Source organism: Jiangella endophytica, assembly GCF_003427025.1.
GTDB classification, from domain to species: Bacteria; Actinomycetota; Actinomycetes; order Jiangellales; family Jiangellaceae; genus Jiangella; species Jiangella endophytica.
Window position 1 is genome coordinate 111,671 of sequence record NZ_QVAI01000011.1, and the last position, 57,402, is coordinate 169,072.

At 73.1% G+C, this 57,402-nt stretch carries 49 protein-coding genes and 2 pseudogenes (2 of these 51 only partly in view); 28 read left to right on the forward strand and 23 right to left on the reverse strand.

The genetic code is table 11. The features are described from left to right. Window positions 1–382, reverse strand: partial view of a winged helix-turn-helix transcriptional regulator gene (locus DZA62_RS21595; protein ID WP_116951009.1) — the 5' portion only. The gene continues 116 nt to the left of window position 1, outside the view; the window shows 382 of its 498 coding nt (coding positions 1–382); its start codon is at window positions 380–382; its stop codon lies beyond the left edge, outside the window. 205 nt (window positions 383–587) lie between these two features. Here DZA62_RS21595 and DZA62_RS21600 point away from each other — a divergent pair, with 205 nt between their 5' ends. From DZA62_RS21600 to DZA62_RS21660, 13 genes are all read left to right on the forward strand, one after another. Next, the gene (locus DZA62_RS21600) at window positions 588–1,958 is read left to right on the forward strand and encodes an ABC transporter substrate-binding protein (RefSeq protein ID WP_157987820.1); all 1,371 of its coding nucleotides are present in this window, start codon (window positions 588–590) and stop codon (window positions 1,956–1,958) included. 115 nt (window positions 1,959–2,073) lie between these two features. Further along, window positions 2,074–2,940 (forward strand): carbohydrate ABC transporter permease, encoded by an 867-nt coding sequence (locus tag DZA62_RS21605; RefSeq protein WP_157987821.1) that lies wholly within the window; start codon window positions 2,074–2,076, stop codon window positions 2,938–2,940. Next, window positions 2,937–3,776 (forward strand): carbohydrate ABC transporter permease, encoded by an 840-nt coding sequence (locus tag DZA62_RS21610; protein ID WP_116951012.1) that lies wholly within the window; start codon window positions 2,937–2,939, stop codon window positions 3,774–3,776. The genes DZA62_RS21605 and DZA62_RS21610 overlap by 4 nt, the downstream gene beginning before the upstream one ends. A gap of 26 nt (window positions 3,777–3,802) precedes the next feature. Then, window positions 3,803–4,576, forward strand: a complete 774-nt coding sequence (locus DZA62_RS21615; RefSeq protein ID WP_116951013.1) for an enoyl-CoA hydratase/isomerase family protein — start codon at window positions 3,803–3,805, stop codon at window positions 4,574–4,576. A 5-nt stretch (window positions 4,577–4,581) separates the two neighbouring features. Next, window positions 4,582–5,766, forward strand: coding sequence for a CaiB/BaiF CoA transferase family protein (locus DZA62_RS21620; protein WP_157987822.1), 1,185 nt, complete (start codon window positions 4,582–4,584; stop codon window positions 5,764–5,766). Continuing rightward, on the forward strand, window positions 5,763–6,203 hold the full coding sequence (locus DZA62_RS21625) for a MaoC/PaaZ C-terminal domain-containing protein (protein ID WP_116951015.1): 441 nt from the start codon (window positions 5,763–5,765) through the stop codon (window positions 6,201–6,203). The genes DZA62_RS21620 and DZA62_RS21625 overlap by 4 nt, the downstream gene beginning before the upstream one ends. Further along, a complete protein-coding gene (locus DZA62_RS21630) occupies window positions 6,203–7,369 on the forward strand; it encodes an acyl-CoA dehydrogenase family protein (RefSeq protein ID WP_116951016.1) in 1,167 nt (388 codons plus the stop codon). The genes DZA62_RS21625 and DZA62_RS21630 overlap by 1 nt, the downstream gene beginning before the upstream one ends. Next, entirely contained in the window at window positions 7,366–8,115 is a 750-nt protein-coding gene (locus tag DZA62_RS21635; RefSeq protein ID WP_116951017.1) for an SDR family NAD(P)-dependent oxidoreductase, read from the forward strand. Before DZA62_RS21630 ends, DZA62_RS21635 begins: the two co-directional genes overlap by 4 nt. After that, window positions 8,112–9,638 carry an acyl CoA:acetate/3-ketoacid CoA transferase gene (locus tag DZA62_RS21640; protein WP_116951018.1) on the forward strand — a complete coding sequence of 509 codons (1,527 nt, stop codon included), beginning with the start codon at window positions 8,112–8,114 and terminating at the stop codon, window positions 9,636–9,638. The genes DZA62_RS21635 and DZA62_RS21640 overlap by 4 nt, the downstream gene beginning before the upstream one ends. A 9-nt stretch (window positions 9,639–9,647) precedes the next feature. Beyond that, window positions 9,648–10,688 (forward strand): LacI family DNA-binding transcriptional regulator, encoded by a 1,041-nt coding sequence (locus DZA62_RS21645; protein WP_157987823.1) that lies wholly within the window; start codon window positions 9,648–9,650, stop codon window positions 10,686–10,688. Window positions 10,689–11,164: 476 nt separating this feature from the next. Further along, window positions 11,165–12,502, forward strand: coding sequence for an NAD(P)/FAD-dependent oxidoreductase (locus tag DZA62_RS21650; RefSeq protein WP_116951020.1), 1,338 nt, complete (start codon window positions 11,165–11,167; stop codon window positions 12,500–12,502). A gap of 84 nt (window positions 12,503–12,586) precedes the next feature. After that, window positions 12,587–13,984 (forward strand): glucose-6-phosphate dehydrogenase, encoded by a 1,398-nt coding sequence (zwf, locus tag DZA62_RS21655; RefSeq protein ID WP_116951132.1) that lies wholly within the window; start codon window positions 12,587–12,589, stop codon window positions 13,982–13,984. Window positions 13,985–14,009: 25 nt separating this feature from the next. Next, complete coding sequence (locus DZA62_RS21660) at window positions 14,010–15,581, forward strand: MFS transporter (RefSeq protein ID WP_116951021.1); 1,572 nt, start codon at window positions 14,010–14,012, stop codon at window positions 15,579–15,581. Here DZA62_RS21660 and DZA62_RS21665 read toward each other — a convergent pair. From DZA62_RS21665 to DZA62_RS21720, 12 genes are all read right to left on the reverse strand, one after another. Then, the gene (locus tag DZA62_RS21665; protein ID WP_116951133.1) at window positions 15,578–16,594 is read right to left on the reverse strand and encodes an NAD(P)/FAD-dependent oxidoreductase; all 1,017 of its coding nucleotides are present in this window, start codon (window positions 16,592–16,594) and stop codon (window positions 15,578–15,580) included. The genes DZA62_RS21660 and DZA62_RS21665 overlap by 4 nt on opposite strands. An 82-nt stretch (window positions 16,595–16,676) precedes the next feature. Continuing rightward, window positions 16,677–18,230, reverse strand: a complete 1,554-nt coding sequence (locus DZA62_RS21670) for a GMC oxidoreductase (protein WP_116951022.1) — start codon at window positions 18,228–18,230, stop codon at window positions 16,677–16,679. Between the two features lie 10 nt (window positions 18,231–18,240). Beyond that, on the reverse strand, window positions 18,241–19,524 hold the full coding sequence (locus DZA62_RS21675; protein WP_116951023.1) for an NAD(P)/FAD-dependent oxidoreductase: 1,284 nt from the start codon (window positions 19,522–19,524) through the stop codon (window positions 18,241–18,243). Continuing rightward, window positions 19,521–21,389, reverse strand: a complete 1,869-nt coding sequence (locus tag DZA62_RS21680; RefSeq protein WP_116951024.1) for a glycoside hydrolase family 15 protein — start codon at window positions 21,387–21,389, stop codon at window positions 19,521–19,523. The genes DZA62_RS21675 and DZA62_RS21680 overlap by 4 nt, the downstream gene beginning before the upstream one ends. A 5-nt stretch (window positions 21,390–21,394) precedes the next feature. Further along, window positions 21,395–22,426 carry a cytochrome d ubiquinol oxidase subunit II gene (locus DZA62_RS21685; RefSeq protein ID WP_116951025.1) on the reverse strand — a complete coding sequence of 344 codons (1,032 nt, stop codon included), beginning with the start codon at window positions 22,424–22,426 and terminating at the stop codon, window positions 21,395–21,397. After that, a complete protein-coding gene (locus tag DZA62_RS21690; RefSeq protein ID WP_116951026.1) occupies window positions 22,423–23,856 on the reverse strand; it encodes a cytochrome ubiquinol oxidase subunit I in 1,434 nt (477 codons plus the stop codon). The genes DZA62_RS21685 and DZA62_RS21690 overlap by 4 nt, the downstream gene beginning before the upstream one ends. Window positions 23,857–23,938: 82 nt before the next feature. After that, entirely contained in the window at window positions 23,939–26,548 is a 2,610-nt protein-coding gene (locus DZA62_RS21695) for a LuxR C-terminal-related transcriptional regulator (RefSeq protein ID WP_116951027.1), read from the reverse strand. 103 nt (window positions 26,549–26,651) lie between these two features. Next, a complete protein-coding gene (locus DZA62_RS21700; protein ID WP_116951028.1) occupies window positions 26,652–27,449 on the reverse strand; it encodes a bestrophin-like domain in 798 nt (265 codons plus the stop codon). After that, window positions 27,446–28,282 (reverse strand): bestrophin-like domain, encoded by an 837-nt coding sequence (locus DZA62_RS21705; protein ID WP_116951029.1) that lies wholly within the window; start codon window positions 28,280–28,282, stop codon window positions 27,446–27,448. The genes DZA62_RS21700 and DZA62_RS21705 overlap by 4 nt, the downstream gene beginning before the upstream one ends. Before the next feature lie 13 nt (window positions 28,283–28,295). Then, window positions 28,296–28,703, reverse strand: a complete 408-nt coding sequence (locus tag DZA62_RS21710) for a DUF7144 family membrane protein (RefSeq protein ID WP_232827559.1) — start codon at window positions 28,701–28,703, stop codon at window positions 28,296–28,298. Window positions 28,704–28,828: 125 nt separating this feature from the next. Next, the gene (locus DZA62_RS21715) at window positions 28,829–29,530 is read right to left on the reverse strand and encodes a response regulator (protein WP_116951031.1); all 702 of its coding nucleotides are present in this window, start codon (window positions 29,528–29,530) and stop codon (window positions 28,829–28,831) included. Then, window positions 29,527–31,119, reverse strand: coding sequence for an ATP-binding protein (locus DZA62_RS21720; protein ID WP_198664042.1), 1,593 nt, complete (start codon window positions 31,117–31,119; stop codon window positions 29,527–29,529). The genes DZA62_RS21715 and DZA62_RS21720 overlap by 4 nt, the downstream gene beginning before the upstream one ends. 157 nt (window positions 31,120–31,276) lie before the next feature. On the opposite strand from DZA62_RS21720, the gene DZA62_RS21725 reads away from it, so the two are divergent. From DZA62_RS21725 to DZA62_RS37665, 7 genes and pseudogenes are all read left to right on the forward strand, one after another. After that, on the forward strand, window positions 31,277–32,278 hold the full coding sequence (locus DZA62_RS21725) for a Bug family tripartite tricarboxylate transporter substrate binding protein (RefSeq protein ID WP_116951033.1): 1,002 nt from the start codon (window positions 31,277–31,279) through the stop codon (window positions 32,276–32,278). Window positions 32,279–32,280: 2 nt separating this feature from the next. Then, window positions 32,281–32,868: a tripartite tricarboxylate transporter TctB family protein gene (locus tag DZA62_RS21730; RefSeq protein WP_116951034.1), complete on the forward strand. Its 588-nt coding sequence runs from the start codon at window positions 32,281–32,283 to the stop codon at window positions 32,866–32,868. Next, window positions 32,861–34,387 (forward strand): tripartite tricarboxylate transporter permease, encoded by a 1,527-nt coding sequence (locus DZA62_RS21735; protein ID WP_116951035.1) that lies wholly within the window; start codon window positions 32,861–32,863, stop codon window positions 34,385–34,387. The genes DZA62_RS21730 and DZA62_RS21735 overlap by 8 nt, the downstream gene beginning before the upstream one ends. Window positions 34,388–34,445: 58 nt before the next feature. Further along, the gene (locus DZA62_RS21740) at window positions 34,446–34,913 is read left to right on the forward strand and encodes a VOC family protein (protein WP_116951036.1); all 468 of its coding nucleotides are present in this window, start codon (window positions 34,446–34,448) and stop codon (window positions 34,911–34,913) included. A gap of 5 nt (window positions 34,914–34,918) precedes the next feature. Continuing rightward, a complete protein-coding gene (locus DZA62_RS21745) occupies window positions 34,919–35,260 on the forward strand; it encodes a YciI family protein (RefSeq protein ID WP_116951037.1) in 342 nt (113 codons plus the stop codon). Then, window positions 35,257–36,441, forward strand: a pseudogene (locus DZA62_RS37660) (RNA polymerase sigma factor); the annotation flags it as partial. The gene DZA62_RS21745 and the pseudogene DZA62_RS37660, both read left to right, overlap by 4 nt. Before the next feature lie 123 nt (window positions 36,442–36,564). Next, window positions 36,565–37,269, forward strand: a pseudogene (locus tag DZA62_RS37665) (alpha/beta fold hydrolase); the annotation flags it as partial. Window positions 37,270–37,273: 4 nt separating this feature from the next. Here the strand turns inward: DZA62_RS37665 and DZA62_RS21755 are convergent. Further along, a complete protein-coding gene (locus DZA62_RS21755; protein WP_116951039.1) occupies window positions 37,274–38,083 on the reverse strand; it encodes an alpha/beta fold hydrolase in 810 nt (269 codons plus the stop codon). 71 nt (window positions 38,084–38,154) lie between these two features. Between DZA62_RS21755 and DZA62_RS21760 the strand changes: the two genes are divergently transcribed. Further along, window positions 38,155–38,805 (forward strand): winged helix-turn-helix transcriptional regulator, encoded by a 651-nt coding sequence (locus DZA62_RS21760; protein WP_198664043.1) that lies wholly within the window; start codon window positions 38,155–38,157, stop codon window positions 38,803–38,805. A gap of 128 nt (window positions 38,806–38,933) precedes the next feature. Here the strand turns inward: DZA62_RS21760 and DZA62_RS21765 are convergent, their stop codons facing one another. From DZA62_RS21765 to DZA62_RS21790, 6 genes are read right to left on the reverse strand one after another with little or no spacing between them, the layout of a single operon-like run. Then, window positions 38,934–40,259 carry a glycoside hydrolase family 36 protein gene (locus tag DZA62_RS21765; RefSeq protein WP_116951040.1) on the reverse strand — a complete coding sequence of 442 codons (1,326 nt, stop codon included), beginning with the start codon at window positions 40,257–40,259 and terminating at the stop codon, window positions 38,934–38,936. A gap of 26 nt (window positions 40,260–40,285) precedes the next feature. Beyond that, window positions 40,286–41,113, reverse strand: coding sequence for a carbohydrate ABC transporter permease (locus DZA62_RS21770; protein WP_116951041.1), 828 nt, complete (start codon window positions 41,111–41,113; stop codon window positions 40,286–40,288). Continuing rightward, the gene (locus DZA62_RS21775) at window positions 41,106–42,074 is read right to left on the reverse strand and encodes a carbohydrate ABC transporter permease (protein ID WP_116951042.1); all 969 of its coding nucleotides are present in this window, start codon (window positions 42,072–42,074) and stop codon (window positions 41,106–41,108) included. Before DZA62_RS21775 ends, DZA62_RS21770 begins: the two co-directional genes overlap by 8 nt. A gap of 5 nt (window positions 42,075–42,079) precedes the next feature. Further along, complete coding sequence (locus DZA62_RS21780; RefSeq protein ID WP_116951043.1) at window positions 42,080–43,378, reverse strand: ABC transporter substrate-binding protein; 1,299 nt, start codon at window positions 43,376–43,378, stop codon at window positions 42,080–42,082. Window positions 43,379–43,409: 31 nt separating this feature from the next. After that, the gene (locus tag DZA62_RS21785) at window positions 43,410–45,914 is read right to left on the reverse strand and encodes a glycoside hydrolase family 97 catalytic domain-containing protein (RefSeq protein ID WP_198664044.1); all 2,505 of its coding nucleotides are present in this window, start codon (window positions 45,912–45,914) and stop codon (window positions 43,410–43,412) included. Then, entirely contained in the window at window positions 45,907–47,136 is a 1,230-nt protein-coding gene (locus tag DZA62_RS21790) for an ROK family transcriptional regulator (RefSeq protein ID WP_198664045.1), read from the reverse strand. Before DZA62_RS21790 ends, DZA62_RS21785 begins: the two co-directional genes overlap by 8 nt. 1,367 nt (window positions 47,137–48,503) lie before the next feature. Between DZA62_RS21790 and DZA62_RS21800 the strand changes: the two genes are divergently transcribed. From DZA62_RS21800 to DZA62_RS21815, 4 genes are read left to right on the forward strand one after another with little or no spacing between them, the layout of a single operon-like run. After that, a complete protein-coding gene (locus DZA62_RS21800) occupies window positions 48,504–49,607 on the forward strand; it encodes a FecCD family ABC transporter permease (RefSeq protein WP_116951136.1) in 1,104 nt (367 codons plus the stop codon). A gap of 23 nt (window positions 49,608–49,630) precedes the next feature. Next, entirely contained in the window at window positions 49,631–50,614 is a 984-nt protein-coding gene (locus DZA62_RS21805; protein WP_116951046.1) for an ABC transporter substrate-binding protein, read from the forward strand. Further along, a complete protein-coding gene (locus DZA62_RS21810) occupies window positions 50,611–51,393 on the forward strand; it encodes an ABC transporter ATP-binding protein (protein WP_116951047.1) in 783 nt (260 codons plus the stop codon). Before DZA62_RS21805 ends, DZA62_RS21810 begins: the two co-directional genes overlap by 4 nt. Further along, window positions 51,390–52,130 carry a class I SAM-dependent methyltransferase gene (locus DZA62_RS21815; RefSeq protein WP_116951048.1) on the forward strand — a complete coding sequence of 247 codons (741 nt, stop codon included), beginning with the start codon at window positions 51,390–51,392 and terminating at the stop codon, window positions 52,128–52,130. The genes DZA62_RS21810 and DZA62_RS21815 overlap by 4 nt, the downstream gene beginning before the upstream one ends. Here the strand turns inward: DZA62_RS21815 and DZA62_RS21820 are convergent, their stop codons facing one another. Further along, the gene (locus DZA62_RS21820) at window positions 52,131–53,867 is read right to left on the reverse strand and encodes an L-aspartate oxidase (protein WP_116951137.1); all 1,737 of its coding nucleotides are present in this window, start codon (window positions 53,865–53,867) and stop codon (window positions 52,131–52,133) included. It abuts the gene before it with no gap. Window positions 53,868–53,945: 78 nt separating this feature from the next. Between DZA62_RS21820 and DZA62_RS21825 the strand changes: the two genes are divergently transcribed. Further along, window positions 53,946–54,911, forward strand: a complete 966-nt coding sequence (locus DZA62_RS21825; RefSeq protein WP_116951049.1) for a LysR family transcriptional regulator — start codon at window positions 53,946–53,948, stop codon at window positions 54,909–54,911. Here the strand turns inward: DZA62_RS21825 and DZA62_RS21830 are convergent. Both DZA62_RS21830 and DZA62_RS21835 read right to left on the reverse strand, forming a co-directional pair. Next, window positions 54,859–55,335 (reverse strand): pyridoxamine 5'-phosphate oxidase family protein, encoded by a 477-nt coding sequence (locus DZA62_RS21830; protein ID WP_116951050.1) that lies wholly within the window; start codon window positions 55,333–55,335, stop codon window positions 54,859–54,861. The genes DZA62_RS21825 and DZA62_RS21830 overlap by 53 nt on opposite strands. Before the next feature lie 79 nt (window positions 55,336–55,414). Further along, window positions 55,415–56,533, reverse strand: a complete 1,119-nt coding sequence (locus DZA62_RS21835) for an epoxide hydrolase family protein (RefSeq protein ID WP_116951051.1) — start codon at window positions 56,531–56,533, stop codon at window positions 55,415–55,417. Window positions 56,534–56,591: 58 nt separating this feature from the next. On the opposite strand from DZA62_RS21835, the gene DZA62_RS21840 reads away from it, so the two are divergent. Beyond that, window positions 56,592–56,927, forward strand: coding sequence for an ArsR/SmtB family transcription factor (locus DZA62_RS21840; protein ID WP_116951052.1), 336 nt, complete (start codon window positions 56,592–56,594; stop codon window positions 56,925–56,927). Beyond that, on the forward strand, window positions 56,924–57,402 hold the 5' portion of the coding sequence (locus tag DZA62_RS21845) for an SRPBCC family protein (RefSeq protein WP_157987824.1). The gene runs 10 nt beyond the window's last position; 479 of the gene's 489 nt are visible here — the first part of the coding sequence; the start codon lies at window positions 56,924–56,926; its stop codon lies off the right edge, out of view. The genes DZA62_RS21840 and DZA62_RS21845 overlap by 4 nt, the downstream gene beginning before the upstream one ends.

The window sequence follows — 57,402 nt, forward strand, 5'->3', positions numbered from 1 at the left end:
ACTCCCGCCACAGCGCCGGTCCGCCGTCGCGCAGCAGCTCCGCGCGCACCCGCAGCCGCAAGGTCGTCTCGCGGTGCCGCACGCCCCACGCGCCCAGCTCGGCCATGATGGGAACCAGGTCGATGGCCGCCTCGGTGAGGCTGTAGGCGGCCCGCTGCCCCTGGCGTGCGTCGTCGCGGGTGAGCAGCCCGGCCTCGACCAGCCGCTTGAGCCGGTCGGCCAGGATGTTCGACGCGATGCCCTCCTCGGAGCCGGTCAGCAGCTCGCGGAAGTACCGCCGGTTGCCGAACATCACGTCGCGCAGCACCAGCAGCGTCCACCGGTCGCCGAACGCCTCGACGGTCAGGTTGATCGGGCACCCGGACCGGGCCGGCTCACGCATACGTCTCCTCCCGGCAAGTGGTTGCACTTTACTATCACCACCCACGGGCCCGGCGGCAGCCCCGTCGGGAAAGCGCTCGCCGCTCCGACCTGGGTATGTCGTGACGAGGTGTTGACAGCGACGGAAACCGGTGTCCATCATGGCGTCGGATACCGGTTTCCATCCGTCCGTACCCACACCGCACGATGTCGCCAAAGGAGGCCACATGCGCGCGAAGGGCCGATGCACCACCCTGGCCGTCGCTGCCACCGCCGCGTCGCTGGCGCTGGCGCTGGCCGGCTGCGGCGGTGACTCGACCACCGGCGACGGCCAGGTCGAGATCACCGTCTGGCACACCGAGTCGACGCCGACGACCGTCGCCGCGATGGACGAGATCATCGCCGAGTACGAGGCCGCCAACCCGGGCGTGACGGTCGATCAGGAGTCGGTCGGCTGGGGCGATCTGCAGGTGAAGTTCCAGGCGGCGCTGGCCGCCGGCGACCTGCCGGAGATCACCCAGGTCGAGCCGATGTTCGTCCGCACGCTCTACTCGCAGGACCTGCTCGTGCCACTGGACGACGTGGTCGACTCGCTCGGCGACGACTACCTGCCGCAGCTGCGCGACATGTTCGCGCTGCCCGACGGCCACGACTACGGGGTGGTGCACGCGTGGGGCACCGACTCCGTCGTCTACCGCGCCGACCTGTACGCGAACGCGCCCGGCGCCGGCACCCCGGAGGACCTGGAGACCTGGGACGACTCCGTCGAACAGTGGCGGGCGGTGTCCGAGGCGAACGACGACGCCTACGGGCTGATGCTGGCCGGCGACGCGGCGCACAACGTCAACGAGGAGGTGTACCTCTGGCTCGGCTCCAACGGCGGGCGCCTGTTCGACGAGAACGGGCACGTCACCATCGACACGCAGGAGATGCGTGAGGTGCTGGAGTACTGGGTCGAGCTGCGTGACAGCGGCGCGCTGTCGCCGGCGTGGTCGTCGCAGACGTACGCGGACAGCCTCAGCTCGCTGGCGCTGGGCGAGGCCGCGACGATCTTCTCCTTCGGCCGCGCGACGTACACGTTCGAGGACCAGGCGCCGGACCTCGTGCCGGGTGAGGACATCAAGGTCGCGCCGAACCGGCCGGTCGGCCCGTCCGGCGACGACTGGATCACCCAGCTCGACGCCGAGCCATGGGTCGTGTTCAAGGACTCCCCCGATGCCGAGGCGGCCGCGGACTTCCTCGAGTTCTTCTTCGAGAAGCAGAACTACCTGCGCTGGATCGGCTCCGTCCCCACCCAGCTGCTGCCGGTGCGCGCGTCGACGTTCGACGACCCCGACTACCAGGCACTGCCGGAGGTGCGGGACTGGGGATTCTGGATCGACCAGCAGCGCCAGATGCTCGAGTCCGGCCAGGCGTACCCGCTGATGGTCACCCAGTGGTCCGACCTGGAACTGCCCTACCTGAGCGACCTCTACGGCTCGGAGATCCTCGTCGACATGGTCATGGACGTCGTCGAGAACGGCAAGGACATCGACGAGGCGCTGTCCGACGCCCAGGCCCGGGCCGACGAGCTGCTCTCCCCGCTCTACGCCGACTGACGACCCGACTGACCGCGCGAAGGGAACGACGATGTCTCTGACGCGAACGACGACGACCGGGCCGCCCCGCACCGGTGGCGCCGGCCGGACCGCGACCCCTCGGCGAGGCCGCCGAATGCCCGGCTGGTTCTGGGGCGCGCTGCTGCTCAGCCCGGCGTTCCTCCTGGTGGCCGGCGTCATCGCGGCGCCGATCGCCTACCTGGTGCGACTCAGCTTCACCGACGCTCACGCCTACCTGCCGAGGTTCGGCTCGGTCGGGTTCGACAACTACGCCGCGCTGCTGCGCGCGCCGCATTTCTGGGACAGCGTCCGCACGACGGTCTGGTACGCGGGCCTGACGGTGGGCCTGCAGCTGGTGCTCGGCGTGCTGATCGCGCTGCTGCTGCACCAGCGGTTCCGCGGCCGCGGCGTCGTCCGGCTGGTCGCGCTGGCGCCGTACATGGTGCCGTCGATCGTGGTGGCCCTGGTGTGGCGCTGGCTGCTCGACCCCACCACCGGCGCCTACTCGTGGTTCATCGACAAGGTGTGGCCGGGCTCGGAGCCGCCGAACCTGCTCAGCCCCAACCTGATCTTCTGGTCGCTGATCGCGGTGTCGGTGTGGATGTTCACCCCGTTCATCGTCATCAGCGTGCTGGCCCGGCTGCAGACCATCGACCCGTCGGTGGTCGAGGCGGCGACGGTCGACGGCGCGGGCGCGTGGCGGCGGTTCTGGCACATCGTGCTGCCCGAGCTGAAGCCGGTGCTCTACACGCTCATCCTGCTGCGCTTCATGTTCATGTTCACCAAGTTCGACGTGGTGTACCTGTTCGCCGGGACGGGCACCGAGGTGCGCACCCTGCCCGTGCTGACCTTCCAGCGGATCTTCGGCGAGGCCCGGCTGGGCTCCGGCGCCGCCGTCGCGATGATCCTGTTCGTCCTGCTGATGATCTTCACGACGGTCTACCTGCGCACTCTCTACCGCGAGCGGGAGGAGACGGCATGACCACCGCACTGCACCGGCTGTCGAGGGTCCGCTGGTACCTGGTGATCGGCGTCGTCCTGCTGGTCGCGATCAACGGGTTCCCGTTCTACTGGATGGCGCTGACCTCGGTGAAGCCGGGGACCGAGCTGTTCTCCTACCCGCCGGCGTTCTTCACGACGGCGCCGGACTTCGGCGGCTTCCAGCGGCTGTTCGAGACCACGAACTTCCTCACCTACGCCAAGAACAGCCTGATCATCGCGACCGGCGCGACGGCGCTGTCGGTGGTGGTGTCGGCGCTGGCGGCGTACGGGCTGACGCGGTTCCCGTTCCCGGGCAGCCGCGCGTTCAGCACGGCGATCCTCTACGCGTACACGTTCGCGCCGATCGTCATCGTCGTGCCGCTGTACGGGATGTTCCGCGAGGCCGGGCTGATCAACAGCCACCTCGGCATGATCCTCGCGTACGCCTCGTTCGGCGTGCCGTTCAGCCTGTGGCTGCTGCAGCCGTTCTTCCGGGCGATCCCGGCCGAGCTGGAGGAGGCCGCGTTCGTCGACGGCGCCAACCGGGTGAAGAGCGCGTGGTACGTCGTGTTCCCGCAGGCCGCGCCGGGGCTGATCGCCGTCTCGGTGTTCACCTTCCTGCTGGCCTGGGAGGACTACCTCTTCGCCCGGGTGCTGATCACCCAGGACGACCTGAAGACGCTGCCGATCGCGCTGCACGACCTCTACAACGCCAGTCTGCAGGACTGGCCGCTGCTGATGGCCGCCGCCGTCCTCATCAACCTGCCCGTGCTCATCGCGTTCCTGTTCGTCCAGAAGTACCTGGTCGCGGGCTGGGGCGCGGGAGCGATCAAGTAGCCCGGCCCGCCGCAGAGAGGGGACGCATGTACGTCGGTTACGAGGTCCGCGAAGGGACCGCCTGGATCCGGATCGAGCGCCCGGAGAAACTGAACGCGCTCGACCTGTCCGGCTGGCACCACATCACCGAGCACCTGGCGCGGGCGGCCGACGAGGCGCCCGGCCCGGTGGTGCTGACCGGGACGGGGCGGGCGTTCTGCGCCGGCGACGACATCGCCACGTTCCAGGAGCACGCCACCCCCGAGCAGGGCATGGACTTCTTCATCGGCGGGCTCTACCGCACCATCGAGGCGATCGCCACGCACCCGTACCCGGTGGTCGCCGCGGTCAACGGGCTCGCCTACGGCGGCGGCTGCGAACTCGTGCTGGTCAGCGACCTCGCCATCGCCTCCGCCGACGCGACGTTCAGCCTCCCGGAGGGACGCATCGGCGCCTGGCCGACGGTCGCCGTCGCCGTCGCGCCGCACGTCAGCGGCCGCAAGCTCGCCGGCGAACTGTCCTACGAGATGCCCGCGCTGGACGCCGCCGAGGCGCGCCGGTTCGGCATCGTCAACCGGGTCGTCCCGCCGATGGGTCTGGAGGACGAGGTGCGGGCCACCGTCGCGCGGATCCGGGCGGCGTCGCCGCACGCGATCCGTCAGACCAAACGGTTCCTGACCGAGGAACTGGTGAGCGTCGGCCTGCCGAAGGTGCGCCGGGCGCTGACGGCGCTGGTCGAGGAGACGCTGCCCACGCACGACCTGCGGGAGGGCACCGCCGCCTTCCTGGAGAAGCGCGCGCCGGTCTTCGACGGGAAGTGAGCACCATGCCGAATCTCCCCCTGGACGGCGTCCGCGTCCTGGACTTCGCCCACATGATGCAGGGACCGTGGGCCGCCGAGATGCTCGCCGACCTCGGCGCCGACGTGATCAAGGTCGAGGTCGTGGGCACCGGCGAGCGCGGCCGGCAGTCCGGCACGACGTTCCTCAACGGGGTCAGCGCGCAGTTCCTCGCGATGAACCGGAACAAGCGCTCGCTTGCCGTCGACCTCAAGACGCCGGCCGGGCTGCACGTCGCCGAGGCGCTGATCGGCACCGCCGACGTGCTGATCCAGAACTTCCGGCCGGGCGTCATGGAGCGGCTCGGCCTCGGCTGGGAGCAGGCCCGGGACCTGAACCCGTCGCTCGTCTACTGCACGGCCAGCGGGTACGGCGCCGACGTGCCGGACCCGCGTAAACCCGGCCAGGATCTGCTCGCCCAGGCCCGCACCGGCGCGCTCTGGCTCACCGGCACCGCCGGCGCCGCCCCCACTCCGGCCGGGCCGTTCGTCGCCGACGTCCACGCCGCGACGATGCTGGCGCTGGGCGCGACGGCGGCGCTGCTGGAGCGCGCACGCACCGGCCGCGGCCGCCTCGTCGAGGTCGACCTCGTCGGCGCGATGCTGCACCAGACCGTGCAGGAGGTGGTCTCGACGGTGAACTCCGGCGAGCCGCCGCGCCGCCCGTCCGTTCCCGGCAGCGCGTACCTCGAGGCGCCGTACGGCGTGCACGCGACGGCCGACGGGTTCGTCGCGATCTCGCTGACGACGATGGAGGCGCTGGCCGCCGGGCTGGACGCGCCGGAGCTGCTCGAGCGGTTCCCGTCCAAGGAGGCCGCCACCACCGGGCGGGACGAGCTGAACGCGCTGGTCGGCCGGCTGGTCGCGACGCGGCCCGCCCGGGAGGTGCTCGACGCGCTCGACGCGGCGGGCGTGTGGTGCGCGCCGGTCAACGACCACCGCGAGATGACCACCGACCCGTACGTGCGCTGGGACCGGCGCCGGCTCGAGGTGAAGCACCCGGTCGCGGGCACCGTCGAGCTGGTCGGCAACCCGATCACGCTGGACGGCGAGCAGCTGCCGGCCAGGCGCCCCGCTCCCCTGCTCGGCGAGCACACCGCCGAGCTGCTGTCCGAGCTGGGCCTCGACACCGCCGCGCTACTGGCGGACGGCGTCGTGGAGGTGCCCCGATGACGGCCGGCGCTCCCTGGTTCCCGCCGGTCGGCGCGCGCAGCGTGTTCCGCAAGACCGTCACCGAGTCCGACGTCGGTCTGTTCGCCGGCATCACCGGCGACTTCGCGCCGCAGCACGTCGACGACGAGTACATGCGGTCCCGGCCGCAGGGTCGCCGCATCGCGCACGGGGTGCTGACGCTGGGGCTGACGTCGACCGCGGCGGCCCGGCTGTGCGAGGCGCACGGCGTGACGGCGGTGTCGTACGGCTACGACCGCGTCCGGTTCCTCCGCCCGGTCTACCTGGGCGAGACCGTCACGGTCGACTACGTGATCGAGCGGCTCGACCTCGCCGCCCGCAAGGCGTTCGCGGCGATGACGGCGACCACGCAGGACGGCGAGCGCTGCCTCGTCGGGACGCACGTCCTCTACTGCTACCCGCCGGAAGGAGACGCGTGATGCTGGCCGAGGTCGACCACTTCATCGAGACGCGGGTCGCGCCGGCGGCGCGGGCCATCGACGCCGAGGCCGCGTTCTTCCCGGATCTGCTCGGGGACGCGGCGGCGCTCGGCCTGCAGGGGCTCGTGCACGACGACGCCGGCGGGCTGGACGTCGCGCGGATGGACCTCGCCCGCGAGGTCACCGAGCGCCTCGCGACGCACAGCCCGGCGGTCGCGCTGGGCGTCGCCGGGGCGCGGCTGTCGGCCTACCTGCTGGCCAAGTACGCGCCCGAGCACCTGCGCGAGCGCTGGGTGGCGTCGACGCTGGCGGCGCGGACGTACGGGTCGTTCGCGATCACCGAGCCCGACGCCGGCACCGACATCCGCGCGCTGAGCACCGTCGCCGTGCCCGACGGCGACCACTACCGGCTGACCGGGCACAAGTGCTGGGTCGGTTTCGCGCCGGTCGCGCACGTCGCGATCGTGCTGGCCAAGGTCGGGAGCACGGAGCGGGACGCGCCCATGGTCGCGCTCGTCGTCGACATGGCCTCCCCCGGCGCCACCGGCCGGCCCGGTCCGGAGCTGTCCGGGTTCCGCGGCATGCCCAACGGCGAGCTGCTCTTCGACGGCGTCCGGGTGCCGCGCGGCGACCGGCTGGGCGTCGAGGGGTTCGCCGGGATGATGGACGGTCTCAACATGGCTCGCATCGACGCCGCCGCGTACGCGTGCGGCCTGCTGCGCGGCGCGCTGCTGGCCGGGCTCGCCCGGGCCGGCGGCAGGCAGGCGTTCGGGCGGCCGATCGGCGACCTCGCGATCATCCAGCGCAAGCTCGGCCGGATGGCCGCCGACTACCGTGCGGCACGGGAGCTGACCCGGCGGGCGGCCGAGTCGTTCGCCCGCGGTGGCGGCGGCGACCAGGACGTCGTGTCGATGGCGAAGCTGTTCGCCTCCGACGCCGCCCGCCGGCACACCGACGAGGCCATGCAGATCCACGGCGCGCTCGGCGTCGTCGTCGACGAGGACGTGAACCGCATGCATCGCGACGCGAAGGTGACGCAGATCTTCGACGGCACCAGCGAGATCCACGAGACGATGCTCGGCCGGCGGGCGCTGCGGATGCTGGCCCGCGGCGAGCCGCTGACCGCGTTCCTCGACGCCGACGCCGTGGCGGGAGCGGGCGCATGAGCGGGCCGCTGACCGGCGAGGTCGCGCTGGTGACCGGGGCGACCGGCGCCCTGGGCGCGGCGATCTGCCGCGATCTCGCCCGCGCCGGCGCCGACGTCGCCGTCCACCACCTCGACGAGCCCGAGGCCGCCGGGGCGCTGGCGGACGAGCTGGCGTCGTTCGGTGTGCGGACGACGACGGTGGCGGCCGACGTGACGTCGTGGGACCAGGTGGCCGCGGCGGTCTCGGCCGTCGCGCGGGCACTGGGGACCATCACCGTGCTGGTGAACAACGCCGGGTTCATGGAGCCGGTGCGCATCGTCGACTCCGGGCTGGCCGACTGGCGGCGCACGCTGGGCGTCGACCTCGACGGTGTCTTCGTCGTCACCCGGCACGTGCTGCCCGGGATGCTCGAGACGCACGGCCGCATCGTCAACGTGTCGTCGCAGCTGGCCTTCAAGGGCGCCGTCGACTACGTCGCGTACGCCACCGCGAAGGCCGGCGTGCTCGGCTTCACGAAGGCGCTGGCCCGCGAGGTCGGGCCGCGGGTGCGCGTCAACGCCATCGCGCCGGGCCCGATCGACACGCCGATGGTGCGGCCGTACGCGACGCCGGACTGGGTGCACGCGCGCACCCGCGACTCCGTCACCGCGCGGCTCGGCTCGCCGGAGGAGATCGGCCCGGCCGTGGTGTTCCTCGCCGGGCCGGGCGCGGAGCTGATGCACGGGCAGACGCTGCACCTCAACGGCGGCGGGGTGATGACGTGAGGGGACGGGTCCGGTTCCTGACCGCCGAGGCCGCCGCGGACCTCGTCCAGGACGGGCAGACGCTGGCGATCGGCGGCTCCGGCGGCGGGCTGCTGGAGCCGGACGCCCTGCTGGCGGCGCTCGGCCGCCGGTTCCGCGCGACCGGGTCGCCGCGCGGGCTGGACCTCGTCCACACCACCGGGATCGGCGACCGGCAGGGCGGCGGCATGGACCACCTCGCGCAGCGCGGGCTGGTGCGCTCCGTCGTCGCCGGCAACTGGGGCATGGCACCGGCGATGAGCGCGATGGCCGTCGCCGGCGAGTTCGAGGCGTACAACTTCCCGCAGGGCGTGATGAGCCAGCTGTTCCGCGAGATCGCCGCCGGCCGGCCGGGGGTCGTCACGCACGTCGGGCTCGGCACGTTCTGCGACCCGCGGGTCGAGGCCGGCCGGCTCAACGACGTCAGCCCGCAGACCCGGGTCGAGGTGGTGGAGCTGGCCGGGCGCGAGTGGCTGTTCTACCCGGGGTTCGACCTGGACGTCTGCTTCATCCGCGGCACGACCGCCGACGAGCGCGGCAACCTCTCCTTCGAGCAGGAGGGTGCGCGACTGGAGATGCTGGCGATCGCGCAGGCCACCCGCAACCGTGGCGGCCTCGTCATCGCGCAGGTCAAGCAAGTCGCGAAGGCCGGCACCCTGGACCCGCGCCTGGTCGCCGTCCCCGGCATCTGCGTCGACGTCGTCGTGCACCATCCCGCGCAGAAGCAGGTGGTGACGCACGTGTACAACCCGGCGTTCTCCGGCGAGCTGCGGGCCGCCGCGTCGACGCTGCCGCCGTTCCCGCTGGACGCGCGGAAGGTGGTGGCGCGGCGGGCCCTGTCGGAGATCGAGGCGGGCGACGTCGTCAACCTGGGCGTCGGGATCGCCGACGGCATCGCCTCGGTGGCGGCCGAGGACGGCCGGCTGGACGAGTTCACGACGACGATCGAGCAGGGCGCCGTCGGCGGGATCCCGGCCCGTGGCGTGATCTTCGGCGTCGCGACGAACCCGGAGGCGATCCTGGACCAGCCGGCCCAGTTCGACTTCTACGACGGCGGCGGGCTGGACATCGCGTTCCTCGGGTTCGCCCAGGTCGACGCCGTGGGGAACGTCAACGTGTCGAAGTTCGGCTCGCGCGTCGTCGGGACCGGCGGGTTCGTCGACATCAGCCAGAACGCCGGCACCGTCGTGTTCTGCGGGACGTTCACCGCCGGCGGCCTGGACGTCCGCGTCGGCGGCGGCGAGCTGCGCGTCGTCACGGAGGGCGAGCACCCGAAGTTCGTCCCCGCCGTCGCCCAGGTGACGTTCAGCGCGCGCGAGTCCGTGGCCCGTGGGCAGCGGGTCCGCTACGTCACCGAGCGGGCGGTGTTCGACCTGACGGCTCGCGGGTTGCGCCTCCTCGAGGTGGCGCCCGGGGTCGACGTGCGCCGCGACGTCCTCGACCGGATCCCGTTCGACGTGCTCGTCGAGGACGTCAGGACGATGGAGCCCGAGTACTTTCAGTAGGTGCAGACGATGCAGGACGACGCTACGCCGGAGCACACCCGGCGGCCGACCATCAAGGACGTTGCGGAACGTGCGGGCGTCACCAAGGCCACCGTCTCGAAGTACCTCAACCGGGCGCACGGCTACGCGATGGCGGCGTCGACGCGCGAGCGGATCCGGGCCGCGATCCAGGAGCTGGACTTCCAGCCCAGCCCGCTGGCCCGCGGCCTCAGCCGCAGCGCGACGTCGACCATCGGGCTGGTGGTCGCCGACATCCGCAGCCAGTTCTACCCCGACCTCGTCGCCAGCATCCAGACCGCGGCCGAGGCGGCCGGCTACACGCTGGTCCTCGGCAGCTCCGGCGACGACCCGGGCCGCGAGCTGGACATCATCCGCTCCATGGCCCACCGCCGCGTCGACGGCGTCGTGCTGGTGGCGGTCCGCTCCGAGAGCGACCACATCCATTACCTGCGCCGGCGCGGCATCCAGATCGTGCTGGCCAGCCGCGACCTGCCCGAGCTCGTCGCCGACACCGTCGTGGTCGACAGCCTGGCCGGGGCGCGGTCGGCGGTGCGGCACCTGCGTTCGCTCGGCCACCGGCGGCTGGCCCACGTCGCCGGCGAGGCGACCGTCAAGCCGTTCGCCGACCGGCGGCGCGGCTTCTCGCTGGAGACCGCCGACCTCGCCGGCCTCCCCGTCGAGGTCGCGGCCTCGACCATCGAAGGCGGACGGGCGGCCGCGCGTGCCCTCCTCGACGTCGCCTCGCCGCCGACGGGCATCTTCTTCGCCAGCGACACCATGGCTCTCGGCGGCCTCATGGCCTGCGCCGACCTCGGCCTGCGCGTCCCCGACGACGTGTCCATCGTCGGCTTCGACAACGTGACGGTCGGCCAGCTGCCCGGCATCGGCCTCACCACCGTCGACTCCGACGCCGCCCGGGTCGGCGAGGAGGCGACGGAGCTGCTGCTCAAACGCATCCTCGCCCCCGCCGACGCCGCCGCCGACCCCGTCCTCGTCACCCGCCCCGCCGAACTCGTCGTCCGCACCTCCGCCGACTCGCCCCGCGCCTAGGTGTACCCGGCCATCGGGGTGGTGTGAGGCGGCTTGTGGTTGGGAGCCCGCCGAGTGCGCTGTGGCGTCGTCGAGTGTGGCGGTAGCCCAGGCGTTGTCGGTCATCGGCCGTTCGATCCGGCTGATGCCGTGCTCGGCGACATGGGCTTGGGGCTGGCCGCCCCCTCCGGATGGGTCGTGCAGCCTTCGACAAGCCACACCCCGCCCGGGGGCTCTCACCCGTTCGACCCGACACACCCGCCACCCACCTCGCGGCCGGATACAGCGAGGGGGTTCGTCTCCCTGCCCAGGGCCTAGGACGTTCCGGACCTGTAGACGCACACGCCAACAGTGGGCGCCGGTGTCGACACCCTGGGAGAGGACCGCCGACCCGACCGCCTCGACAGCGTCTGTTCCGCCGATCACACCGGGGCCGGAAACTGTCACGAACCACCCTTCTGCTCCGTCGTCTGGGTGAGAGCACGAGGAGGCAGCAGATGCGCAGGATCCTGATCGTCGGCGGCGGCTACGCCGGGTTCTACACCGCGTGGAAGCTGGAGAAGAAGCTGCGCCCGCACGAGGCGGACGTCACGATCGTCGACCCGCGGCCGTACATGACGTACCAGCCCTTCCTGCCCGAAGTGACCGCCGGTTCGGTCGAGGCCCGGCACGTCGCGGTGTCGCTGCGGCGGCACCTGCGCCGCACGCACATCATCGCCGGGCGGGTCGTGAACATCGACCACGCGCACCGGACGGCCACCGTCAGCACGGCCGACGCGGCGGACCGGGAGGTGGGGTACGACGTCATCGTGGTGACGGCGGGCGCCGTCACGCGGACGTTCCCGATCCCGGGGGTGGCGGACGAGGCGATCGGCCTCAAGCACGTCGAGGAGGCGGTCGCCATCCGGGACCGGCTGCTGACGGCGTTCGAGCGGGCGGCCGCGCTGCCGCCCGGCCGGGAGCGGCGGCGGCTGCTGACGGTGACGGTGGTCGGCGGCGGGTTCACCGGCGTCGAGGGGTTCGGCGAGCTGCTGTCGCTGGCCACCGCGCTGCTGAAGCACTACCCGGAGCTCAGCGCCGACGACCTCGCGTTCCACCTGGTGGAGGTGCGCGACCGCATCCTGCCGGAGGTCACCGACCAGCCGGGCGCCTGGGTCGTCCGGCACCTGGAGCGGCGTGGCGCGCACGTCCACCTCGGCACCAAGCTGGTGTCGGCGCGGGACGGGCACATCGTGCTGTCGGACGGCGCGGAGTACGACAACCACCTGCTCGTCTGGACCGCCGGCAACCAGAGCAACCCGGTCGTCGCGCGGCACACGGACCTGCCGGTCGACCAGCAGGGGCTGTTCCGGGTCCGGGTCGACCTGCGCCTGGGCACCGACGACGCGCCGGTGCCGGACGCGTGGGCGGCCGGCGACAACGCGGCCGTCCCCGACCTCACGTCGGACCTGCCCGACGCACACGTCGTGCCCAACGCGCAGAACGCCGTCCGGCAGGGCAAGCGCCTGGCCAAGAACATCGTCGCCGACCTCCGCGGCCGCAGGACGAAGCCGTACGCACACCACAGCCTCGGCACCGTCGCGACGCTCGGCCTGGGCAAGGGCATCTTCCAGTACCGCCGCATCGTCATCACCGGCCTGCTCGCCTGGCTCATGCACCGCGGCTACCACGTACTGGCGGTCCCGACGTGGGAGCGCAAGGTCCGCGTGTTCCTCGTCTGGGCGGCGGCACTGTTCTACGGACGCGACATCGTGTCGCTGCTGTCGGTGCAGCACCCACGGGCCGCGTTCCTCGACGCGACGCTGGGCGCCCGCGACCGCGACCGCGACGAGTAGCGCGAGGTCATCCGGAGCGGAGGAGGCGGCCGCACCGCGCACCGCGAGAAGGTGGGGGGTAGCCGACCCGCGGTGGAGGTGGTCATGACGACGACAGGTGCGAACCCGGCCGACGTCCTCGTGGTCTTCGGGATCACGGGCGATCTCGCGCGGGTGATGACGTTCCGCTCGCTGTACCGGCTCGAGGCGCGGGGCCTGCTCCAGTGCCCGATCGTCGGGGTCGCTGCCGACGACTGGACGGTGGACCGCCTGGTGCAGCGGGCCCGCGCGTCGATCGAGGGGACCGGCGAGCAGCTGGACCCGCAGGTGTTCGACCGGTTCGCCGCCCGTCTGTCGTACGTGAGCGGCGACTTCGCCGACGCCGCGACGTACGGGAGGGTCGGTGACGCGATCAAGGGCGCGGAGTCGCCGGTCTTCTACCTGGAGATCCCGCCGTCCCTGTTCGCCACCGTCGTGAAAGGGCTGGCGGACGCGAGCCTGACGGCGTCGGCCCGGATCGTCGTGGAGAAGCCGTTCGGCCACGACCTCGCCTCGGCGCACGCCCTGGCCGAGGAACTGCACCAGTACGTCGACGAGTCGCAACTGTTCCGCATCGACCACTACCTCGGGAAGATGGGGATCGAGGAGATCCTGTACCTGCGCTTCGCCAACTCGATCCTGGAACCGGTCTGGAACCGCGACCACGTGCGCTGCGTGCAGATCACCATGGCCGAGAGCTTCGGCGTCGACGACCGCGGGCACTTCTACGACCCCGTCGGCGCGCTCCGCGACGTCGTCGTGAACCACCTGATGCAGGTGGTCGCCGCGGCGGCCATGGAGGCCCCGGCGCGCGGTGACGTCCGGACGATCAAGGAGTCCCAGCTCGCGCTGTTCCGGGCCGTCGCCGAGGCCGACCCGGCCCACTACGTGCGCGGCCAGTACGAGGGCTACCTGGGCATCGACGGCGTCGCGGCCGACTCCGCGACCGAGACGTACGCCGCCCTGCGGCTGGAGATCGAGAACTGGCGCTGGTCCGGCGTCCCGTTCTTCATCCGGACCGGCAAGCGGCTGGCCGCGACGCAGACCGAGCTGCGGCTGGTCTTCAAGCACCCGCCGCGGCTGGGCTTCTGGCCGGAGGCGCAGCGCCCCCGCGCCGACCAGCTCGTGGTGCGGCTGGACCCGTCGACCGGGATCCGCATCGCGCTCGACGCCCGGCGGGCCGACCGCACCGGCGCCGCTCCCATCGACCTGGACATGGAGTTCGCCACCGAGGGCGGCGAGGGTCCGACCCCGTACGAGGTGCTGCTGCTCGCGGCCATGCAGGGCCGGTCCACCCGGTTCGCCCGGCAGGACGGCATCGAGGAGACCTGGCGGGTCATGCAGCCGCTGCTCGACTCCCCACCTCCGGTGCACCTCTACACGCCGGGAACATGGGGTCCGCAGGCGGCGGACGCGCTGACCGCGGGCGAGGGCGGCTGGCAGGACCCGTGGGTCGCGTCGTGACGGCGGGCGGAGGGTAGGCGTCCGCATGGGCGCGACGGCACGCACGCCGCAGCGGCCCGCGCTGGTCCTCACGGCGCTGATCCTGGTCGCGGCGGTGGCGAACCTCAATCTCGCGGTGGCCAACGTCGCGCTGCCCGACATCGGGAAGGCGTTCGACTCGTCGCAGACCACGCTGGACCTGATCGCCGTCGGCTACTCGCTCGGGCTGGCCGCGTCGGTGCTGTACCTCGGCGGGATCGGCGACCGCTACGGCCGCAAGCTCCTGCTGATCCTCGGCGTCACGCTGTCGGTACCCATTTGCCTGCTCGCGGCCTACGCCCCCTCCGACACCGTGCTGATCATCGCGCGTGTGCTGGGTGGGGTGTCGGCGGGGATGGCCTACCCGACGACGCTCGCGCTGATCACGGCGCTGTGGTCGGGCCCGGCGCGCACCAAGTCGATCGCTCTGTGGTCCGGCATCGGCGGCGCGATCGCCTCGCTCGGCCCGCTGCTGTCGGGCTGGCTGCTCGAGCACTTCTGGTGGGGGTCGGTGTTCCTGGTGACGCTGCCGCTCGCGCTGGTCGCGCTGGTGCTCGCCGTGCTGTTCGTGCCGAGCCACGTCAACGAGACCACCGACCCGGTCGACAACCTCGGCGGGCTGCTGTCGATCGTGCTGGTGGCGGCGCTCGTGTTGTCGATCAACTTCGCGCCCGTCCCGGGCCGGGGCACGCTGGCCGTCGGGCTGGCGGTGCTGACGCTGGCCGCCACGGCGGCGTTCGTCCTGCGGCAGCGCCGGGCGCCGAACCCTCTCTACGACCTGACGGTGGCCGGCCGGCGGGTCTTCTGGGTGGCCGCCCTCGCCGGGATCATCGTCTTCGGCACCCTGATGGGCGCCATGTTCGTCGGCCAGCAGTTCCTGCAGAACGTGCTCGGCTACTCCACGTTCGAGGCGGGCCTGTCGATCCTGCCCGCGGCCGCCTTCATGGTGCTGGTGGCGCCGCGGTCGGCCGCGCTGGTGGAATCGCACGGGTCGCGGGTCGTGCTGCTGCTCGGCTACAGCTGCTGCCTGCTCGGGTTCGTCGCGATGCTGCTGCTGTGGGACCAGGACACCTCGTACTGGGCGATCGGGCTGGCGTACGCGCTGATCGGCGCCGGGGTGGGGTTCGCCGGCACACCCGCGTCGCATTCCCTGACCGGGTCCGTGCCGGTGCGCCGGGCCGGCATGGCGTCGGGCACGGCCGATCTGCAGCGCGACCTCGGCGGCGCGATCATGCAGTCGATCCTCGGCGCGCTGCTCACCGCCGGCTACGCGTCGGCCATCTCGTCCGCGATCGCCAGCGCGCCGAACCGCCAGGAGATCTCCGACGGCGTGCAGACGCAGCTGATGAACTCGTTCTCCTCGGCCGAGGCGGTGGCCGAGCGGTACCCGCAGTACGCCGACGCGATCACCTCGGCCGCGGAGCAGTCCTTCCTCGACGGCGCCGACTGGGCCTACATCGCCGGCATCGTCGCGATCCTCATCGGGTCGACGGTGGTCTACGTGCTGTTCCCGGACAAGGAGGACGAGACCCGGCTGCTCGCCGAATACCACGCCACGGACACCCGGATCGAGCGCTAGTGTCGCCGCCGGCGGTCGAGGCGGCAGCCCGTCAGCAGCGGCTCGACGGTGCCGTCGACCAGCTCTGACGCGACCAGGCGGCCCACGGCCGCGGCGAGCGTGACCGCGGCGTGCGTCACCGCCAGGTAGAGGCCGGGTACCTCGGCGGCCGGCCCGACGATCGGCTCGCCGTCGGCCGGCATGGGGCGTGCGGCGACCCGGGCGCCGAGCAGTTCGACGTCCGCGGCGCCACGGAAGGTGGACCGGACGGCGGCGAGAGTCCGTTCGGGTGAGTCGGCGGCGGCGATGAGGCGGTCCGCGGCGACCTGCCGGAGGTCGAAGTCGCGGTTGTTGACCACGGTGCGGACCAGTCCGGCCGGTGCGCGGAACCGGAACAGCGTCGCCGGCGACGGGCCGACCGGGACGCGGAGGCCGAGCGGCCCGCACAGCGCGGCCGTGGCCGCCCCCGCCGCGAGCACCACTGTCGCACCGGGGAGGAACCCCGCTGCCGTCTCGACCCCGGCGGCCCGGCCCGCGGCGTCGCGGCGCAGCGCGGTGACCGGGGTGTCCGGACGGACCCGGGCACCGTGGGCGCGGGCACCCTCGACCAGCCGCTCGGTCACGCCCACCGGGTCGACGGCGCCGTCGCCGGGTGCCCAGACGGCCCACTCCGGCGGCTCCCGCAGGGCGGGCTCGAGTGTCGCCACCCTGGTCGCGTCCACGATCTCCTGACCGGGCCCGGCCTCCGGCGGGTCGTCCGTCGTGCCCCAGGACAGCGAGCCGGACCAGGTGACCGGGAGTCCCGGCAGCTCGGCCTCGAGCCGGCGGTACTCCCGCGTCGCGGTCGCCCGCAGCTCGGCGGCCGGACCGGTGCGCACGCCGGACGCTCCGATCCAGGCGAAGGAGTCGGCTGTCACGCCCCCGCCCGGCCGCCCCGCGTCGACGAGCGTCACGGCGGTACCGGCCCGGGCGGCGTGATAGGCCACCGAGGCGCCGACGATGCCGGCGCCGACGACGACCAGGTCGCTGCTCATCCGCAGCACTGTGCCGCAGGGCGGCCGCGGCGACAAGCGGCGATCCCGCGCGGAGCACCGCCGGCCGATCAGCGATGCGACCCTAGGCGAACCGCGCGAGCAGGTGATCGCCGACCCGCAGCGCGTTCGCCATCGCCGTCAGCGCCGGGTTCACCGCCCCGATGCTCGGGAAGATGCTCGTGTCGACGACGTACAGGTTGTCCAACTCGTGCGCCTTGCAGTCGCGGTCGAGCACCGACGTCGCCGCGTCGGTCCCGAAGCGGACGGTGCCGGCCTGGTGGGCGCAGCCGGCGACGGGCACGTCGTTCTTCATGTACACGTCACGCGGGATCAGGTGGTGCGGGTGCAGGCCCAGGTGGCTGAGATGGCCGGTGACCCGGCGGTACAGCTGCTCCAGCGGCTCGCGGTTGTTCGGTGTGTAGTCCAGCGCGATGTCACCGCCCGGGCGCAGCGTGACGCGGTTGTCCGGGTCGGGCAGGTCCTCGACGGAGAGCCAGAAGTCGACGGCGTGCTCGGCGACCTCGTCGAGCGCCATCATCGGCGCCAGCCGGGCCAGCGCGGGCTTCTCGCCGCGGTACATCGGCGCCGACGACTTGCCGACCATCTGCACGTTGCCCATCGGATAGGCGAAGTCGGCGTCGCCGAAGTAGTAGTCGTTGACGCCGAGGGTCTTCTGGAACCGCGTGTCGTTCTTCTCCGTCGAGACCGCCAGGAACGCGCGGCTGTTGTGGAACATGTAGTTGCGCCCGACCTGGTCCGAACCGTTCGCCAGCCCGTTCGGATGCCGGTCGTTCGCGCTGGCCAGCAGCAGTTTCGCCGAGTTGGCCGCACCGGCGGCGACCACCACGACCGAGCCCGTGAAGCGCTGCTCCGAGCCCGCGACGTCCGCGACCACCGTGGTCACCGTCCGCCCGGACGGGTCGGTCTCCAGCCGCCGCACCGCCGCGTTGCGCACCAGCGTGACGTTGTCGTGCCGCAGGGCGGGCCGCACGGCGATGACGTCGGCGTCGGACTTCGCGTGCACCAGGCAGGGGAAGCCGTCGCACGTCGCGCACCGGATGCAGGCGCTGGTCTCGGGGTGCGTCTCGTCGAGCATGATCCCGCTCGGCGCGTGGAACGGGTGCAGGCCCACGCGGGCGAAGTCGTCGGCGAGCTGCTGGATGCGCGGCTCGTGCGACACCGGTGGGTGGGGGTACGGCCCCGACGCAGGCGGCTCGGTCGGGTCCTCGCCGCGGACGCCGTGCACCTGGTACAGGTCCTCGGCCTGCGTGTAGTACGGCTCCAGCTCGTCGTAGCCGATCGGCCAGGCCGGCGAGACGCCGCCGTGGTGGCGCAGCTCGCCGAAGTCGCGTTCGCGCAGCCGGTACAGGGCGGCGCCGTAGAACTTCGTCGCGCCGCCCACGTAGTAGTGGATCTGCGGCTGGAACGGCTTGCCGTCGCCGTCGTACCAGGTGTCGGCCGACACGTAACGGTTGTCGACGAAGACGGCCGTCGCGTCCCAGTTCTCGATCTCGCGCGGCAGCCAGTCACCGCGCTCCAGGATCAGCACCCGCCGCCCGGACGGGGCCAGCCGGTGCGCCAGCGTGCCGCCGCCGGCCCCGGATCCCACGATGATGACGTCGTACTCGTCGGCCATGACGGCCTCCTCAGTCCAGCGCGATGTGCGGCCGGTCGGCCTCGTCGTCGCCCCACGCGATCCGCTGCGGCGCGGAGGAGACCTCGATGGTGGCCGCGCGGTCGCGGTCGAAGTAGTCCCAGGCCCACGTCACGAACGCGTCGGTCCTGCTGTGCACGCCGCTCATCAGCATCATGTGCACGCCGAGCCAGGCGGCGAACGCGACCGGGCCGTCGACCTGGTGGCGGTGCTTGCCGACCTCGGCGACGGCGGCGTTGCGGCCGATCATCGCCATGATGCCCTTGTCCTTGTACCGGAACGGCCGGGTCGGCTCGTTCCGCCGCTCGCGCAGGATGTTCTCCGCCGCCCACCGGCCGGACTGCTGCGCGACGGAGCCCAGCTGCGGCCACGTCCCGGTCTCACCGGCCGGGATGTTCGCGGCGTCGCCGACGGCGTAGGCGCCCGGGTAGCCCTCGATGGTCAAGTCCGGCCGCACGTCGATCCGGCCGCCGCGGCCGGGTTCCGGACCGGCCGTGCCCGCGACGGACGCGCCCTGCTCGCCGCCGCCCCACACCACGGTGCGGGCCGGGATGCTGGCGCCGTCGTCCAGCTCGACGTGGTCCGGGTGCACGGCCGCCACCCCGGCGCCCAGCCGGACGTCGGCGCCGGCCTCGCGCAGCTTGTGGACGGCGTACTCGTGCGCCTTCTCGGAGAACTCGCCGAGCAGGGCGTCACCGCGGTCGATCAGGGTGATCCGGCCCGGCTGGGCGAGCCGCCCGGTCTCGTGCAGGGCGCCCATCAACTCGGCCAGTGCGCCGGTGGTCTCGACGCCGGTCGGCCCGCCGCCGACCACCACGACGTCGAGCGTGCCGGGCGTCGCGTCTCGCAGCAGGTCCTGCAGGTGCAGCCGCAGCCGCTCCGCGTCGGCCACCGAGTACAGCGGGTACGCGTGCTCCGCGGCGCCGGGAACGCCGAAGAAGTTCGGCTGGGCGCCGGCCGCGACCACGACGTGCGACCCGCTGAGCGTGCGCCCGTCGGTCAGGACGAGGCTTCGATCGGACAGCCGGACCTCGGCGACCTCGGCGGTCACGACCTCGACCGTCGCGTGCTCCCGGAAGATGGCCCGGTGCGGCCGGGCGACGTCCTCGACCGGCAGCTGCGAACTCGCCACCTGGTACAGCAGCGGCTGGAACTGGTGGTAGTCGTTGCGGTCGACCAGCGTCACGGGGACGCCGTCCTCGGCGAGCCGGCGGGCGCAGGCGACGCCGGCCAGCCCGCCACCGAGGACCAGCACACGGTCGGACGTCCCGGTCACAGCGACAGCTCCGCGAGCCGCTCGTGCAGGACGATCCGCGCCGCCGCCTGGATCAGCGCGAGGTGCGAGAACGCCTGCGGGGTGTTGCCGAGGTGCCGGGCCCGGCCGACCTCGAACTCCTCGGCGTACAGGCCCAGGGGCGAGGCGACGGCCAGCAGACGCTCCATCAGCGCGCTTGCCCGGTCCGTCTCCCCCACCGCCGCCAGCGCCGAGACCAGCCAGAACGAGCAGATCAGGAACGTGCCCTCCTCGCCGGAGAGGCCGTCGTCGGTCTCGCCGGTCCGGTAGCGCAGCACGAAGCCGTTGTCCGTCAGCTCCTCGTCGACAGCGTCGATCGTCTTGCGGATCCGCTCGTCGCTGCTGGGCAGGAACCCGAACAACGGCGCCAGCAGGGTCGAGGCGTCCAGGGCGTCGGTGTCGTAGTGCTGGCGCAGCACACCGCGGTCGCTGACGCCGTGGGCGAGGATGTCCTGGCGGATCTCCTCGGCGGTGGCCGCCCATTCGCGCTCGCGCTCGGGGTCGTCGCGGATGGCCGCCAGCCGCGCGGCGCGGTCCAGGGCCACCCAGCACATGAGCTTCGACGAGACGTAGTGCTGCGGCTTGCCACGGGCCTCCCAGATGCCCTGGTCCGGGTCGCGCCAGACCGCGGTGGCGCCCTCGGCCTGCGACTCGACCAACGGCCACAGCCGGCGCGGCAGGTGCTTGCTCCGGCGGGTGTGCAGCAGCAGCGCGTCGAGGACCGCGCCGTACACGTCGTTCTGCCGCTGGTCGAAGGCCCCGTTGCCGATGCGCACCGGCTGGGCGCCCTCGTAGCCGGACAGCTCGTCGCGGGTGGTCTCGGTGAGGTCGCGCCGTCCGTCGATGCCGTACATGATCTGCAGGCTGCCGTCCGCCCGCGGCTCGACGTCGCCGACGAACTGCATGAACTCCTCGGCCTCCCAGTCCAGGTTGAGGTAGTGCAGCGCCTGCAGGGTGAACGTGGTGTCGCGCATCCACGTGTACCGGTAGTCCCAGTTGCGCTCGCCACCCGGCGTCTCCGGCAGCGACGTCGTCAGCGCGGCCACGGTGGCACCGGTGGGCATGTACGTCAGGCCCTTGATGGTCAGCGCCGACCGCTCCAGCGGGTGCCGCAGCGGGTGGTCGGGGATGCGGGCACGGGCCAGCCAGTCGCGCCAGAAGTCGATCGTCCGGCCGATGCGGGCGAAGGCGTCCTCCACGCCGGCCGGTCCGGCGAGTTCGTGCTGCCACGACAGCGCGCACCAGGCCCGCTCACCCTTCCTCAGCACGTGCCGGGCGCGGGCGGCGCCGCCCTCGATGCCGATCGACAGGTCGGTGCTCAGGCGCAGCGTCTGCCCGTTCCCCGCGGCGTCGGCCGCGTGCGCGCCGTCGTCGGCGCCGACCACCGTCCAGGTGGCGGGCGTGCGGCCGTAGTCGAAGACCGCCTCGCAGACGGCCTCGATCTCGACCTCGCCGTCCAGGCACTCCGCCGTGCGCACCAGCAGGTGCTCGGCGTCCTCGTCGGCCGGCGGCCGGGTGTGCGGCGTGACGACGTCGGTGCCATGACGCGGGCCCATCGTCAGGGCGTCGCGGATCCGCACCCATCCGCCGGTGGTGTGCCAGGTCGTCTCCAGCACGTTGGTGCCGGGCACGTAGAACCGCGCGGTCGGGGTGTTGATGCCGTACGGGCCCCAGCGGAACGAGCCGGCCCCGCGGTCGAGCAGGTTGCCGAACACACTCGGCGCGTCGAAGGCGGGCACGCACAGCCAGTCGACCGAGCCGTCCGGGGCGACCAGCGCGCCGGTGTGGCAGTCGGACAGGAACGCGTAGTCCGCGATCGGCGGGAACGGGGACGTCGACAGGCTCATGGCACTCACTCCTTCACTCCGGGTACGGCGTCGCCGGCACCCTCCTCCGGCAGCAGCCCGCGCTGGTCCAGGACGTACAGGACGACGAAGCCCGGCAGCACGATGACCGCGGCGAGCCCGACGACGACCAGGACGGTGGTCAGGGTGCTGTCGGGCGCGGCGGCCGCGGACACCTTCAGGCTCTCGGGCAGCAGGTAGGCCCACTGCGCCACGCCCCAGGCGGCGACGATGCTCGCGACCGCGCCGACGGCGAGCAGCCGGCCGCCGCGGGCGGCGTCGCGGACCAGCAGCACCAGGGCACCGACGCCGCAGGCCACGCTCACGATCACCAGCGGCAGCGCCCGCGACGTCAGCCCGTCGAAGACGTACTCCGCGTCAGCGCGCAGCACGAACACGCCGGCGGCTCCGATGACGGCGACGGCGAGCGCGGCGCCCACGGCGCGTCGGCGGAAGTAGGCCGCCATCGCCGGGTCGCCGAGCCGCCGCGCGTCCCAGACCAGGTAGGCGGCGGACAGGTAGGCGACGGCGGCGACCGCCAGCACCCCGCCGAGGATCGACGTCGGGTTGATCCAGCTCGACACCGGGTCGCCGGCCCGCCCGCCCGCCGGCACCCGGCCCGACGCGATGCCACCGGCGACCGCGCCCAGCGCGTACGGCACGATCACCGAGGACAGCGCGAACGCCCCGCCGAAGACCCGCCGGTACTCCATGCGCACGACCGCCTTGCGGAACGCGAACCCGGCGCCGCGCAGCACGATGCCCAGCGCCGCGATGGCCAGCGGCACGAACAGCGTCAGTGTGATGGACGCGTAGGCCTCGGGGAACGACGTCCACAGGACCGCGAACACGAAGATCAGCCAGACGTGGTTGGCCTCCCACACCGGGCCGATCGAGTGCTCGATGACCGCCCGCGGCCGGGCGCCGCGCTCCGGCCCGCCGGCGGTGAGGTCCCAGAAGCCCGCCCCGAAGTCGGCGCCGGCGAAGATCGCGTAGGCCACGATCGCGGCCATCAGGACGATGGCGACCGCCGTGCTCACGGCACCACCTCCTGCTCGTCGCGCTCGGCGGGTTCGGCGGGTGCGCGCGGGCCGTACGGGGTGCCCTCGTCGGTGAACCCGTCGCCGCGCCGCCAGCGCCGGCTCATCCCGCGCAGCACCAGCACCGTCGTGACGCCCAGCGCGGTGTACAGCACGACGACCGCGATGAACATGATCCAGACGCCGGTGTTGCCGGTGGCGGCGTCCTCGACCTTCATGTGGCCGTAGACGATCCACGGCTGCCGGCCGACCTCGGTGACCACCCAGCCGGCCTCCATCGCGATGACCGCGAGCACCCCGGACGCGGCGGCCACCCGCAGGAACCACTTGCTCCGCGGCATGTGCCGGCGGAACGCCCAGACGAGCCCGTACCAGACCGAGAGCAGGAACAGCAGCGTCCCGAGTCCGACCATGACGTCCCAGGCCAGGTGGACGATGTTGACCTGGCGGGTCGTGGGCCGCTCGTCGGCCGGGAAGGCGTCGAGACCCTGCACGACGGTGTCCCGGCCGGTGCTCGGGTCGGACAGCCACGAGGCCAGCCCGGGGATCGCGAAGCCGCCGCTGACGGTGCCGTCGTCGTTCAGCCGGCCGAGCAGCGTCTCGGGGACGTCGCTGGCGGTCTCCGGCACCAGCTCGATGGCGGCGAACTTCGCCGGCTGGTTGTCGTACACCCAGCGCGCCAGCGCGTCGCCGACCACGAGCTGCACCGGCGTCATGGCCGCGGCGACGGAGAACGCGATGACGAAGCCGACCCGGTGGTAGCGGTCGCGGCGGCCGCGCAGCATGCCCGTCGCGTACACCGAGGCGACCAGGAACCCGCCCACCAGATAGGCGGCGATGATCATGTGCGCGGCCTGCAGCGGCATCGCGTCGTTGAAGATCACCCGCCACGGGTCGACGTCGACGATGGTGCCGGACGAGTCGAGGGTGAAGCCCGTCGGCGCGTTCATCCACGCGTTCGCGGCCACGACCGCCGCACTGCCGAAGACGCCGGTCAGCACGATCGGGACGCCGGTCCAGAAGTGCGTCCAGGGCCGCAGCCGGCGCCAGCCGAAGATGTAGAGGGCGATGAAGATGGCCTCGGTGAAGAAGAAGATCCCCTCGAACATGAACGGGATGCCGAACGCGTCGCCCCACTGACCCATGAAGCGGGGCCAGAGCAGGCCGAACTCGAAGCTCAGGACGGTGCCGGTGACGGCGCCGACGGCGAACGTCACGGCCATGTACTTCGACCAGCGCTGGGCCAGCAGCAGCGCGTCGCTGTCGTCGTGGCGCAGCGCCCGGTAGTTGGCGATGAGGGTGAGGAACGCCCACGAGACGCCGAGCGGCACCAGGATGATGTGGAAGGCCAGGGTGAAGGCCATCTGCCCGCGCGCCCAGGGAACGGGATCGACCGTCGCCAGCGCGGCGAGTCCGCCACCCATGCACATCCCCCCTCGGTGTCTGGTGCGAACCTGACAGGTATTCGGCGCCCAGGCATCGTCCGCGACGGATGACCCCGCCGCACCGGGCTCAGACGATGCCCAGGTGCCGGGCCCGGCGGACCGCCTCGTTGCGTCGCGTCACGGACAACTTGCGCAGGATGCCGCGGATGTGGGTGCGCACCGTGTTGACCGAGATGTACATCGCCGACGCGACCTCCTCGGTCGTGAGCAGCGACGACAGGTGACGCAGCACCTCGAGCTCGCGGTCCGACAGCGCCCGGCCGACCGGCGGCACGCCGTCGGCCTCCGGCTCCGGCGCTCCGTGCGGCGCCGGACTCGGAGCCGGGCTCGGCTCCGGGCGCAGCCAGTCGGTGCGGCCCGACACCGCGGCGTCGGTGCGCATCAGCCAGCGGACCTGCGGCGAAGCGTGGGCGAACGGGCGCCGCAACCGCTGGCGCCGGGCCAGCCCGAGTGCCCGGACGACGGCGGACCGGCTCGTCGCGGCGTCGCCCCGGCCGAGCTGCCGGTGCGCCCGCTGCAGCAGTTGCTCCACCCGCGCGGCCTGCGGCTCGATGCCGGCCGGTCGGAGCGCGGTGACGGCGTCGCCGCGCGCGGGTGCGCCGACGGCGGCCGCCTCGGCTCCGATCAGCGCCCGGACCCACGACGGCCCGGCGTCGGCCCGGCGCAGCAGCCGCCGCGCGCCGTCGGCGTCGCCCTGGTCGCGCCGCAGGCGGACCTGCAGCAGCACCGAGACCGACGACAGCAACGCGTCGCCCCGGCACTCCGGGACCCGGACCGCGCGGCGCAGCCAGTGCTGGGCTCCGGTCAGGTCCTGCCGCTGCGACGCCACCCAGGCGCGGGCCAGGTGGACGGCGGCGGGCCGGTCCGCGGCGGCGACGGAGTGCTCGGCCGCCAGCGTGTCGGCGGCACCGGCGAGCTCCCGGACCCGCGACAGCTCACCGCGCGCGGCCTCGGCCAGCGCCAGCATCCCCAGGCAGCGCAGCCGGATCGCCGCGACGGCGCCGTCGCCCGGGGCGCCCGCGGGGCCGCGCTCGCCGTCGTCCCCGGTGACGGCGAGCGCGGCAGCCAGTTCGGTGCAGGCGGCGCCCGGGTCGCCGGCCCGCAACCACGCGGTGCCGGCGGCGAGCAGCGCGAGCGCCCGAAGTTCCTCGTGCCGGTCCGGACGCGCGGCGGGCGCTGCCTGGAGCGCGTCGCGCAGGTGCCGCGTGGCCGTCAGCGTCGCGCCGGCGTCGCCGACGGCGTCGGACAGGACCGCGCGGGTGACCGCGGTCGCCAGGACCAGGCCGGCGCCGGCCGCCCGGACCCCCGCCGAGGCGATGTGCTCATCGCAGCTCGAGAGCCCTTGGGCGGCTCGGCGCAGGTCACGCCGCCGGACGGCGAGTGCCGCCCGCACCACCGCGACGGCCGGGGTGTCCAGCTCGTCGGGCAGCCCGTCCAGGCGCCGCGCGAGCGCGGGCGCGGCGCCCGGCACCAGCAGCGGCGCCAGCGCGGCCCCGTCGACGACGAGGTCCGCCGCACCGGTCCAGTCGCCCGCCGCCACCAGGTGCTCCACCGCGTCGGCGACGCGCCCCGACGCCGCGAACCAGCGGGCGGCCCGCCGGTGCAGCTCGCCCGTCTCGGCCGGGCTCTCCTCGGCCAGCACCGTGCCCAGCAGCTCGCGTACCAGCGGGTGCAGCCGGTAGACGCCGGAGGCACCCGGCACCGGCAGGAGGAAGGCGTTGCCGCGCGCGAGCCCGGCCAGCAGCCGCTCGCTGTCACCGCGCCCGGTCAGCGCCTGGGCCAGTCCGGGGGTCAGTTCGGCCGCGACGCTGGTGCGCGTGAGGAAGTCCAGCTGGACGCCCGGCAGCGCCTCGAGCACCTCCGCGGCCAGGTAGTCGCCCAGCATCGAGCCGGCCGGCTCGAGGGTCGTACGGACCACGTCGGCCGCGGTGCCGTCCGGCCACTGCTGCACCGCGAGCGCCGCGAACCGGACGCCCGCGGCCCAGCCCTCGGTGCGATCGGCGACGATCCTGGTCAGCTCCGGGCTGCGCACCCCGTGCAGCTCGAGCATCGCGCCGATCTCGGCGAGGGTGAAGGCGAGGTCGTCGTAGCGGATCTGCGCCACCGTCCCGTCCAGGAGGTAGCGGTGCAGCGGCAGGGCCGGATCGGCGCGCGTGACCATCACGAGGCGGAACCGCGGCCCGGCGGCGCGCAGCAGCTGGTCGAGCCGGCGCGCGATCGCGTGGTCGGTCAGGCGTTCGGCCTCGTCGAGCACGAGCGCGACGGGGGCGTCGCGCTCCAGCAGCTCGGCCGCCAGCCACTCGACGAACGACGGGTCGACGTCGCGCTCCGGGTCCGGGGCACCGTCGGTGACCACCCCGGCCCGGGCGAGCGCGGCGACCACGTGCGACCAGAACACCCCCGGCCGGTCGTCGGTGTCGTCGAGCGTGAGCCATGCGGGTGGGGTGGCGAGCCGGGCGGGCGGCGCGTCGTGACGGGTCCGGCGCGCCCAGGTCGCCGCGAGCACCGTCTTCCCGGTGCCCGCGGGCGCACGAACCAGCGTCAGCGGAGCGGTGCGCACTCCGGCCGCGACGGCGTCGACCAGCCGGCGGCGCTCGACGACCGGGAAACCGTGCTGCGGCGGGCGCAGGCGGGCAGGCAGCGGCGGCGGCCGTCCACCGGCCGCGCGTGCCCCCACGATCGTTGTGGCAACGTGCCCCCTCACGATGCCTCACCCCCCGTGCCCCACTCTCGGCACGGCTGCGGCGCGGCGCCATCACCCGGAACGGGTTAGAGCGCTCTCACCCCGGCGTGAAGAAACCGGTGTCCAGGTCGCGGACCACCGCGTCGATGGCATCGCCGCCGACGGTGATCGGGCCGCGCCACGGCGCGCTGAGCGCGAACAGCAGCGCGAGGCTGAGCCCCACCACGCCCGCCAGGCCGGCCACCAGCAGCGAGATCCTCGTGCCGCCGCGGACGGCCAGTGCACTCGCGTTGGCGATCAGCGCCACCCCGCTGGCCACGAGCGTGACGACGTAGAGCCCGGGGATCTCGTGGTCGGCGGCGACGATGCGGGCCCGCCGAGTACTGGTGACGGCGTCGACCGACGTGAGCAGCTCCGTCGACGCCGGGGTACCCACCTGCGCCCAGCGGGCCGCCTGCGTGCGGACCACCCGCTCCATCACGGCGATCGCACGCTCGGTCTCCGGGTCGTCGCCGCTGGCGGCAGCCGACCCGCTCCACTCCCGGTCCCGCGTGGTCGTGAGGTAGTCGCGCAGCGCCGCATGGATCGGCTCGGAGTCCACGCCCGGGTTGGTGGCGGCCCAGGCCAGCCGCGCTGCGGCGGCCCCCTCGTCGCTGACGTACCCCTCCGCGGCGCGCAGGTAGCCGGCCTCGCTCGACAGCGTGAGGGCGGTGAGGATGGCGAAGGCCGCACCCAGGGCCGGCATCAGCGGCGCGGCGATCCGCTGCACACGGTCTCGCTCGGCCTCGGGCACCAGTGCCCGCACGGCCAGCGTCGTCGCGACGACGACCAGCAGCGCCAGCACCAGGCAGCCGGCCAGGAGCGCGCCGACCGGCAGGGAGCTGAGCCACGTCATCGGCCGGCCGCCAGCGCGACGCCACGCTCGTCACAGGGCGGCGGCTCGTCGTTGCCGACGAGCTCGAGCTCCTGGTCGATGACCTGCAGCGCGCGTTCCATCGCCACCGGCCGCAGCCCGCCGACGCCGCGGTGGAACGGGTTGTCGAGCGCCTGCACCAGGAGCAGCAGCGCCGTCATGACGGAGACCACGGTGCCCATGAGCAGCACCTGGACCTGGATCGCCTCGCCGCTGTCGGCGAAGAACAGCATGTACACGAAGATCAGCACGGAGGTGAAGACCAGGACGATCCACATCGGCGTGGGGATGACGCCGATGGCACCGTGGATGCGGTCGTTGCGCGCCGCCTCCCGCGCCGACGTCTGACTCAGCCAGGTGTCGAACGCCGACTCCTGGACCGGCGTCTGCGGCTCGATCGTCCGGAGCGTCCGGAACATCTCCGCGCCCCAGGGGTTGAGCTCCTCGCCGAGCGTGCCGGCGTACATCCGTTCCCACTGCACCCCGGCGACCGACCGGGCATAGCAGACCAGTTCGCCGGTCAGCTCCGTGGCCGACGGCTCCGGCAGCAGCTGCGCCGTCTCGACCTGCTGCGCGACGACCAGCGCCTCGTCCTCCGCGCCTGACCTGGCCGCGTCGTAACTGGTGAAGGAGAGGAACACCACGAACCCGAGCAGCACGGCGAACCCCGTGGCCAGGACGCCGAACACCCCCGCCGCGCGGTCGCCGTCGTGGAAGTAGCTGCCGTCCGGGGCACGCCGCCGCACCAGCAGCATGGCGCCGACCGCCACCGCCGTCACCGCGACGACCACGGCCGCGGCGACGACGACGTTCATCGGCGCCCGCCGGTCAGCTGCCGGCGGTGATGTCCCGGCCGTGAATGGTCAGCGCCCAGACGACGCTGACGGCCACGGCGATGATCACGATGGACCACACCGGGTAGTACGGCAGCCAGGCGAACGCCGCGAGCATGCTCAGCGCGGCGAGCACCACGCCCACGAACCTGGCCGCGACGGACCCGGTGAACAGGGCGGCGCCGGCGATCACCAGCACGATGCCCAGAACGAGGTGGATCCAGCCCCAGGTGGTCGCGTCGAAGTCGAAGACGTACTCACGGACCTGGGTGAAGAAGTCGTCGTCGAACAGCGACACCAACCCGGCGATCGCGTGGAAGACGCCGATCATCACCATCATGACGGCGGCGAAGACGGTCCAGCCGACGGCCCACGCGCTGGGCTCGCGGTAATCCCGCGGCACATCTCTCGGAGTCTGTAGATCGGTCATATCGCACCTGCCTCACGGCGGCCGGCGCGCGGTTCACGCCGGTTGCTCCGACGCTTCTCCGCTGCGGCGCCGCGGCGCATCACCCCGGGAGGGTGAGCTCAGTGCGGCACCCAGCGGTAGCCGTGCTCCGGCCGGCCCGCCGACCCGTACCGCGGCGCGACCGTCGCCCGTCCCGTCGCGGCCAGGTGCTCCAGGTAGCGCCGCGCGCTGATCCGTGACAGCCCGACCCGTTCGGCCAGCTCCGACGCGGACAGGTCGCCGTCGGCGCCGGCCAGCTCAGCCGACACCAGCTCCAAGGTCCGCTCGGACAACCCCTTCGGCAGCTTCACGGTGGCGGCGCCCCCGGGGTTGCGCAGCAGCGCGTCGACCTGGTCCTGGTCCAGCCGCCCGCCCTCGGCCCGGGCCGCCGTGCGCCGCAGCTGCTCGCGGCGGGCCAGGTAGGCGTTCATCCGGTCGGCGAACACGTCCAGCGTGAACGGCTTCACCAGGTAGTCGACGACGCCGCCGGCCATGGCGGCGCGGACGGTGGCCAGCTCGCGCGCCGCCGTGATCGCGATGACGTCGACCTCGGGCGCGGACCGGGCCCGCAGCCGGTTGAGGAACTCGATGCCGGAGATGTCCGGCAGGTAGATGTCGAGCAGGATCAGCTCCGGCTCCAGCTCGTCCACGGCGCGCAGCGCGTCGGCGCCCAGGTGCACCTCGCCGACGACGGTGAAGCCGGGCACCGCCTCGACGAACCCGCGGTGGATCGCGGCGACGGCGAAGTCGTCGTCGACCACGAGCGTGCGGACGTCGCTCACGGGCCCGCCCCCGTCGGGGCCGGCACCCGCGCGGGCAGCACGACCTCGAACTCCGCTCCCCCGGCCGCCGCGTCGCGCACCGTCACCCGGCCGCCGCGGCGCTGGACGATCCGGTGCACCAGCGCCAGTCCGATGCCGCGCCCGGCGCCGGGCGACGCGGCCTTCGACGTGAACCCGGCGGAGAAGATCAGCCGCCGCTGCTCGACGGGGACGCCCGGCCCGTCGTCGGCGACGAGGATGCGCACCGCGCCGTCCGCGGACTGGTCGATGCGGACGTCGACGGTGCCGCCGTGGCCGGTCGCGTCGGCGGCGTTGTCGACCAGGTTGCCGAGGATCGTCACCAGCTCGTCGGCGTCGTCGTCGAGCCGCGACCCGGCGTCGACCCGCAGCGTGAGGCCGCGCTCGCGGCAGGTCGCGGCCTTCGCCAGCAGCAGCGCCGACACCGCGGGCGCCGTCACCCCCTCGGCGGCGGTGCGGGTGACCGTCCCGCCCCGCCCGACCCGGTCGATGAACGACACCGCGTCGTCGGTGCGGCCCAGCTCCAGCAGCCCGGACACCACGTGCAGGTGGTTGGAGAACTCGTGCGCCTGCGCCCGCAGCGCCTCGGTCGCCGACCGCGCGCCCTCCAGCTCGCGCAGCGCGTCGTGCAGCTCGGTGCGGTCGCGCAGCGTCAGCACGACACCCACGGACCGGCCGTCCGACGTCGCGGATCGCCGGTTCACGACGAGGATCCGCACCCCTGCCAGCACCAGCCGGTCGGTGACGTCGGCGTCGTCGGTCGCGACAGCGGCCAGCGTCGGCTCCAGCACCTCGTCGACCGGCCGGCCGATCAGGTCGCCGCCGTCGCCGCCCAGATCCAGCAGCCGCCGCGCCTCGTCATTGACCAGCGCGATGCGCCCGGCGTCGTCCAGGGCCACGACGCCCTCGCGGATGCCGTGCAGCATGGCGTCGCGGGTCTCCAGCAGCGTCGCGATCTCGTCCGGCTCCAGCTTGAAGATGCGCCGCCGCACGACGTGCGTCACCCAGGTCGCGCCGAGGGTTCCCAGCACCGCGGCGCCGGCCAGCCAGGCCAGCAGCGCCGGGATGTCCTCGAGCAGGTCGTCCTGCAGCTCCGACTCCAGCGTGCCCACCGAGACCGTCCCGATGACCGCCCCGCCGGCGTCGTACACCGGCACCTTCACCCGCCACGACCGGCCCAGCGTCCCCGTCTGGGTCCCGACGTACACCTCGCCGGACAGCGGGACGCTCGGGTCGGTGGAGACCGGCTCGCCGATGCGGGCCGGGTCCGGGTGCGAGTAGCGGATGCCCGACTCGTCGGTGACCACCACGTAGGTGACGTTGGAGGCCTCGCGGATCAGCTCGGCCAGCGGCTGGATGGTCGCCGACGGGTCGGGGTCGTCGAACGCGTCGAGCACCGAGGGCAGTCCGGCGACGCTGTCGGCGACGGCGATCATGCGGTCCTGGTAGCTGTCGCGGATCTGCTCGGACTGCAGCCACGCGGCCAGCCCGCCTGCGGAGACGACCGTGACGAGCACGATCGTCAGCTGCAGCGCGAGCAGTTGCACCCGCAACGAGACCGACCGGAGCATGCGCATCAGTGTGCACCGAGGCGGCACCGGACCGAAACACGACCGAAATGATCAATACGACCAGTACGACCGGAGAGTTCCGGCGATGCGCGCCCCGCTCCTAGCCTCCAACGTCACCACGCCGCTGTGGCGTGGACCACAGACACCAGGAGGAGTCATGCGAGGTCCCATCCGGGTCGCGATCGGCGCGGCTGTGCTGGCGACGGTGCTGGCCGCCTGCGGCGGCAGTGACGAGGGCGGCTCGTCGGACTCCGGTTCCGGCGTCGAGGATCTGTCCATCATGGTCCCGGCCGACCCGGGCGGCGGCTGGGACCAGACCGGCCGCGCGTTCCAGAAGGCGCTCGACTCGAGCGGACTGGCCGGCGGCGTCGAGGTGACGAACGTCGGTGGCGCCGGCGGCACCGTCGGGCTGGCCCAGCTGGCCAACCAGCGCGGCGGCGGCACGACGCTGATGGTGACGGGACTGGTCATGGTCGGCGCCGTCGAGACGAACCAGTCGCAGGCCCGGCTCGAGGACACCACCCCGGTGGCCCGGCTGACGTCGGAGGACCTCATCGTGGTCGTCCCGGCCGACTCGCCGTACCAGACCGTCGCCGACCTCGTCGACGACATCGTCGCCACCGGCAAGGACGTCGCCGTCACGGGCGGCTCGGCCGGCGGCGCCGACCACATCCTGGCCGGGCTGCTGCTCAAGGACGCCGGGGTGCCGGCCGACGAACTGGTCGACACGCTCAACTACATCGCCTACTCCGGCGGCGGCGAGTCGCTGGCGGCGCTGCTCGGCGGTCAGGTCGACGCCGGCATCTCCGGCATCGGCGAGTACGCCGAACAGGTCGCGGCCGGCGAGCTGCGCGCGCTCGCGGTGTCCGGCCCGGAGCGGGTGGACGGTGTCGACGCGCCGACGCTGACCGAGGCCGGCTACGACGTCGAGCTGACGAACTGGCGCGGGCTGGTCGCGGCCGGCGACATCTCCGACGAGGACCACGCGGCGCTGGTCGACCTCGTCACCGAGGTGCACGAATCCGACGAGTGGCAGGCCGAGCTGGACCGGGCCGGCTGGGGCGACACGTTCCTCGCCGGCGAGGAGTTCGACACGTTCCTCGGCGAGGAGATCACGTCCGTGCAGAACGTGCTGCGAGACATCGGGCTGGTGCAGTGACGATGCCCGCGGCGACCGACGGGCCTGCGCCGTCCGCGAGCGGCACCGGCGAGACCGGCCGGCCGGCCCCTGACAACCACGGGGCCGGCCGGTCACTGCTCTCGCGGGCCGAGGAGTACGTCATCGGCGCGCTCGTCGCCGGCCTCGGCACCTTCGTCCTGCTCGACACCGCGACGATCGCGGTGCCCGGCTCGGCGAACGCGATGGGCCCGCGGACCTTCCCGTACGTCGTCGGCGTGCTGCTCATCGGCGCCGGCGTCGCGGTGCTGGTGGCGACGGCGCGCGGCCGGGTCGGCGACGCGGAGGACGGCGAGGACATCGACCCCAACGCCGGCACCGACTGGCGCACCGTCGTGCTGCTGGTCGCGGTGTTCCTCGCGCACGCCTGGCTGATCGAGCGGATCGGCTGGCCGCTCGCCGTCGCCGTCCTGTTCGCCGGGGCGGCGTGGACGCTGGGCGCCCGGCCGTGGTGGCGGTCGCTGGTCGCCGGGGTCGTGCTCGGCCTCGTGCTGCAGGTCGTGTTCGGGACCGGTCTCGGGTTGTCGCTGCCCGCCGGCCTGCTGGAGGGGGTGCCACTCATCGATGGCTGACGCGACCGCGGTGCTGGACGGCTTCGCCAACGCCCTCCAGCCCATGTACCTGCTGTACGCGCTGCTCGGCGTGTTCGTCGGCACCGCCGTGGGCGTGTTGCCCGGGATCGGCCCGGCGATGGCCGTCGCACTGCTGCTGCCGCTCACCTACGAGCTGGACGTCACCGCCGCGATGATCGTGTTCGCGGGCATCTACTACGGCGGCATGTACGGCGGCTCGACGACGTCGATCCTGCTCAACACGCCCGGCGAGTCCGCGTCGATCGTCACCGCCGTCGAGGGCAACCAGATGGCGCGGGCCGGGCGCGGCGCCGCCGCGCTGGCGACGGCCGCGATCGGGTCGTTCATCGCCGGGACGATCGGCACGCTGGCGCTGACGTTGCTGGCGCCGGTGATCGCCGACTGGGCGGTGCAGCTGGGCCCGGCCGACTACGTCGCGCTCATGGTCGTCGCGTTCGTGACGGTGGGCGCGCTGCTCGGGTCGTCGGTGGCGCGCGGGCTGGCGTCGCTGGCGCTGGGCCTGTTCGTCGGGCTGATCGGCACCGACACCCTCACCGGGCAGCAGCGCTTCACGTTCGGCGTCCCGCTGCTGGCCGACGGTGTCGACGTCGTGGTCGTCGCGGTGGGGGTGTTCGCGGTCGGCGAGGCGCTCTACGTCGCGTCGCGGCTGCGGCACGGGCCGGTCGAGGTGATCCCGGTGCCGAAGGGCTGGCGCTCGTGGATGTCGCGGACGGACTGGTCGCGGTCGTGGCGGCCGTGGCTGCGCGGCACCGCGATCGGGTTCCCCGTCGGCACCATCCCGGCCGGCGGCGCGGACGTGTCGACGTTCCTCTCCTACGCGACGGAGAAGAAGCTGGCCAAGGGCCGCAACAAGGACGAGTTCGGCCACGGCGCCATCGAGGGCGTCGCCGGTCCGGAGGCGGCCAACAACGCCGCGGCCGCCGGAGTGCTGGTGCCGTTGCTGACCCTCGGCCTGCCGACGACGGCGACCGCCGCGGTGATGATCGCGGCGTTCCAGACGTACGGCATCCAGCCCGGCCCGCTGCTGTTCGAGAACCAACCGGTGCTGGTGTGGACGCTGGTGGCGAGCCTGTACATCGGCAACCTCATGCTGCTGGTGTTCAACCTGCCGCTGGTCGGGCTGTGGGTGAAGGTGCTGCAGATCCCCCGCCACTACCTGTACGCGGGCATCCTCACGTTCGCCGCGCTGGGCAGCTACGCGCTCAACTTCTCCCCCGTCGACCTGCTGTTGCTCCTGGGCATCGGCCTGGCCGGGTTCTTCATGCGCCGGCACGGCTACCCGGCCGCGCCGCTCGTCGTCGGCATGATCCTCGGTCCGATGGCCGAGGAGCAGGTCCGGCGGACGCTAGCGATCAGCCAGGGTGACCTGAGTGCGCTGGTGACCAGCCCCTTCGCGGCCGTGGCGTACGGCCTGCTGCTGGTGCTGCTGGTCCTGGCGCTGTGGGCGCGGCAGCGCGAGCGGCGGCTGAACCAGAAGGAACCGGCCGTGATGTCGTAACGGGCTGCTCGCCGTTCGTCTCCTGGGTAGAAAGGCATCGACGACTCAGGAGGACCAGATGAGCGTGACACCGATCCCGGACACCTACCGCAGGGTCACCCCCTGCCTCGTCGTGCGCGGGGCGGCGCGGGCGCTGGAGTTCTATGCCGACGTGTTCGGCGCGACCGAGCGCCTGCGCTTCCCGGGACCGGGCGGCAGCGTCGCCCACGCCGAGATCGTCATCGGCGACTCCGTCGTGATCGTCGAGGACGCCTCGCCGATGATGGGCACCGAACCGCCACCGGAGCACGGGCTGCCCGGCTCGCCGGCGTTCCTGTTCGTCTACGTCGAGGATGTCGACGCGGTCGTGGCCCGCGCCGTCGAACTGGGCGCGACACTGAAGCGGTCGCCGGAGAACCAGTTCTACGGTGACCGCGACGGCTTCGTCGTCGACCCGTTCGGGCACGGCTGGACCATCGCGACGCACGTCGAGGACGTCGCGGCGGACGAGCTGACCCGCCGCCTCGCCGCCCTCCAGGGAGCCTGACCACCGTGAAGTACGTGCTGTTGTTCGTCGACACCGAGCAGTTCCACGCCGACCTCGAGGCGCTGACGCCGGACGACCGCGCCCGCGCGTTCGCCCGTGTGGACGAGTGGATGGCCGAGCACCGTCACCTCCTCCGCGGCGGCAACAAGCTGCAGGACCCGCACACCGCGACCACCGTCCGCCTCGACGCGCCGGAGCCGATCGTCACCGACGGCCCCTACGTGGAGGGCAAGGAGGTGATCAGCGGCTACCTGGAGGTCGACGTCGCCGACCTCGACGAGGCGCTGCGCATGGTGCGCACCTGGCCGGGCTGCCCGGTCGTGGAGATCCGGCCGTTGGAGTCGTGACGACCGAACCGGCACACGACGAGCTGGCCCGTGTGGTGCGCGAGCACGCGGCCCGGCTCGCGGCCGCCCTCGTCCGGCTGATCGGCGACTTCTCCGCCGCCGAGGACCTCGTCCAGGACGCCGTCGTCGCGGCGCTGGAGCGCTGGCCGGTCGACGGCATCCCGGACCGGCCGGACGCCTGGCTGTTCACCGTCGCCCAGCGGCGCGGCCTGGACGTGCTGCGGCGCGAGACCCGGTACCGCGAGAAGCTGGCGCGGGTGCAGTGGCCGGTCCGGCCGGAGCCGGACGAGCGGTTGCGGCTGGTCTTCACCTGCTGCCACCCGGCGCTGCCGCGGTCCGCGCAGGTCGCGCTGACACTGCGGGTGGTGTGCGGACTGACGACGGCGCAGATCGGCCGCGCGTTCCTCGTCCCGGAGACGACGGTGGCGCAGCGCATCACCCGGGCGAAGAGGAAGATCGCCGACGCCGGCATCCCCTACCGGCTGCCGTCCGATGCGGAGCTCGGTGGCCGGGTCGGCGAAGTGCTCACCGTCGTCTACCTGATGCTCAACGAGGGCTACCTGTCGACCGCCGATGCGGCCCACTCGCAGCGGCTGGTCGACGACGCCGCGTGGCTGGCGGCGCTGCTGCACGAGCTGCTGCCCGACGAGCCGGAGGTGGCCGGGCTGCTGGCGCTGATCCGGCTGCACCGGGCCCGGTCGAGTGGCCGCTTCGACGACGGCGGCGGGCTGGTGCTGCTGGCCGACCAGGACCGCTCCCGCTGGGATCACCCGGCCATCGCCGACGCCATCACGCTGCTCACCCGGGCCGCGCGGCGGCAGCGGCCGGGGCCGTACCAGCTGCAGGCCGCGATCGTCGCCTGTCACGCCGAAGCGCCGCGCTGGGAGGACACCGACTGGGAGCAGATCGTGCTGCTCTACGACATGCTGCTGCACCTCGCGCCGTCGCCGGTGACACGGCTGCACCGGGCGGTCGCCCTGCGCTACACCGCCGGCCCGGCCGCGGCGCTGACCGCGCTGGACGAGCTGGGCGACCGGCTCGTCGACTACCACCTGTTCCACGCGACCCGCGCCGGACTGCTGCGCGACCTCGGCCGTCCGGACGAGGCGCGGGCGGCGGACGAGCGGGCGCTGCGGCGCACCAGCAACCCCGCCGAGCAGGCGATCCTGCACGAACGCCTGCGCTGGACGAGCGCCGATGAGTTCCGTCCGCTCGCCTGGTCTACTCCCACCATGACGTACATCGCGTTGAACGGCGCTCGCAGCTGGGTCGCGGAGGACGGGACCGGCGCGCCGCTGGTGCTGCTGCACGGCGGCTTCAGCGACGGCCGCGAGTTCGCCGGCAACCTGGCCGGGCTGGCGGACCGGTTCCGGATCGTCCGGCCGGACCGCCGGGGACACGGCCGCTCCCCCGACCCTGCCGGGCCACTGTCGCAGCACGTCATGGCCGACGACACCGTCGCGCTGCTGGCGCGGCTCGGCGGCGAGCCGGTTCGGCTCGCCGGCTACAGCGACGGCGCCGTGGTGGCGCTGCTGACCGCGCTGCGCCGGCCGGACCTCGTGGAGCGGCTGGTGCTGATCAGCGGCGTGTTCGACCCGTCCGGCTGGCTGTTCGCGCCGGAGCCGGGCGACGACGGCGGCGGCGACCCGCTCGCCGGGATGCCGGCAGAGGTCGTCGACGCCTACGCGGAGGTCTCGCCGGACGGCCGCGACCACTTCCCCGTCGTGGCGGCGAAGATCATGGCGATGGCCGCCGAGCAGCTCGGCATCGGCGCCGACGATCTCGCGCGGCTGGACGTCCGGACGCTGGTCGTCGCGGCCGACGACGACATCGTCGCGCTGGAGCACACCGTCGCCCTCTACCGCGCACTGCCGCACAGCGAGCTCGCCGTCGTCCCCGGCACGTCGCACGACCTGCTGCGCGACAAGCCGGGCGCCGTCAGCGCCGTCGTCCGCGACTTCCTCACCTGCGACGCCGTCCCGACGTCGATCCCGGTCCGCCGCGCCTGACGGCTCAGCCGCCGCGGTAGAACTCCGCCAGCCGGGGCGCCAGCAGCGCCGGGTCGGCGACATGCCCCGCGACCTCGACGGTGAGCCGCCGGGCGTCTGGCAGCGCGGCCGCCGCGGCGTCGGCGGCCGCGCCGAAGAAGTCGACCGGCAGGCCGGCCGAATGCGGGTCCACCGTCGCGCCGGTCGAGAGCAGCACCGGCTGCGCCACCGTCGCCAGCCGGTCCGCGGGCGGCGGGCCGTGGCCGAGACAGGCGGCGTCGTAACGCAGGGTCGGCGCGAGTTCGCGCAGCGCCGGCCAGACCGGCGCGGTCTTTGCCGCCGCGATGTCCTCCTCGGACGACCCCGCCAGCCGCATGAACAGCCGCAACGCCTCGTCGCGGTCCCCTGCGTCGAGAGCGGCGCCAAGATCGGCGACGTACTGCCGCCAGGCCGCGACCATCGGCCCGGCCAGCAGGTACGGGACCTCGTGGACGGCGATCCGCTCGACCGGCAGCCCCGCGGCCGCAGCCTCCAGCGCCAGTGCACCGCCCGACGACGCGCCGAACAGGTGCGCCCGCCCGCCGGCCGCCGCGATGACCGCGGCGAGGTCATCGATCTCCCGCTCGACGGCGTACGGCTGACGGTCGCCGCTGTCGCCCCGGCCGCGACGCCGGTAGTTGACGACGGCGAACCCGGCGGCAGCGAGGTGCTCGCCCAGCGGCGCGTTCTCGCCGCCGTCGTCGAGCCCGCCCCCGACCAGCACCAGCGACGGCCCGTCGTCGCTCAACCGCTCGTAGCCGATGCTCGTCCCGTCGGCCGAGGTCACGTCCGGCATGGCGTCCTCCCGTGTCGGTGTTGCTCCTTATCTAGGAGTAACAGCTCCTCGATGGGAAGTACAATCTCGGCATGCGCAGCTATCGAGACCTGTGCGGCATCGCCCGCGCCCTCGACGTCGTCGGCGAACGGTGGTCGCTGCTCGTGGTGCGCGAGCTGCTGTACGGGCCGAAGCGCTTCGCCGACCTGCACCGCGGCCTGCCCGGCCTGAGCCAGAACGTGCTGACGCAGCGGCTGCGCGACCTCGAGGCGTCCGGCGTGCTGGTGAGGCGACGCGCACTGCCGCCGGTCGCCGGGTCGGTCTACGACCTCACCGAGCGCGGCCGTGCCCTCGAGCCGGTCCTGCTGGCGCTCGGTCGCTGGGGCAGCCCGCTGCCGCCGACACCCACGTCGGCCACCGAACTGAGCCCGGACGCGCTGGTGGTCGCGCTGCGCACCACCTACACCGGAGCCGACCTGCGCGGCACCGTCCAGCTCCGGCTCCCCGACGACGCCTTCGACCTGACGGCGGACGGCGGCAGCCTGCGCGCCGCCCGGGGTGAGTCCCCCGCCGCCGATGCGAGCCTCACCTGCCCCGTCCGCACCGTCCAGGACCTCGTCTTCGACGGCCGCCCCCTCGACGACGCGGTCGGCGCCGGCGAGGCGACGGCAGGCGGCGACACCGTCCTGCTCCGCCGATTCCTCGCCTCCTTCACCGACGGCCGCCGGCCGCGGCCCGCGTGACCTCCACACCCACTGCTCACCCCCCGGTTGATCTTGGCGAAGTCCGGGTCTCAACCGGGCATATCGCCCCGCAGGGGGCCCATTTCTCCAAGATCAACCGGGGTGAGCGGGCGCGAGGGTGGGTGCGGTCAACGAGCGAGTAGCCGCCGCGTGGTCTGCAGACCCCAGTCGTCCAGGCCGAGGAGGCGGTCGCTGCTGACGACGGCGCCGCCGACCTGCTCGACGTGGGCGGACCAGGCCTCGCGGTTCTCGACCTTGGCGCCGACGATCAGGCAGTCGGGGTCGTTGGCGAAGAACACGCCGTTCATGAACTGCCGGCCGTGGGCGCTGAGCTGCGCCGCCTCCTGGCTGGGCGAGCACATGTCACCGTCGTCGGGGGCGAGGGTGTGGCCGGTGTCGGCGCTGACGCGGATCGAGTCGACCAGGCCGACGGACGGCAGCACGGGGGCGCCGCAGCCCAGGATGTGGGCGTCCACCCCGACCGCGTCGCGAATCAGGGCGAGGCCGTCGCGGTAGGCCGTCACCGGGTCGGCGCCGGAGTGCCGCGGCCCCGGGATCGCGCCGGCCGCGATGAAGTCGATCTTGAAGTAGTCGATCCCCCACGACGCGAACGTCGAGAACACGGTGTGCACCCACTCCGCGGCGCCCGGGTGGGACAGGTCGACGGAGTAGAGGTCCTGGTTCCAGTTGTGCCCGGCGTGCAGCGCCCCGCCGTGCGGGTGACGCAGCAGCCAGTCGGGGTGCTCGGCGGCCAGCCGGGACCGTGCGCCGGCGAAGAACGGGGCCAGCCAGATGCCGGCCCGGCGGCCCTCGCCGCGGATCGTCTCGACCAGGCCGCGCAGGTCGGCGAAGCCGTCGGACGGGATCAGCCAGTCGCCGATCTCGGCGGAGTAGCCGTCGTCGATCTGGACGACGTCGACCGGCAGGTCCAGCGTCCGCATCGCCTCCAGGTTCTCGACGACGTCCTCGCGGCGCACGTCGCCCCAGTACTCGTACCAGGAGCACCACGCCGTCGGCGCCGGCCGCGCGGCCGGCAACCCGGCCGTGGCCACCGCGTCGACCGCCCACGACCGCAGCGCCGCCTGCACGTCCGCCCCCGGCACGACGCTCACCCGCACCGGCCCGTCCGCGCCCACCACCACGGACGACCCGTCGACGGCGGCCTGCACCCGCGTGCCCGTCGTGAACGGGTCCTCCGCCGCCACGACGTGAACGGACCCCGACCCGTCGGCGACCGCCAGGACGCCCTCGCCGAAGTAGCCGCCGGGGCCGGGATGGGAGGCCTGCCGGTAGTTGAGCATCCGGTTCCGCTCCGACGTGGGCCGGTGCGGCCGGGCGCCCAGCGCGTACGCGGTGGTCGGGCTGAACGACTGCCAGCCGTGCTCGAAGACCTGGGCGCCGTCGGAGACGGTCAGCTCGTGGACGATGTCGAAGCCGGGCGAGAGAACAGACATGGCGAACGCTTTCGTGTGAGGGGCCGTCAGGCCTTGAGTCCGGACATCGCGATGCCGCGGATGAACTGTTTCTGCAGCAGGACGAAGACCAGCACCATCGGCAGGATCGTCAGCAGTGAGCCCGCCATCAGGACGGGGTAGTCGGTGCCCTGGGCGCCCTGCAGCGTGGCCAGCCCGACCGGCAGCGTCATCCGGTCCGGGACGGTGTTGACGATCAGCGGCCACAGCAGGTCGTTCCAGGAGAACAGGGAGGTGAGGATGGTCAGGGCGGCCAGCGCCGGGCGGCACAGCGGCAGGATGATGCGCAGGTAGATCTGCCACGGGTTCGCGCCGTCCATGCGGGCCGCCTCGTCGAGCTCCGGCGGCAGCGTCCGCATGAACTGGTAGAGGACGAAGACGCCGAAGGCGCTGAACATGCCCGGCAGCGCCAGCGCCTGGACGGAGTTCAGCCAGCCCATCGTCCGGATCACCTCGTACTGCGGGATCACGAACAGCTGCGGCGGCACCATCAGCACGACGAGGAAACCGGCCAGCAGCGGCCCGCGGAAGCGGAACCGCAGCCGGGCGAACACGTACGCCGCCAACGACGCGACCAGCAGCTGCCCGGCCACCCGCAGCGCCAGGGCCAGCACGCTGTTGACGGCCATCGACCCGACCGGCACCACGTCGAAGAAGGCCGAGTAGTTCTCCCACCGAGGCGCCTCCGGCAGCACCGTCAGCGGGATCCGGGTCGACTCCCCCAGTGTCTTCAGCGACGTGAGGAACTGCCAGAGGAACGGCGACACCATGAGCAGCGCACCGGCCATGAGGACGACGTGCGTCACCAGGTGCCGGGAACGCAGACGGTCACGCATAGGTCACCCACCGTCGTTGCAGGCGGAACTGCACGGCCGTCACCGCGAGCGTCACCACCAGGGTGACCAGCGCGATCACCGCGCCGAGCGGGCGGTCGTTGCGCACGAACGCCTCCTCGTAGAACAGGTAGACGATCGTCTTGGAGTCGGCCAGTGCCGGGTTGGTGCGGCCGAGCATGATGAACAGCAGGTCGAACATCTGCAGCGACCCGATCACCGAGAGCACCGACACCAGGAAGATCGACGGCGTCAGCAGCGGCACGGTGACGGAGAAGAACCGGCGCACCGGTCCGGCACCGTCGAGCATCGCCGCCTCCTCCAGGGTCTGCGGCACCGCCTCGAGGCCGGCGGCCAGGATGATGAGGTTGGTGCCCAGCGCCATCCAGATCCCGACGACGGCGACGGCGTACAACGCGGTGTCCGGGTCGGCCACCCACGCGCGGGTCGGCCCGCCGACGGCGTCGAGCACCTCGTTGAGCAGCCCGAAGTCGCCGTTGTAGATATAGCGCCAGACCATCGCGACGGCCACCGGCATGGTCACGACGGGGACGAAGTACAGCGTGCGGTAGAAGGACCGGCCGCGCAGCCCGCGCTGGTGCAGCAGCGCCGCGATCACCATCGCGATCGGCACCCCCAGCAGCACGATCGCCGCGTAGACCAGCGTGTTCACCAGCGCCCGCCACACGTCGTCGCCGTTCTCGAACAATCGCTGCCAGTTCTGGAACCCGCTGATCGTGTAGCCGGTGAACGCGGTGCCCTCGGAGAAGCTGAGCAGGACGGTGCGCAGCAGCGGCCACAGGTAGAAGATCACCAGGCCACCGAACGGCACCGCGAGCAGGAGCGCCGCCCAGGCGTTGTCCGGGTGCCGGTTCGGCCGGTTCCGCCGCGGCGGTCCCCCGGCCGGCCCGTTCCCCGCCGGGGGCGCCGCGGCCGGCGCCCCCGTGGTGTCCGTCGTCGGCATCCGGCTCAGTCCTGGTTCTCCTGGGCCAGCGCCTCGTTCATGGCGTCGGCCAGGTTCGCGGCCGCCTCCTCGACGCTCTGCTCGCCGGTCCACGCCGAGGTGAGGAACTCGCCCTCGCGGCTGGCCCACGCGTCGGTGTTGCGCGACACGGGCAGGACCACGCCGTTCTCGGCCTGGTCGAGGAACGCCTGCAGGTTGAACTGCGGGAACGCATCGATGAAGGCCTGCTCGGTGCCCTCGTAGGAGCCGATGACGGTGCCGGTCTCGCTGGAGATCCGCGACGCCTCCTCGCCGCTGAGGAAGACGGCCAGCCGGGCGGCCTCCTCGGGGTGCTCGGTCGAGGCCAGCGCGACGTTGCCGATGCCGTTGATGATGGTCGCCTCCTGGGCGCCGCCCGGCAGCTCGGTGACGTCGAAGTTCTGCGACGAGTACTCGTCGTTGGCGAACCGGATCGCGTAGAACGAGCCGGTGGTCAGCATGGCCAGCCGGCCCGACATGAACTGCGCGACCGACTCGGTGTCGGCGAACGACTCCAGCGTCGGCGACACGTGGTGCACGTTGATCAGGTCGGTCCAGAACCTGATGCCCTCGATCGCCTCGGGGCTGTCGTAGCCCGACGTCGTGCCGTCCTCGGAGATGACCTCACCGCCGGCCTGGTAGATCGTGTTGTAGTACGTGGCCTGCGGGTCCATCGGCGCGCCGATGCCGTAGACGCTGCCGTCGGGCTTGGTCAGCGCCTGCGCGTTGGTGATGACGTCGTCCCAGGTCCAGTCCGGCGTCGGGTAGGCCACGCCGGCCTCGTCGAACAGCGCCTTGTTGTACCAGAGCCCGATGGTGTCGAAGTCCTTGGGCAGCGCGTACGTGGTGCCGTCGTCGACGAACAGGTCGACCAGCTGCTCGGGGTACTTGTCGATGTCGAGACCGGACTCCGCGAACGCGTCGTCCAGCGGCAGCAGCACGCCGCCGTCGATGTACTGGCCGATCTTCGCGCCGAGCATCCAGGCGACGTCCGGGCCGGTGCCGCCGGCGGTCGACGTCTGCAGCGTGCTCCAGTAGTCGGTCCACGGGATGATCTGGATCTCGACCGAGACGCCCGGGTTCTGCTCCTCGAACACGTCGAGGATCTGCCGGATCGCCGGCTCCTGGTCGGGCGAGAACGTCGCGAAGGTCAGGTCGACCTCCTCGCCGTCGCCGCCGGAGCCGCCGTCGGAGCCGCCGGCCGAGGCGCCGTTGTCGCCGCAGGCGGCCAGCGTCAGGACGGCCGCGGTGGCAGCCAGGGCCACCAGAGTCTTCGTCGACTTCATCGTCGTGTGCCTCTCGTTCGGATGGGTTCGTTCAGTTCAAGGGCCGCACGTGCGGGTCGATCCAGTCCACGTGCGCGGGCTCGGCACCGGCTGCCGGCGGCTGCACGACCAGCCGCAGCCGGGTGACGCCGGTGAGGTCCACGTCCAGCTCCTGCGCGGGGTCGCCCGCGGTGAGCTCGACCGTGGCGAGGACGCGCCCGTCGCCGACGACGGAACAGGTGGCCGTCGTGCCGGCGGGGCTCTCGTCGTCGACGCCGACGGACGCGGTGAGCCGCGCCGCGACGCCGTCGAGCACCCAGGTGACGTCCGACGGGGCGCAGACGCCGAGTCCCTTGGGGTGGTGCACGCCGGCCACGGACATCGGCCGACCGTCGGCGGGGTTGCCCTCGCCGTTGGACATGTCCCGCTCGACCGGACCGCTGCCGTTGGCGGCGGCGACCGGCGTGAGCGCGACGAGCGACGCGGGATCCGCGCCGAGGGGGCTGACGACGCGCACGTGCGCGAGGGTGGAGCGCCGGGCGCCGAGCGGGTCGCCGGCATGGACGGCCAGCACGGCGACGTGGCCGGGCTCGGTGCCTGCGGGGACGGTGACCGACCAGGCGACGGCGCCGTCGGCGGCCGGCTCGCGGGTGAGTCGCGGCGGGCCCCAGCCAGGCGGCACGACGAGGTGCGGCTCCGCCCCGCCGACCACGGCGGCGATCTCGACCGGCTCGCCGGGGACGCCACGGACGATCGGGCCGGCGACGGTGACCACGGACCGCGGCGTGGGCGCCGGGCGGGTGTGACCGGACGGCGCCAGCAGCACCAGCGCGCCGCCGTTCGGCCGCAGCGTGACGTCGACGGCGTCGGCGGCGGTGACCGTGCGGGTCGCCCGGGTGAGCCGGTCGCCGTCGTCGTCGGTGATGATCGTGGCGTTGTAGTCACCGGTGTTCAGCCCGAGAACGGTGAGGTCGACGGTGACGGCCTTCGGCTCGGCGAGCGCGGACAGCGCGCCGACGAACCACTCCGCGCCGGAGCGCCGGGCCAGCACGACGTACTCCCCGGCCCGCCCGGCCAGCAGCAGGGTCTCGTCCCAGTGCGCCCGGATCCGCTCGATCGCCGCCTCGGCGATCGGCCGCTTCGCGTACTCGTCGACGTCGTCGGCGTAGTTCAGCAGCCCGGACTCCAGCACGACGGCCAGCGCCAGCTCGTGCGCCTCGGTGGTGAGCCGGGCCTCTGCCGAGAAGGTCACCGGCGTGTAGTCGGCCGAGCCGACGACGTTGCGGGTGAACGGCACGATCGTGTTGTGCTCGGGGGTCAGCGGCTCGCTGTAGAAGACGTAATACTCCGCGCCGCGCACCGCCTCGTAGCTCATGACGTGCGGATACGTGCGGGCCCAGCCGCGTGGGATGACCGAGCCGTGGAAGTTGATCATCAGGCCGGCGCGGGCGCACTCGGCGATGACGTCGTCGTACCAGCGGTAACGCTCCTGCGCCTCGGACTCCATGAAGTCGACCTTGACGCCGGCGACGCCCCACGACGCCCACTCGGCCAGCTTGCGCCGCTGCTCCGGCGTCGCGAGGTGGTCCCAGACGACCCAGACGAACACGCCGACGCCGCGCTCGCTGGCCGCGGCGACCAACTCGGGTATCCAGACACCGTCCCAGCCGCAGTCGACCAGCACGTACTCCCAGCCGCGGGCCGCCGCGTAGTCGAGCATCCGCAACTGCTTGGACAGCTGCGCGCCGCTGTAGAAGTCCGACCACCACGACCACGCCGCGCGGCCCGGCCGCGCCCACACCGGCACGCCGTCCGCGGCCGGCGGCGCGAGGTCGTCCACGAGGTGCGACGCGACGACGGTCGCGAGATCGCCCAGGATCACGACCCGCCACGGCGTCGCCACGCTCGATCCGGACAGCGCGACGTCGCCGGCCAGCGTCACGGTCACCGCGCCGCCGCCGGCGTACCGGGCGAACGAGCCGCCGTACCGGCCGTCCAGGTCCGCCTCGGTGACCAGCGCGAACGTGTCGCCGGCCAGTTCGACGAGGAAGGGGAAGCCGTAGTCGCCGGGCTCCAGCGCGTCCAGCGTGCTGGTGAACCGGGTCGTCTCGTACCAGGGCGTATAGGTCAGCGGCCAGACCGCCGCCCGCTCCGGGAACCGCAGGGCGACGTCGCCGCCGGTGACCGTCACGCCGTCCAGGCCGTCAAGCACGAACCGCAGCGCGACGCCGTCGGACGCGGCCCGCAGCACGATCGCGACCTCGCCGCCGCCCACGCAGGCGAACCGGACGGTGCGCTCGCGGTGGTCCACGATGTGCCGGCCGACCCGCTTGCCGACGACCAGCTCGTACTCCTCGCTCACCTCGCGGGCGGCGTCGGACACGTACGTCGCGCCGGACAGCAGGTCGCGGCCGTCGGCCGTGCGCAGGTGCAGCTGTGCCGGCGGGGTGACCTGCACGTCGCCGGAGAGCGCCGTCCAGGTGAGACGGCCGCGGAACCAGGTGACGGCGACGGTGTGGCGGCCGTGCCGCACGGACCAGGTGGTGGACTCAGACACGACGAACTCCGGGACGACGGCGCACGTCGGCGGCGACGCGCTGGCGGGACGGGAAGACGAGTTCCTGGATGGCGACCGCGGCGGCACCGCGGGCCCACTCCTCGAACGGCAGGTCGCGCACGTGGATGGGCACCTGGTGGGCGGCGCCGAACGCCTGCTCCGCGAACGCCTCGCGGATGGCGGTCTCGAACAGGTCGAAGCTGGAGACGCCCTCACCGGCGACGATGACGCGCTCCGGGCCGAGCAGGTTGGCCACCGAGGCCAGCGCCAGCCCGATGAGCCGGCCGGCCCGGGCGAAGATCGCGCGGACGCCGTCGTCGCCGGAGCGGGCCAGCTCGACCGCGGACTCGATGGTGAGGTCGTCGCGGCCGGTGACGGCGCGGCAGCTGTCGAGCAGCGCCTTCGTCGACGCCTCGGCCTCGACGCAGCCGTGCGCGCCGCAGTGGCACTGGACGGCGGGGTCGCCGAGCGGCAGATGCCCGATCTCACCGGCGACGCTGTGCGCGCCGCGGACCAGCCCGCCGTCGACCACGAGGGCGCAGCCGATGCCGGTGCCGATCGTCACCACGGCGAAGTTCGTGATGCCGCGGCCGAGCCCGAACCACTGCTCGGCGACGGTGAGCGCCTTGACGTCGTTCTCGACCACGACGGGGGCGCCGACGGCGACGCTGACCGCGGCGCCGAGGTCGACGTCGCGCCAGCCGAGGAACGGCGAGTAGCGGACGTAGCCGGTGTCGTGGTCGATGTCACCGGAGAGGCTGAGCCCCAGGTCGTGGGGTGCGACCACGAAGCCGGCCGCCTCGGCCCGTTCGACCAGCTCGCGGTAGAACGCGGCGATGGCGGCGACCGCTGCGGCGACGGTGGTGTCGGCCAGCGGGCGGCGCTCGGACACCCGCGGCGCGCCGGCGAGGTCGCACACCATGCCGATCAGCTCGTCGCGCCGGACGATGATGCCGAACGAGCCGGTCTGCCGCGCGTGCACCCGCAGCGGGCTGCTCGGCCGGCCCATCCGGGTCTCGTCGTTCGCGGCCGGCTGGTCGGGCGCATACTCGAGGTAGCCCTCGTCGATGAGCAGCTTCGCCACCCTGGTGACGGCCGCCGACGACAGCCCGGTCTCGCGGGCGATGTCGACGCGGGCGATCGGACCGGCGGTGAGCGCGGTGAGGAAGACGGCGCCCTCGGCCGGAGTTCCCTCGACCGGGCCGCCTCGTTGGATCGGCACGGGAGTGACGCTACGAAGACTTAATAACCTTTGTCAAGTATGTAACTCGTGGGTGCCACCTGCGCGGCAGCGACGTGTCCGAGGTGCCGCGCAGGGGTACGCCTCGATGTCCACTGGCGTGGTCCGGGGTGCGCTGGGGGTGTTGGCGCCCCGTAGACGGCCATGATCATCAACGATCGCCTACCTCACCAGGCGTTCTCCCCCTCCACCAGGCATGCATGCCTCGCAGAGCGAACAAACGCCTAGGTAAGGCCCCCGAATCGCCGGGACATCTCACCCACTGGACACCACAGCTGCCGCGACGATCCCGATCACCAACCAGACGCCCCCCAGGGGAGCGTCGCCGGCGGCATAGGGCCACCGTCACGTCACGATCAACGGCGCAAGACGGCGAACGGCCGTCGCCCCGGTTCGACGGCGCACCAGAGCGGGCGGTGCCCGCACTCCCCCGCCCCCCTGATAGCTGCCCGCACCGAGACCGCGAGGGTGCGGGTCAAGCGGCCATCGCCGGCGCGAAGCGCCCACCAGTCCGCTTGAGGCGCACCCTCACGGCTCAGACAATCGGCAGCAGGGGGACACCCAACTTGAGCGCCCCCAGCCAACCGGTGCACCCCAAAGCGCACGGCAGCAAACCCGGCGAACGCCCGACGCCACCAAAGCGACGCCACCGAAGTAGCGCCCCTTGAGCGACGCCACTCGAGCGACGCGGGGCGGTCGCCATCGGCACACGCCCTGACGGTGACCCGGTCGAGATCCCGGCGGCGGACCGGACCGGACCCGCCCGTCACGGTGATCGCCATGCTCGCGCCGGCCGTCAGGCCGAGCCCCACCGAGACCGTCGCACCGCCCGTCGACGGGAACGAGACGGTGACGGGCAGCCCCCCGTTGACGCCGACCTGCGCCGTAGTGTCCGCGGTCGCAGTCGCGGTCGCGTCCGCGGTCGCGGTCGCGGTCGCGGCACAGTCGACGGCGACCAGCAGGCCGTCCAGCGGCGCCTCCAGCCTGCGAGCACGGCACCCCTCGTCGAGATGATGCGGAACCGGGCTGGGAGTCCCCGCCGCGTGGCGCCAACCGTGACTCCAGATCGGCCGAACTGACGAACCGCGCGCGCACCTGGAGCAAGTGATGATCTTGGTCGATCCGTCGACCGCGGCGGAAACGGCGACGGAGCGGACGGTGAACACTCCCCCGGCAGCCGCTCCCGGGGTGGATTCCGGGCAGGCCGTCCGGCAAGATGCGACACGGTCGCATCTGTTGACGCGACTGAGTCGCATGTGCGACCTTGTACTCGATGGGCGTTTGTATCTGAAATCTAATGGCCGCTCGGAGGTGCCGTGAGCTCGACCACGACCGGCCACAACACCCCCGTGGCACCCGCCGACAACCTCGACGATGACCTCGACGTTGACCACGACGATGACCTCGGGCAGGCGGCGCAGCGGCGCCGGACCACGCTCTGGATCGGCGGTCTGTCCGCCGGCCTGCTCGTCACCGTGGTCCTCGCGGTCGGGCTCGGCGCCGTCGGCATCGGCCCCGCCACCGTCGCCCGCATCGTGGGCCACCACACGCTCGGCAGCCCGGCCGGCGTCACCTGGACGCAGGCCGAGGACTCGATCGTCTGGCAGGTCCGGCTCCCCCGCGTGCTCCTCGGCGCCGTCGTCGGCGCGGCGCTGGCGGTGTGCGGCGTCGCGCTGCAGGCGATGGTGCGGAACCTGCTGGCCGACCCCTACCTGCTCGGCGTCACCTCCGGCGCGTCGACCGGCGCCGCGGCGGCGATCCTGTTCGGTCTCGGCGCCGGGTTCGGCGAGAACGCGCTGTCGGCGAGCGCGTTCCTCGGCGCGCTGGCCGCGTCGGCCGCGGTGTTCGTGGTGGCACGGGCGGGCGGGCGGATCACGTCGCTGCGGCTGCTGATGGCCGGCGTCGCGGTCGGGTACGCGCTCTACGCGGCGACCAGCTTCCTGATCTTCGCGTCCGACTCGGCCGAAGGCGCCCGCTCGGTGCTGTTCTGGCTGCTCGGCTCGCTCGGCCTGGCCCGCTGGGGGCTGCCGCTCGCCATCGTCGTCGTCATCGTCGGCCTGACACTGGCGGCGCTGCTGCTGTGGAGCCGGCGGCTGGACGCGCTCGCGATCGGCGACGAGACCGCCCACACGCTGGGCGTGCCGCCGACCCGGTTCCGGGTACAGCTGCTGATCGTCGTGTCGTTGTGCGTGGGCGCGGTCGTGGCGGCGTCCGGCGGCATCGGCTTCGTCGGCCTGGTCATCCCGCACGTCGCGCGCCGGTTCGTCGGCGCGGCGCACGGGCGGGTGGTCCCGGTGGCGGCACTGATGGGCGCGATCTTCCTGGTCTGGGCCGACGTCGTCGCGCGGACCGTGCTGGAGCCGCGCGAGCTGCCGATCGGCATCATCACCGCGCTCGTCGGCGCACCGTTCCTGCTGATCCTCGTCCGGCGCTTCCACTCCGCCGGCGTCTGACCCCGACCGTCCCGAGGAGACCGATGCGATACCTGCCGTCCGTCGTCGCGCTCGCGCTGCTGGTCACGGCCGCGGCGTGCGGCGCCGACGACACCAGCGACACGGCCGCGTCAGGCGCCGCCGGCGACTACCCGGTGACCATCGACAACTGCGGCGTCGACGTGACGGTCGACGCGCCGCCGGAGCGGGTGGTGCTGCTGGAGAGCGCTCCGGTGACGATCATGCACGACCTCGGCGTGCTGGATGCCGCCGTGCTGCGGGCCGGCGCGTTCCCCGAGGCGTACTACGACGACGAGACCAACGCCGCGATCGCCGGCATCGAGTCGCTCGGCGACGACGTCGATACCAGCGGCCACCTGCAGATCTCGCAGGAGGTCATCATCGCCCAGCAGCCGGACCTGGTGCTGGGGCTGCCCGACGGCATCACCCGCGAAGGGCTGTCCGGGGTGGGTATCGACGCGCTGATCCAGCCGGTGTACTGCCCCGCGGGCGTCGACGCGACGACGTTCGACGACGTCTACGAGCAGATCGAGACGTACGGCCGCGTCTTCGACCGCACCGACGAGGCCGACGCACTGGTCACCGAACTGCGCGACCGGGTCGCCACGGTCGAGGCGGCCGCCGAGGGAGCGCCGGAACGCACCGCGGCGGTGCTGTTCCCCACCGTCGGCGGCGGCAGCGGCTACGCGTACGGCAACCGCAGCATGGCACACCCGCAGCTCGAGGCGGCCGGCTTCAGGAACGTCTTCGGCGACGTCGACGAGCGGGTCTTCGAGGTGACGCTGGAGCAGATCATCGCCGCCGACCCGGACGTGCTGGTCCTGCTGCACGTCGACGGCGATCCGGCCGCGGTGAAGGACGCCGTCGTCAACCTGCCCGGTGCGGAGGACCTGCGTGCCGTCCGCGAGGACGACATCCTCGTGCAACTGTTCAACTTCACCGAGCCGCCCACGCCGCTGTCGATCGACGGGCTGGAGCGGATCGCCGAGCGGTTCGGCACCCGGTGATCGCCGCCGCCGACGTCTCGTTCGCCTACGGCGACACCCTGGTGCTCGACGGTGCCCGGGTCACCGCCGCACCCGGCCGGGTCGTCGGGCTGATCGGGCCGAACGGCAGCGGCAAGACCACATTGCTGCGCACCCTCTACGGCGCGCTCGCCCCGAAGGCCGGGCTGGTCACGCTGGACGAGACGCCGGTCGGCGAGCTGCGCCCGCGCGAGCTGGCCCGCCGGCTGGCCGTCGTGGTGCAGGAGGGCTCCGGCGAGCTGCCACTCTCCGTCACCGAGACGGTGCTGCTCGGCCGCGCGCCGCACCTGGCCACCTTCCAGCGCCACGGCCGCGACGACTACCGCATCGCCGCCGCGTCGCTGGCCCGGGTCGGCGCCCGGCACCTGGCCGGCCGGGTGTTCGCCGGGCTGTCCGGCGGCGAGAAGCAGCGGGTGCTGATCGCCCGCGCACTGGCCCAGCAGGCCGACCACCTGCTGCTCGACGAGCCCACCAACCACCTGGACATCCGCTACCAGCACGAGGTGTTGCAGCTGGTCAGCCGGCTGGACGTCACGACGGTGGTGGTGCTGCACGACCTCAACCTCGCCGCCCGCTACTGCGACGAGCTGGTGCTGCTCGACGGCGGCAGGGTCGCCGCCGCGGGCCCGCCCGACGCCGTCCTGCGCGCCGAGGTGCTGGAGCCGGTGTACCGCATCGGCGTCCAGCGCATCGACACCGGCGACGGCGTCCAGCTGCTGTTCCGTCCCCTCGACCCCACCCCCGAAGGAGCGTCCGCATGACCGACGTGACCGCCGCCCAGGACAACATCAACCGCTACTGGACCGAGCGCGCCGACTCCTACGACGCCCACCACCTGCGTCAGATCGGCAACGCCGAGATGAAGACCGGGTGGACGGACGTGTGGCGGCGCGCGCTGCCCGCGCCGCCGGCCCGCGTGCTCGACGTCGGCACCGGCACCGGACACGTCGCGCTGATCCTCGCGGAGCTGGGTTACGACGTCGTCGGCACGGACCTCGCCCCCGGGATGCTGGCGAAGGCCCGGGAGAAGGCGGCCGGACTGGCGCACCCACCGGAACTGCTGATCGGCGACGCCGTCACGCCGGACTTCGCGCCGGCCACGTTCGACGTCGTCACCAACCGGTACCTGCTGTGGACGCTGCGCACCCCCGAGGTCGCGCTGCGCAACTGGCGGGCGCTGCTGCGGCCGGGTGGGCTGCTGGCCGCCGTCGACAGCACCTGGTTCCCGGCCGGCATCCATCCGATCGGCACCGACACGGACACCCCGCTCGAGCGGCAGCCCGGGTTCCGCGACCGGTACGACCGCGACGTGCTGTCGCTGCTGCCGCTGGCGGAGGCAGCCACCATCGACGACTCCGCGGCGCTGGTCCGCGCGGCCGGGTTCGCCGACGTCACCGTCACGCCGCTGCCGGAGATCCTCGACCTCGACCGCCGCCACGGCGTCGCCGACGGGCACGAGGTGCAGCTGCAGTTCCTCGTCACCGGGCGGGCGGTCTGATCATTCGACCAGCTTGCCCTCGGTGGAGACCTCCTGGATGAGGGCGGCGATCTCGGCGGGCACCGGCGGGATCTCCTCGCGGACGACCCCCGTGGCGGGTGACCACACGAGGTTGACGCGCAGCACGGGGTCGAGCTCGGGGTGGTCGGCGCGGTTGTGGCAGCCGCGGGACTCGCGACGCTCGAGCGCGGCCTCGAGCGTCGCCCGGGCGGACAGCGCGGACGCCTTCAGGTCGAAGGCGTGGGCGAGGTCCTGGAAGCCGGCGATGTCGGGATGGATGCCGACGTCGCGCATGCGCGCCTCGATGTGGTCGAGCTCGGCGAGCCCCGTCTTGAGGCCCGGCTCGTCGCGGACGACGCCGGCGTGCTCCGTCATGGTGTCGCGGATCGATCGCTGCAGGGCACGCACGTTCTCGCGCCCGTCGGCCGCCAGCAACTCGTCGATCTCGGCCCTGGCCTGCGCCACCGCCTCGGGCGAGCGGCGCTGGGCGTCGAGGCCGGCGGAGTGCGCGACGGCGGCCCGGCCCACGATGCGGCCGAAGACGAGCAGCTCGATCAACGAGTTGCCGCCGAGACGGTTGGCGCCGTGCAGCCCGCTGGAGGCCTCGCCGATGGCGTAAAGGCCGCCGACGTCGGTGCCGTGGTCGTCGGGGCGCACCCAGACACCGCCCATCGAGTAGTGCGCCGTCGGCGCGACCTCGATCGGGTCGGTGGTGATGTCGAGCATCTGGACCTCGAGCATCGTCTGATAGACGCGCGGCAGCCGCGTCATGATCGTCTCACGCGGCAGGTGCGACACGTCCAGCCAGACGCCGCCCTTCTCGGTGCCGCGCCCCGCCTTGATCTCGGTGTACGCCGCCAGCGCGACGCGGTCGCGGGTCGACAGCTCCAGGCGCTCGGGGTCGTACTTCGCCATGAACCGCTCGCCGAGCGCGTTGCGCAGGATGCCGCCCTCGCCGCGCGCGGCCTCGGAGATGAGCGTCCCCGCCGCGTTCTCGGGCTCGATGATGCCGGACGGGTGGAACTGGACGAGCTCGGGGTCGCGCAGCCGCGCGCCCGCGTCGACGGCGAGCCGGAAGGAGTCGCCGGTGTTCTCGTCGCGACGCGAGGAGGTGCGGCGCCAGATGCGGTTGTGACCGCCGGCCGCCAGGATGACGGCGTCGGCGTGGATGAGGTACCGGGTGCCGTCGCGCAGGTCGAAGCCGTACGCGCCGAAGACGACGTTGTCGCGCACGAGGATGCGGGTGACGTACAGGCTGTCGATGATCGGGATGCCCAGTTGCCCAGTGCGCCGCACCAGGGTGCGCTGGATCTCCAGCCCGGTGTAGTCGCCGGCGAACGCCGTGCGCCGGTACTTGTGCGCGCCGAAGAAGCGCTGGGAGATGCGGCCGTCGGCCTCGCGGGCGAACTCCATGCCGTAGCGCTCGAGGTCGCGGATGCCGCGCTCGGCCCCCTGCGCGACGATCTCGACCGTGTGCGGGTTGGCCAGGAAGTAGCTCTCCTTGATGGTGTCGGCGGCGTGCTGCTGCCAGGAGTCGTCGGCGTCCATGGTGCCGAGCGCGGCGTTGATGCCGCCGGCCGCGAGCGCGGTGTGGGCGTCGTCGCGCGGGCGCTTGCCGACGGCGAGCACGTCGATGCCCTGCTCGGCGACCTCGATGGCCGCCCGCAGCCCCGACCCTCCCGTCCCGATCACGAGCACCGTGGTGGACAGCTGCCGATGGGGGATGCCTGCGCTCATGTCCTTCACGCTAGGCGTGCCCACTCGATGTGGCCAATGCATTGTTGGCGTCGTTTCGATGCGCCTACGCTATTGGCTATGAACCTGGAGCAGCTGCGCGGATTCGTGGAGGTCGCCCGGCTCGGCCACTTCACCCGCGCCGCGGAACAGCTGCACCTCGCGCAGCCCTCGCTCAGCCGGCAGATCTCGTCGCTCGAGAGCGACCTGGGCGCAGAGCTCTTCCACCGCGCACGCGGGCACATCTCGCTCACCGCGGCCGGCGAGGCGCTGCTGCCGCTCGCGCGGCGCATGCTCGCCGACGCCGACAGCGTCCGGCGCGAGATGGCGGAGCTGGCCGGCTTGCGGCGCGGCCGGGTCCGGCTGGGCGCCACGCCCACGCTGTGCATCAGCCTGGTCGCCGAGGCGATCAGCACCTTCCACGGCGCCCATCCGGGCATCGACCTGCACGTCACCGAGGGCGGCTCGCGCGCCCTGATCGACGACCTGGCCGGCGGGGCGCTCGACCTCGCGCTCATCACCGCGGCCGAGGGCGGGCCGGCCGCCGGGGCCAGCCTCACCCGCACTCCCCTGCTGACCGAGGAGCTGGTGGTCGTCTCGTCCGCCGCGCGACCGCCCGTCGCCGCGCAGCCGTCGATCGATCTCGACCGGCTGGCCCGGCTCCCCCAGATCGTCTTCCACGAGAGCTACGACCTGCGCGTGACCACCGAGGCGGCCTTCCGCGCCGCCGGGCTCGCCCCTTCCGTCGTGCTCGAAGGGGCCGAGATGGACGCGGTACTGCGCTTCGTCGAGCGCGGCCTGGGCGTCGCCGTCGTCCCCGCGATGGTCCTGCTCGACCGTCCCGGGCTCCGCTCGGTGCGCCTCACGAAGCCCCGGCTGACCCGCACCGTCAGCCTGGCCCGCCGCTCCGACGTCACCCCGACCCGGGCGGCCGCGGCGATGCAGCGCACGATCGCCACCACGGCCGAAGCGCTCGCGGCCGGCAGCGCACTGGTCAGTCCGGCAGCGGCTGCGGCTCGGGCCCGCCGGTCCACGCCCAGCGGGTGAAGGTCGGGCCGGTCAGTGCCTCCCACCAGGCCAGCGCACGCTCCGGGCGCAGCTCCCAGAGCCGGTTCGGCGGGTCCATGGCCAGCCGGTACGCGGTGCCGTCGGGCGTGAGGTACTTCGCCGCCATGGCGTCGTCAACCCGCGCACGCACGGCGTCGTCGTCGACCCGCGCCGTCGTGCCCTCGACCACCAGGACGTCCTGCCCGCCGTCGAGGTGGACGGCGGCGCGCGGCTCGGCGGCGAGGTTGCGGCCCTTCACGGAGTCGGGGTCGGTGCTGAAGTACAGCCGGCCGTCCTGCCAGACGCCCCACAGCGGCACCACGTGCGGGCGGCCGTCGGGACGGGTGCTGGACAACCAGTAGTCGGTGGCCCGCTCGAGGCGGCGACGGTGATGCGGCCATGGGACCCGATGGGTGGCGGTCATGGCGGCACCCTCTCATCCGGCACCGACGGGGCTGGAGGTCTGGGTCGGAGGGGGCGGCGGATGCTGCGCCGGCTCCGCGCTATCCGCCGAGCCCATCGGCGAAGGTGAGCAGGTCGGCGGCGAGCAGGCCGGGCGCCTCGAGCGCGGCGAAATGGCCGCCGCACGGCAGGTCGGTCCAGCGCTCCAGCCGGCACATCCGCTCGACCCACGACCGCGGCGGATCCTCCCGGAACCCGCGCTCGCGACCGAACCGGGCGACGGCGGCCGGCACCTCGACCCGCAGTCCGGGCGGCAGCAGCGCCGTACCGGCGGCCCGGTTGTCGGCGTAGTCGAGCACGGACGTCTCGATGGTGCCGGTCGCCCACCACCAGGTCAGCAGCTCGGGCAGCGCGTCGCGGCCGGCCCGGGCGGCGACCGTCGGGCCGAGGGCGGGGTCGGTCCAGGCGGCCCACTTGTCGAGCACCCACGCGGCCAGGCCGGCGGGCGAGTCGAGCAGCGCCGGCACGAGCGCGCCGGGCCGGGTCGACTGGATCTCCTTGTAGCCGTTCTCGCCGCGCCACCAGGCCTCGAAGCGGTCGAGATAGTCGCGCTCCCGCGGCGTGGGCGGGTCGTCCGGATCCGGCGACGGGCCGAGGTCGAGGTTGGACAGGTGCAGACCGGCGAGCAGCTCGGGCCGGTCCAGCGCCAGCCAGGTCGCGGCCGCCGAGCCGAAGTCCGTCCCGTGCGCGACGAACCGGCCGTACCCGAGCGTCGTCATCGCCTCCGCCAGCAGCCCGGCGGTGTCGCGGGTCGTCCACCGTCCGGCCGGCCGCGTGGACAGCCCGTACCCGGGCAGCGACGCGACGACGACGGTGCGCGGCGCGAGCAGCGGGACCAGCCGCTCGAACTCCAGGAAGCTGCTCGGCCAGCCGTGCAGCAGGAGCAGCGGCGGCCGCTCGTCGCCGTCGTGCAGCGCGACGTGGAGCTCGGTGGTGCCGGCCCGGACCAGCAGGTGCCGGGCCCGGTTGACGCGCGCCTCGGCGGCCGGCCAGTCGAAGCCGCCTGCCCACCACTCGCACAGGTCGCGCAGCTCATCGGTCCGCGGGCCGAGCGCGTCGTCGCCGGACTCCCGCCGCGGCCAGCGGGTCGCCCGGAGCCGCTCGGCGAGCCCGTCGAGCACGGGCCGGCCGACCGCGATCGTCGTCGGCTCGAGGTCCACGGCCTCAGCCTAGCTATATCTACTTGCATGTATATATGTATCGATGTATGTTCGAGCCATGGACGAACTGCTGCAGCACCGGCTGAGCGTCATCGCGGAACCGAACCGGTTCCGCATCGTGGAGCTGCTGCGGTCCGGTCCGCTCAGCGTCGGCGCCATCGTCGACGCTCTCGAACTGGCGCAGCCGCACGTGTCGCGGCACCTGCGGCTGCTGGCCGACGCCGGCGTCGTCGACGTGACGCGGCAGGCCCAGCAGCGCATCTACCGGCTGCGGCCGGAGCCGCTGCGCGACATCGGCACCTGGGCGCAGAGCTTCGCCGTCCTGTGGACCGAGCGGCTCGACCGCCTCGGCGACTTCCTCGACGACACCGACCAGAACGGAGACCGCTCGTGACCGCCGACGGCATCGTCATCGACGAGCAGACGAACACGCTGACCATCGCGCGGCACTACCGCGCGCCGGCCGGCCGGGTGTGGACGGCGTGGACCGATCCGGACGCCGTCGCCCGCTGGTGGGGCCCGCACGGCTGGACCACCACCGTCGAGCGCATGGACGTCCGCCCCGGCGGCCAGTGGCGCTTCTCCATGGCCCCCGACGACGGGTCGGCCGACCCCGTCCACATCGTCGTCACCTACCGCGAGGTGCGGCCGCACGAGCAGCTGCGCTACGTCGACCAGTTCGCCGCGGCGGACTGGACCGTCACCGGCGACGGTGTACTGACCGACGTCGCCTTCACCGCCGACGACACCGGCACCCGGGTGACCGTCACCGCCGCGTTCGCCGACCGCGACGCCCTGCAGCAGGCCGTCGCCCTCGGCATGGCGGACGGCTACCAGGAGGCACTCGCCCGCCTCGGCACCGTCGTCGA

Bases quoted from the DNA above. Each gene is read 5' to 3' on its own strand.
- DZA62_RS21600 (WP_157987820.1), top strand. From the start codon at position 588: ATGCGCGCGAAGGGCCGATGCACCACCCTGGCCGTCGCTGCCACCGCC.
- DZA62_RS21605 (WP_157987821.1), top strand. From the start codon at position 2,074: ATGCCCGGCTGGTTCTGGGGCGCGCTGCTGCTCAGCCCGGCGTTCCTC.
- DZA62_RS21610 (WP_116951012.1), top strand. From the start codon at position 2,937: ATGACCACCGCACTGCACCGGCTGTCGAGGGTCCGCTGGTACCTGGTG.
- DZA62_RS21615 (WP_116951013.1), top strand. From the start codon at position 3,803: ATGTACGTCGGTTACGAGGTCCGCGAAGGGACCGCCTGGATCCGGATC.
- DZA62_RS21620 (WP_157987822.1), top strand. From the start codon at position 4,582: ATGCCGAATCTCCCCCTGGACGGCGTCCGCGTCCTGGACTTCGCCCAC.
- DZA62_RS21625 (WP_116951015.1), top strand. From the start codon at position 5,763: ATGACGGCCGGCGCTCCCTGGTTCCCGCCGGTCGGCGCGCGCAGCGTG.
- DZA62_RS21630 (WP_116951016.1), top strand. From the start codon at position 6,203: ATGCTGGCCGAGGTCGACCACTTCATCGAGACGCGGGTCGCGCCGGCG.
- DZA62_RS21635 (WP_116951017.1), top strand. From the start codon at position 7,366: ATGAGCGGGCCGCTGACCGGCGAGGTCGCGCTGGTGACCGGGGCGACC.
- DZA62_RS21645 (WP_157987823.1), top strand. From the start codon at position 9,648: ATGCAGGACGACGCTACGCCGGAGCACACCCGGCGGCCGACCATCAAG.
- DZA62_RS21650 (WP_116951020.1), top strand. From the start codon at position 11,165: ATGCGCAGGATCCTGATCGTCGGCGGCGGCTACGCCGGGTTCTACACC.
- zwf (WP_116951132.1), top strand. From the start codon at position 12,587: ATGACGACGACAGGTGCGAACCCGGCCGACGTCCTCGTGGTCTTCGGG.
- DZA62_RS21660 (WP_116951021.1), top strand. From the start codon at position 14,010: ATGGGCGCGACGGCACGCACGCCGCAGCGGCCCGCGCTGGTCCTCACG.
- DZA62_RS21665 (WP_116951133.1), bottom strand. From the start codon at position 16,594: ATGAGCAGCGACCTGGTCGTCGTCGGCGCCGGCATCGTCGGCGCCTCG.
- DZA62_RS21670 (WP_116951022.1), bottom strand. From the start codon at position 18,230: ATGGCCGACGAGTACGACGTCATCATCGTGGGATCCGGGGCCGGCGGC.
- DZA62_RS21680 (WP_116951024.1), bottom strand. From the start codon at position 21,389: ATGAGCCTGTCGACGTCCCCGTTCCCGCCGATCGCGGACTACGCGTTC.
- DZA62_RS21690 (WP_116951026.1), bottom strand. From the start codon at position 23,856: ATGTGCATGGGTGGCGGACTCGCCGCGCTGGCGACGGTCGATCCCGTT.
- DZA62_RS21700 (WP_116951028.1), bottom strand. From the start codon at position 27,449: ATGACGTGGCTCAGCTCCCTGCCGGTCGGCGCGCTCCTGGCCGGCTGC.
- DZA62_RS21705 (WP_116951029.1), bottom strand. From the start codon at position 28,282: ATGAACGTCGTCGTCGCCGCGGCCGTGGTCGTCGCGGTGACGGCGGTG.
- DZA62_RS21720 (WP_198664042.1), bottom strand. From the start codon at position 31,119: ATGCTCCGGTCGGTCTCGTTGCGGGTGCAACTGCTCGCGCTGCAGCTG.
- DZA62_RS21725 (WP_116951033.1), top strand. From the start codon at position 31,277: ATGCGAGGTCCCATCCGGGTCGCGATCGGCGCGGCTGTGCTGGCGACG.
- DZA62_RS21730 (WP_116951034.1), top strand. From the start codon at position 32,281: ATGCCCGCGGCGACCGACGGGCCTGCGCCGTCCGCGAGCGGCACCGGC.
- DZA62_RS21735 (WP_116951035.1), top strand. From the start codon at position 32,861: ATGGCTGACGCGACCGCGGTGCTGGACGGCTTCGCCAACGCCCTCCAG.
- DZA62_RS21740 (WP_116951036.1), top strand. From the start codon at position 34,446: ATGAGCGTGACACCGATCCCGGACACCTACCGCAGGGTCACCCCCTGC.
- DZA62_RS21755 (WP_116951039.1), bottom strand. From the start codon at position 38,083: ATGCCGGACGTGACCTCGGCCGACGGGACGAGCATCGGCTACGAGCGG.
- DZA62_RS21760 (WP_198664043.1), top strand. From the start codon at position 38,155: ATGCGCAGCTATCGAGACCTGTGCGGCATCGCCCGCGCCCTCGACGTC.
- DZA62_RS21765 (WP_116951040.1), bottom strand. From the start codon at position 40,259: ATGTCTGTTCTCTCGCCCGGCTTCGACATCGTCCACGAGCTGACCGTC.
- DZA62_RS21770 (WP_116951041.1), bottom strand. From the start codon at position 41,113: ATGCGTGACCGTCTGCGTTCCCGGCACCTGGTGACGCACGTCGTCCTC.
- DZA62_RS21775 (WP_116951042.1), bottom strand. From the start codon at position 42,074: ATGCCGACGACGGACACCACGGGGGCGCCGGCCGCGGCGCCCCCGGCG.
- DZA62_RS21780 (WP_116951043.1), bottom strand. From the start codon at position 43,378: ATGAAGTCGACGAAGACTCTGGTGGCCCTGGCTGCCACCGCGGCCGTC.
- DZA62_RS21805 (WP_116951046.1), top strand. From the start codon at position 49,631: ATGCGATACCTGCCGTCCGTCGTCGCGCTCGCGCTGCTGGTCACGGCC.
- DZA62_RS21815 (WP_116951048.1), top strand. From the start codon at position 51,390: ATGACCGACGTGACCGCCGCCCAGGACAACATCAACCGCTACTGGACC.
- DZA62_RS21820 (WP_116951137.1), bottom strand. From the start codon at position 53,867: ATGAGCGCAGGCATCCCCCATCGGCAGCTGTCCACCACGGTGCTCGTG.
- DZA62_RS21825 (WP_116951049.1), top strand. From the start codon at position 53,946: ATGAACCTGGAGCAGCTGCGCGGATTCGTGGAGGTCGCCCGGCTCGGC.
- DZA62_RS21830 (WP_116951050.1), bottom strand. From the start codon at position 55,335: ATGACCGCCACCCATCGGGTCCCATGGCCGCATCACCGTCGCCGCCTC.
- DZA62_RS21840 (WP_116951052.1), top strand. From the start codon at position 56,592: ATGGACGAACTGCTGCAGCACCGGCTGAGCGTCATCGCGGAACCGAAC.